General features: G+C 36.4%; 40 protein-coding genes and 1 tRNA gene (1 of these 41 running past the window's edge). 16 read left to right on the top strand and 25 right to left on the bottom strand.

Going from position 1 to position 57671, the window contains the following annotated elements; genetic code table 11:
- Both KEM10_RS00205 and KEM10_RS00200 read left to right on the top strand, forming a co-directional pair.
- Positions 1–525, top strand: partial view of a thymidylate synthase gene (locus tag KEM10_RS00205; protein WP_212211966.1) — the 3' portion only. It extends 270 nt beyond the left edge of the window; 525 of the gene's 795 nt are visible here — the last part of the coding sequence; its start codon lies off the left edge, out of view; it ends in the stop codon at positions 523–525.
- Positions 522–1031 (top strand): dihydrofolate reductase, encoded by a 510-nt coding sequence (locus tag KEM10_RS00200; RefSeq protein WP_212211964.1) that lies wholly within the window; start codon positions 522–524, stop codon positions 1029–1031. Before KEM10_RS00205 ends, KEM10_RS00200 begins: the two co-directional genes overlap by 4 nt.
- Before the next feature lie 418 nt (positions 1032–1449).
- Here the strand turns inward: KEM10_RS00200 and KEM10_RS00195 are convergent, their stop codons facing one another.
- The 9 genes from KEM10_RS00195 to KEM10_RS00155 all read right to left on the bottom strand — a co-directional run bounded on the left by KEM10_RS00195 (position 1450) and on the right by KEM10_RS00155 (position 10686).
- Complete coding sequence (locus tag KEM10_RS00195; RefSeq protein ID WP_212211961.1) at positions 1450–2484, bottom strand: glycosyltransferase family protein; 1035 nt, start codon at positions 2482–2484, stop codon at positions 1450–1452.
- A gap of 25 nt (positions 2485–2509) precedes the next feature.
- On the bottom strand, positions 2510–3379 hold the full coding sequence (locus KEM10_RS00190) for a UDP-2,3-diacylglucosamine diphosphatase (protein WP_212211958.1): 870 nt from the start codon (positions 3377–3379) through the stop codon (positions 2510–2512).
- Between the two features lie 176 nt (positions 3380–3555).
- Entirely contained in the window at positions 3556–4227 is a 672-nt protein-coding gene (locus KEM10_RS00185) for a hypothetical protein (protein ID WP_212211956.1), read from the bottom strand.
- Between the two features lie 335 nt (positions 4228–4562).
- Positions 4563–5906, bottom strand: a complete 1344-nt coding sequence (locus KEM10_RS00180; RefSeq protein ID WP_212211953.1) for a DUF58 domain-containing protein — start codon at positions 5904–5906, stop codon at positions 4563–4565.
- A gap of 11 nt (positions 5907–5917) precedes the next feature.
- A complete protein-coding gene (locus KEM10_RS00175; protein WP_212211949.1) occupies positions 5918–6901 on the bottom strand; it encodes an AAA family ATPase in 984 nt (327 codons plus the stop codon).
- An 11-nt stretch (positions 6902–6912) separates the two neighbouring features.
- The gene (locus KEM10_RS00170; RefSeq protein ID WP_212211946.1) at positions 6913–8112 is read right to left on the bottom strand and encodes a DUF4350 domain-containing protein; all 1200 of its coding nucleotides are present in this window, start codon (positions 8110–8112) and stop codon (positions 6913–6915) included.
- A gap of 4 nt (positions 8113–8116) precedes the next feature.
- Positions 8117–8872, bottom strand: coding sequence for a hypothetical protein (locus KEM10_RS00165; RefSeq protein ID WP_212211943.1), 756 nt, complete (start codon positions 8870–8872; stop codon positions 8117–8119).
- Complete coding sequence (locus KEM10_RS00160) at positions 8835–9713, bottom strand: hypothetical protein (RefSeq protein WP_212211938.1); 879 nt, start codon at positions 9711–9713, stop codon at positions 8835–8837. Before KEM10_RS00160 ends, KEM10_RS00165 begins: the two co-directional genes overlap by 38 nt.
- Positions 9706–10686 (bottom strand): stage II sporulation protein M, encoded by a 981-nt coding sequence (locus tag KEM10_RS00155; RefSeq protein ID WP_212211936.1) that lies wholly within the window; start codon positions 10684–10686, stop codon positions 9706–9708. Before KEM10_RS00155 ends, KEM10_RS00160 begins: the two co-directional genes overlap by 8 nt.
- A gap of 105 nt (positions 10687–10791) precedes the next feature.
- Between KEM10_RS00155 and KEM10_RS00150 the strand changes: the two genes are divergently transcribed.
- Complete coding sequence (locus KEM10_RS00150) at positions 10792–11514, top strand: RDD family protein (RefSeq protein ID WP_212211933.1); 723 nt, start codon at positions 10792–10794, stop codon at positions 11512–11514.
- A gap of 46 nt (positions 11515–11560) precedes the next feature.
- On the opposite strand, the gene KEM10_RS00145 is transcribed toward KEM10_RS00150, so the two are convergent.
- The 10 genes from KEM10_RS00145 to priA all read right to left on the bottom strand — a co-directional run bounded on the left by KEM10_RS00145 (position 11561) and on the right by priA (position 27032).
- Positions 11561–12265 carry a zinc metallopeptidase gene (locus KEM10_RS00145; RefSeq protein ID WP_212211930.1) on the bottom strand — a complete coding sequence of 235 codons (705 nt, stop codon included), beginning with the start codon at positions 12263–12265 and terminating at the stop codon, positions 11561–11563.
- Between the two features lie 53 nt (positions 12266–12318).
- On the bottom strand, positions 12319–16104 hold the full coding sequence (locus KEM10_RS00140) for a sensor histidine kinase (protein WP_212211927.1): 3786 nt from the start codon (positions 16102–16104) through the stop codon (positions 12319–12321).
- A 90-nt stretch (positions 16105–16194) separates the two neighbouring features.
- A complete protein-coding gene (locus KEM10_RS00135; protein WP_212211924.1) occupies positions 16195–17700 on the bottom strand; it encodes an MBOAT family O-acyltransferase in 1506 nt (501 codons plus the stop codon).
- Complete coding sequence (locus tag KEM10_RS00130) at positions 17688–19115, bottom strand: SGNH/GDSL hydrolase family protein (protein ID WP_212211921.1); 1428 nt, start codon at positions 19113–19115, stop codon at positions 17688–17690. Before KEM10_RS00130 ends, KEM10_RS00135 begins: the two co-directional genes overlap by 13 nt.
- Before the next feature lie 93 nt (positions 19116–19208).
- Positions 19209–20762 carry a lytic transglycosylase domain-containing protein gene (locus KEM10_RS00125; protein ID WP_212211918.1) on the bottom strand — a complete coding sequence of 518 codons (1554 nt, stop codon included), beginning with the start codon at positions 20760–20762 and terminating at the stop codon, positions 19209–19211.
- Positions 20763–20768: 6 nt separating this feature from the next.
- Positions 20769–21425: a DUF5683 domain-containing protein gene (locus KEM10_RS00120; RefSeq protein ID WP_212211915.1), complete on the bottom strand. Its 657-nt coding sequence runs from the start codon at positions 21423–21425 to the stop codon at positions 20769–20771.
- A 30-nt stretch (positions 21426–21455) separates the two neighbouring features.
- On the bottom strand, positions 21456–22331 hold the full coding sequence (locus KEM10_RS00115) for a ParB/RepB/Spo0J family partition protein (protein WP_212211912.1): 876 nt from the start codon (positions 22329–22331) through the stop codon (positions 21456–21458).
- A gap of 32 nt (positions 22332–22363) precedes the next feature.
- A complete protein-coding gene (locus tag KEM10_RS00110) occupies positions 22364–23143 on the bottom strand; it encodes a ParA family protein (RefSeq protein WP_212211909.1) in 780 nt (259 codons plus the stop codon).
- A gap of 137 nt (positions 23144–23280) precedes the next feature.
- On the bottom strand, positions 23281–24282 hold the full coding sequence (locus KEM10_RS00105) for a bifunctional heptose 7-phosphate kinase/heptose 1-phosphate adenyltransferase (RefSeq protein WP_212211906.1): 1002 nt from the start codon (positions 24280–24282) through the stop codon (positions 23281–23283).
- 278 nt (positions 24283–24560) lie between these two features.
- Positions 24561–27032 carry a replication restart helicase PriA gene (priA, locus tag KEM10_RS00100; protein ID WP_212211903.1) on the bottom strand — a complete coding sequence of 824 codons (2472 nt, stop codon included), beginning with the start codon at positions 27030–27032 and terminating at the stop codon, positions 24561–24563.
- Positions 27033–27146: 114 nt separating this feature from the next.
- Here priA and KEM10_RS00095 point away from each other — a divergent pair, with 114 nt between their 5' ends.
- Complete coding sequence (locus KEM10_RS00095; RefSeq protein WP_212211900.1) at positions 27147–28439, top strand: LVIVD repeat-containing protein; 1293 nt, start codon at positions 27147–27149, stop codon at positions 28437–28439.
- Between the two features lie 73 nt (positions 28440–28512).
- On the opposite strand, the gene KEM10_RS00090 is transcribed toward KEM10_RS00095, so the two are convergent.
- Complete coding sequence (locus KEM10_RS00090; RefSeq protein WP_212211897.1) at positions 28513–29364, bottom strand: TraB/GumN family protein; 852 nt, start codon at positions 29362–29364, stop codon at positions 28513–28515.
- 41 nt (positions 29365–29405) lie between these two features.
- Here KEM10_RS00090 and KEM10_RS00085 point away from each other — a divergent pair, with 41 nt between their 5' ends.
- A complete protein-coding gene (locus tag KEM10_RS00085) occupies positions 29406–30230 on the top strand; it encodes an MBL fold metallo-hydrolase (protein WP_212211894.1) in 825 nt (274 codons plus the stop codon).
- A 155-nt stretch (positions 30231–30385) separates the two neighbouring features.
- Entirely contained in the window at positions 30386–32194 is a 1809-nt protein-coding gene (locus KEM10_RS00080; RefSeq protein ID WP_212211891.1) for a sensor histidine kinase, read from the top strand.
- Positions 32195–32248: 54 nt separating this feature from the next.
- On the opposite strand, the gene KEM10_RS00075 is transcribed toward KEM10_RS00080, so the two are convergent.
- Both KEM10_RS00075 and recQ read right to left on the bottom strand, forming a co-directional pair.
- Positions 32249–35728, bottom strand: a complete 3480-nt coding sequence (locus tag KEM10_RS00075) for a hypothetical protein (RefSeq protein WP_212211888.1) — start codon at positions 35726–35728, stop codon at positions 32249–32251.
- Positions 35729–35979: 251 nt separating this feature from the next.
- Complete coding sequence (gene recQ, locus KEM10_RS00070) at positions 35980–38157, bottom strand: DNA helicase RecQ (RefSeq protein WP_212211886.1); 2178 nt, start codon at positions 38155–38157, stop codon at positions 35980–35982.
- Positions 38158–38617: 460 nt separating this feature from the next.
- Between recQ and tatC the strand changes: the two genes are divergently transcribed.
- The 9 genes from tatC (at position 38618) to KEM10_RS00025 (ending at position 50487) form a co-directional block, all read left to right on the top strand.
- Positions 38618–39436 carry a twin-arginine translocase subunit TatC gene (gene tatC, locus KEM10_RS00065; RefSeq protein ID WP_212211883.1) on the top strand — a complete coding sequence of 273 codons (819 nt, stop codon included), beginning with the start codon at positions 38618–38620 and terminating at the stop codon, positions 39434–39436.
- A 6-nt stretch (positions 39437–39442) separates the two neighbouring features.
- A complete protein-coding gene (gene lptB / locus KEM10_RS00060) occupies positions 39443–40195 on the top strand; it encodes an LPS export ABC transporter ATP-binding protein (RefSeq protein WP_212211880.1) in 753 nt (250 codons plus the stop codon).
- A gap of 67 nt (positions 40196–40262) precedes the next feature.
- Positions 40263–40344 (top strand) — tRNA-Leu (locus KEM10_RS00055).
- Between the two features lie 145 nt (positions 40345–40489).
- Complete coding sequence (gene tig, locus KEM10_RS00050) at positions 40490–41848, top strand: trigger factor (RefSeq protein WP_212211879.1); 1359 nt, start codon at positions 40490–40492, stop codon at positions 41846–41848.
- Positions 41849–41914: 66 nt separating this feature from the next.
- Positions 41915–42592, top strand: coding sequence for an ATP-dependent Clp endopeptidase proteolytic subunit ClpP (clpP, locus tag KEM10_RS00045; RefSeq protein WP_212211877.1), 678 nt, complete (start codon positions 41915–41917; stop codon positions 42590–42592).
- A 74-nt stretch (positions 42593–42666) separates the two neighbouring features.
- Positions 42667–43881, top strand: coding sequence for an ATP-dependent Clp protease ATP-binding subunit ClpX (clpX, locus tag KEM10_RS00040; protein ID WP_212211875.1), 1215 nt, complete (start codon positions 42667–42669; stop codon positions 43879–43881).
- Between the two features lie 138 nt (positions 43882–44019).
- Positions 44020–47046: an eIF2A-related protein gene (locus KEM10_RS00035; RefSeq protein WP_317196600.1), complete on the top strand. Its 3027-nt coding sequence runs from the start codon at positions 44020–44022 to the stop codon at positions 47044–47046.
- 267 nt (positions 47047–47313) lie between these two features.
- Positions 47314–49551 (top strand): sodium-translocating pyrophosphatase, encoded by a 2238-nt coding sequence (locus KEM10_RS00030; RefSeq protein WP_244825437.1) that lies wholly within the window; start codon positions 47314–47316, stop codon positions 49549–49551.
- A gap of 258 nt (positions 49552–49809) precedes the next feature.
- Positions 49810–50487, top strand: a complete 678-nt coding sequence (locus KEM10_RS00025; RefSeq protein ID WP_212211873.1) for a Crp/Fnr family transcriptional regulator — start codon at positions 49810–49812, stop codon at positions 50485–50487.
- Positions 50488–50676: 189 nt separating this feature from the next.
- Here the strand turns inward: KEM10_RS00025 and KEM10_RS00020 are convergent, their stop codons facing one another.
- A complete protein-coding gene (locus KEM10_RS00020; protein ID WP_212211871.1) occupies positions 50677–51360 on the bottom strand; it encodes a hypothetical protein in 684 nt (227 codons plus the stop codon).
- 556 nt (positions 51361–51916) lie between these two features.
- Positions 51917–53566 carry a glucose-6-phosphate isomerase gene (pgi, locus tag KEM10_RS00015; protein ID WP_212211868.1) on the bottom strand — a complete coding sequence of 550 codons (1650 nt, stop codon included), beginning with the start codon at positions 53564–53566 and terminating at the stop codon, positions 51917–51919.
- 456 nt (positions 53567–54022) lie between these two features.
- Here pgi and KEM10_RS00010 point away from each other — a divergent pair, with 456 nt between their 5' ends.
- The gene (locus KEM10_RS00010; RefSeq protein ID WP_212211865.1) at positions 54023–55465 is read left to right on the top strand and encodes a leucine-rich repeat domain-containing protein; all 1443 of its coding nucleotides are present in this window, start codon (positions 54023–54025) and stop codon (positions 55463–55465) included.
- A gap of 991 nt (positions 55466–56456) precedes the next feature.
- Here the strand turns inward: KEM10_RS00010 and KEM10_RS00005 are convergent.
- A complete protein-coding gene (locus KEM10_RS00005; RefSeq protein WP_212211862.1) occupies positions 56457–57110 on the bottom strand; it encodes a hypothetical protein in 654 nt (217 codons plus the stop codon).
- Positions 57111–57671 lie beyond the last annotated feature (561 nt).

Genomic DNA, 57671 nt, shown 5'->3' with positions numbered 1-57671 from the left:
GGACCCATTTATGGTTATCAATGGAGGTCGTGGCCCGATTACAAGGGTGGTAATATTGACCAGATAAAAGAAGTAATTGAGAGTATTAAAAATAATCCGAATTCACGCCGACATATTGTAAGTGCCTGGAACGTGGGTGCCATTGATGATATGCAACTTCCACCTTGTCACATCTTGTTCCAGTTTTATGTGGCTGATGGAAAGTTAAGCTGTCAGCTTTATCAACGTAGCGCTGATATCTTTTTAGGAGTGCCGTTTAACATTGCATCCTATGCGATATTAACCATGATGGTGGCTCAGGTTTGTGGATTAAAACCGGGAACATTTGTACACACATTGGGTGATGCACATATTTATCTGAATCATATTGAACAGGTGAAATTGCAATTAACAAGAGAACCGAAATCACTTCCTCAGATGATTATTAATCCCGATCGTAAAAACATTGATGAATTTATTTTCGAGGATTTTAAATTAGAAAACTACGAATCTCACCCACATATTAAAGGAGCCATTTCAGTATGATTTTAGCAATGATTGTTGCCGTTGATGAACAGAACGGTATTGGGAAAGACGGTGATCAACTAGCTTATATCTCTTCAGATCTAAAAAGATTTAAAGAGTTAACAACAGGTCACACCATTTTAATGGGTAGAAAAACCTTTGAAGCACTCCCAAAAGGTGCGTTGCCTAAGCGTAGAAACATCGTTATTACACATCAGAAAGACTACAAGGCACCTGGAGCAGAAGTGGTAAAATCGATAGGTGAGGCAATAGCCATTTGTAGTGATGACCAGAAGGTGTTTGTAATTGGTGGGGGTGAAGTTTACAAAGCATTTCTGCCAGAAGCCGATGAACTTTACATCACTCAAATTCATCATACCTTTGATAATGTTGATGTGTTCTTTCCTGAATATAAAGGCTTAGGATGGAAAGAAACTCATAGAGAAGATAATTTACATGATGAGAAATCCGGCTTTACTTTTTCATATGTGAATCTAAAAAGTGCAGGTCGATTCGATTGCGTGTAATTAGACTTATAGATTAGTAGATCATTAGACCATCAGACTAATTTTCAATCCTTAAAATCAAACTATTGATTCAGATTTTAAACAGATGTAATTGATTAATGAATAACATTAATTGCGGATATCGTACTATTTATTGTGGAGCAGGTATGAATAATTGATCAAACAGTAAAACTTATTGTGGAACTGTTAATATTAATTGTTGATGTAATCAAATCTATTGTATGATCAACAAAATTAACTTTTAAATATTATTATAACTATTCGTCTACTATCATTAACTGCGACATAAACAGAATCAATTGTAGGACACACAACATTAATTGATAAGATGACTTATTAGAATTCTATACTTTAAGTACCTATAATTCAACAGAGGTGCCCACACACATTAAACTCCAATCTGAGATAAGCATACAGATTAAATTTTAAACTGACTACTAATCGCCATTTCTGGCATAGGTTCGTATTGTGTTGTAAATCGAGCCATTAAATCATCAATTACTCCAGGCAAATTATTTGGATAATGAACAGAAACGGCATTCTCAAAAAACACCCATTCGTTTATTCCTTCAATTCCAGATTCAAAATCAGTCAATGTTTTAATTCCCATGCTACCCAAAAAGGCAGAATTACATTGTTGCTCATACTGACCTTTCATAGGAATAACACAAAGCTTTTTTCCCATATATAACGCTTCAGCAGGTGTTTCAAATCCGGCATTGCATAATATTCCGGTACATGTTAAAAAACTCTCTGTAAATTTGGCTTTGTTTACAGGTTGAATCGTAATGTTTCCAATTTCTTTTGGTTGTGTATTATGCTTCGAAAATACATGCCATTTTATATAGGGTACTTTTGATAACACAGCAATAATTTTTTCATCAGAATAGGAAGGTAAGTACACAGTATAATGACCAAGGTTCTTTTTAACTGCAATTCTAATATCACTCCTTATAACCGGAGTTGAAATGTTATCAGCTATACTATTAAAATGAAATCCATAATTAAAATTTGCCGGTGCATAATACTTAAGAATGTTCTTACCTATATTATCTTTTTCAATAGGTTTGGGGGCATCAGCATGAAGAACCGCACTTTGGTGGCTTAAACCAATACATCTTTTACCTCTTAGTTTACAAGCCCATGCCGATACAGGTTCAAAATCATTTATAACCAGGTTATACCGGTGTATGGGTACTGAAAATACTTCTTTCAAGAAAGTGAAAAGACGGGTTTTCTTTATCGATTCTCTTAAATCGACACCTCCATTTTTTCCAAAAATAAAACCCATACCATGATATCTGTATTTTACAGGCCATGGCAATTCAATGTCGGTTTGTGTACCACTAACCAGTATATCAACTTCACCATATTTTTTTAACTCAGGAATAACTTCATAGGCGCGAGCCATGTGACCATTTCCTGTTCCTTGTATTGCGTATAATATTTTCATTGTGATGTCGGGGTTTGATGATTAATCAACTACTTAAAACATCGTTAAGCATTGCTCTAAATAACACCTTCTCATTAGGTATCAGAATATCATCTGATGAAAGATAATTGGATGAACTTTTTATGGATACTTGCTGCTTAAAGTGTACCAAATGCCAATCGCCATTATAAAACTCAAGCGCTGTATTGTTTTCAACCCAGTCTCCACTATTAAGATATACTACTGATCCTTCATCATTGGTAATCACCTTTTTTTCTGGCCAGTGAATATGACCGCAGATGACATAATCGTATTGTTTAGTTATAGCTAACTCTGCTACCGTTAATTCGAAACGACTGGTTATTTGATTCTTCTTCTTTCCCTTGATTGCTTTCTTAACATCACGCGAAAGAGAGATACGACGTTTACCAAAAACAGAAAGTAATCCATTAACCATTTTATTGGTGATAGTTAGAAAACCATAGGCCTTGGCTCCCAGCTTTGCCAACCATTTTGAATGATGCATTACTACATCAAACACATCACCATGAAAGATCCATGATTTGGTGCCGTTTAATTCCAAAACCAATTTGTTGGCTATTCTAAAATTTCCGACTGACATGCCTACAAAGCGGCGAAGATATTCATCGTGATTTCCAGCCAGATATACAATCTCACTACCATTTTCCATCATCTTTATAAGTTGACGAATTACTTTAGTGTGTGTTTTTGGGAAATAATTAGTTGTAAATTGCCAAACGTCAATGATATCACCATTTAAAACGATGGTTTTTGGATTGACCGTTTTTAAGTAGCTTACTAATTCCTTTGCTTTGGCACCATAGGTTCCCAGGTGCGTATCTGAAATTACTAAAGCTTCAATTTCCTTTTTTACAATTGTGTTCTCTTTACTCATCTAGTCAAATAATAATACATTACAAGTATAGACGAGAAATGGAAAGTAAATATTAAGGACGTGCTAAGTAATTTATAATTAGTGAGGAAGGTTAAGAAAAAGTTAACCCAATATCCGCTGAACAATTATATTTCAACGACATATTGGGTTTAAAAATTGATATATTTACAGCTTGGTTATATAGCCATTGGTTCTATGTAAGAATTTCTACCGTATAGAGTGCTTTGCCAGTAGTTGTACAAATCCATTCTTGAATCGCGTGCATTACCTTCAGTTTGCACCAAACGACTTCTTCGTGCCAATACAACCGAACTAATATCTGAATTAGTTCCATTGCATATCATATAATCAACATTTAAGTTACTAACCTGCTTAAGTGCCATTGGTTTACGGCGACAGTGTACTATTAAACCAATTTTCATGTTATCAACCAATGTTGTTATTTCCATAAGTTGTTCCATGTCTCCAGCATCGTTTACATCACACGAAACTAATACATGAGAATAAAGTCTGTAATTAGCCGCTTTTTGTTTAAACTCTTCCCAGTCTTCAAGAGTTTGTGGTTTTTTAATAATACTACTGCTTACTCCATGGTAAGTACATAAACGTTGCAATCGAAGATCATCAATGTTGTTGCTTACAATTAATAAGTCCTTTTCGAAAGGAATGACAGAAGCTAATACAGTTTCAAGCGCAAACTCACGGGTGCGCTTAAAGCTTATTGTTTCATAACCCGTTAAATAAAAACTCTCAGGAGTTACTAACGATTTCGTCATTAATGATATTAACCCACAATCGAAAACATCGTCTAACTCTATTTTTTCTGGAAAATTGGATAAGGTCATCATGCAACAACACTTTAAACGGTTAATACTTTTTCAATACAAAACTAAATTAACGGGATTTCAAATAAATTAATTTCAGTTTAGGCTATTGTTAATCTTTCATTACTTAGACAATCGTTAGCTGCTTATCACGTATTCAAGAAACGGAATATTTTTGTAAAAAAGTTAAAATTCACCTTTTTTAAGTCCTCAAAAGGGGTACCACAGTCAATAAAACTTGATTTTTCATCAAATCACACAGATAACAAGGGGTAAAAACGGATAGATTTGCCGAATCAATTCAGAAAAAATTAAAGAAAAGGGGGTAATCTACCAGAATTGTAATAATGGTGTAATTTCTAAATCAACCCACGAGCCTTAAGCTCAAGATACTTATTAATCGTTTCAATGGTAAGCTTTCCAGGCTCTGTTAATATAGTATGAACTCCATGCCTCTCTAATTCAGACACAATGAGCTTTTTATCGTAAGCAAATTTTTCTGCAATAGTTTTGATGTATATACCTTCCATATCAGTTGCCTTATTTTCAGTCAACTTTCTTAACTCGGTATTTTCGAAAAATATCACCATAACCAAATGTTCCTTCGCCAATTTCTGAAGCATTGGTATTTGACGTTTAGCCGAGCTTAAGCTTTCAAAATTGGTATATATAATCAATAAGCTTCTATGGTGAATTTGCCGCTTTATAGTTGTATATAACGCTCTTATATTTTGCTCCTGAAAACCCGTTTTTTGATTATACAGAGCTTCCATAATAACCTGCATTTGCTTACCACTTCGCTGTGGTGAAACGATGGTGCGAATCTCATTATTAAAAGTTATCAAACCAGCCTTATCCTCCTTAAGCATAGCAATCTTTGACATTACTAAAGAAGTGTTTATCGCATAATCAAGCAATGTCATACCTTCAAACGGCATTTTCATCGAGCGCCCTAAATCAATTATAGAAAGTACTTGTTGTGATTTTTCTTCCCGATACTGATTAACCATCAGGTGATTTCGCCGGGCTGTAGCTTTCCAGTTGATAGTTCTGATATCATCCCCTTTGATGTAATCCCTTATCTGATCAAATTCCATTTGATGGCCAAGTTTGCGAACTTTCTTTATCCCAAACTCGGTTAAGCGATTAGAGATAGCCATCATTTCAAACTGTTTCATTTCTTTGAATGAGGGATAAACCTTAGCCATTTGGTTATCTGCTTTACTCCACCTTCTGACAAGCATTCTAAGGGGCGACTGTACTAATATATTTAAGGTTCCAAAAAGATATTCTCCTCTTTCTGTAGGGCGAAGATCATAATTAATAGTCTCTGACTGGCCAGATTTTAAATTAAGGTTAAGCTGAAAATTCCGTTCCTGAAACTGAACCGGAATTTCATCAATTACTTTTAAATACGTTGGAAAACGATAATTACTTCTAAAAAATAATTGAACGGTATTGAGATCGCCATTCGAAAATTTTTCATCAATTATCCGATCTGCCTCAATGGCATCTTGTTGAACGTAAAAAAGTAGAATAAGATCCAGTAAAATAACTGCACCTAATAATCCAAGACCGATGGTTCCGAGTATATAAAACAGGCTGGCAAATTGCCCAAGAGCAATAGTTAAAATAATTGCTGCCAGACAATAATAAAAAAGCCCGGAAAAGAATATACGACCTCTGATTTTGAGTTTAGCCATTAACTACTTAATTAACGTGGGACCTCTACTGTATCAATAATTTGTTGAATTATTAATTCAGGTTTAATCCCCTCCATTTCTTTTTCCGGGGTAAGTATTACTCGATGGCACAATACTGGTATCAAAACCATCTTAATATCATCAGGAGTCACAAAATCACGACCTTCAAGAGCGGCAAAGGCTTTTGAAGCATTTAAGATAGCCAATGATGCCCGTGGACTTCCCCCTAAATAGAATGAGTTACTATTTCGGGTTTTATCAACTATTTGAGCGATGTATCGAAGTAAATCATCCTCCACAACAACTTTAGCTGCCATCTGCTGGTATTGAATTAATTCGTCTTTACTTATCACAGCAGTAATCAACTCAAGAGGGTCTTTATTTTCGCGTTGCTGGGCATTGCTTAGTATATTTACTTCCTGATCGAGAGTAGGATAATCAATTTGAATTTTAAACAAAAAACGGTCAAGCTGAGCTTCTGGTAAACGATACGTTCCCTCATGCTCCACCGGATTTTGAGTAGCAAACACCAGAAATGGACTTTCCATTTCACGTGTTACTCCATCAATAGTTACTTGCCTCTCTTCCATTACTTCAAAAAGAGCTGATTGTGTTTTAGCCGGTGCACGGTTTATCTCATCTATCAAAACAAGGTTAGAGAAAACCGGTCCTTTATTAAATTCAAATTTTGAATTACCTGCATTAAACACCATTGTGCCCAACACATCCGTTGGCATTAAATCCGGTGTAAACTGAATTCGTGAAAAGTCAGCAGCCACTGATTTTGAGATTAATTTTGCCATCATGGTTTTGGCAATCCCAGGCACACCCTCAATTAGCACATGACCATTAGCAATAACGGCTGTTAATAACAGATCCAGAACCTTTTCTTGCCCTACAATTACTTTGTTTATTTCGTTTCGGATACGATATGCCGCATGATTCAGCTGATCAAGCGGTAATCTGTTTTCAAATGGAGTGTTTTCTTCAATCATATCGTTATTTTTTATTGGCAATTTTCATAAAAGTATTCAATCTTGCGATTAAACTGTTCCAGATCAGCTTCCGACAGCTTTTTTATCTTTCTTAAGCTCTCGCCCATCTCAAATAATTGGCGAATACTTCGAATTGGAATTTGTGACTTCTCAGCCAACTGCGTATACATTTCATCGGTAAGAGGTGATGTACGGACATAATACTTAGATCGCACAAACTCTTTGAAATAAGTAAATTTCTTGGTAGCTATATCTAAATGATTTTTCTTACTAAAGTATAAGCGCCCAATGGTTTCTACAAAATTAACTGTGCTATTATCCAGCGGTTTAACAATAGGTATCATTCGTTGTCGACGAGCTGATTCGAATATCAAAAACAGTATGGCACCTATCAGCATCAGGTAGTAAGCCAAACGTAGCGGTGGATTCTCAAAAATATAACTTAACGGTGTTTTCTGACGATGCATTCCAACTTTGTAATGTTCATCCCATATTGTTTTTGCTCTTGGCAGGTAGGATAAACATTTAAAAGCATAGTCTGCATTGTCGTTATCAAGCAGGCTGTAATTGGTAAATGCAATCGGATTTAAATGCAAATAAAGCCAACCACTACCTTTTTTAACCCTAATGAAGTTTGTTTTTCCTTTACTATTTATACCCAAAACAGACGTATGCAAAGTATCATATGACGTAAAGAAATTATTGTTTATTCCCTTAGAATACCCATAACCAAATGCCGATTTAAGTTGGCGATTTGCCAGGTTTAAGCTGGTTGAATCTTTGCTTCCGAACGGTAATTGTTGTATCTGACTTAACTCTATCTTTATATTTAAGGAGTCTAAAAAACCTTCATCGTACTTCTCAGCTGCAATAAATACATTATTCCCTTTAAGCAACAAATCATCTATTGTCTCTGAATCATTGTTCTCAAATAAAATTTGGTTGTTAATTAAAATAAAGTTTTCTCCTTCCGGAAGCTCATCACCTACAAAAAAAGATAAATCACTATGAGAGGTACTAATTGAATTGTCTCCCATTAACACAGGTAATAATTCAAACAATATTTTATTCCCAAATGGTTTAGAATCTTTCTTAGAATAGCTTAAACGCCAATCAATTGGTTTAGGAGCATAAGTAATAACAAAAGCCAAAATGAGAATCAAAGAAGGAATCCCAAAGAGTAATATATTATTTGACTTTTGCTTATTCATGTAATTAATTTTTAACCGCTGCTATTGATTGTTTCAATTCTGAAAACTGTAATCTGACTTTTTCAAAATATTCTTTTTCAGGTGTGAATTTTCCATACCATATGTATTCATATTGCCTAATTGCTTTTAAGAACTCAGCTTTTAGTTTTTCATCCTTTAACTCATAGTAATACTCTCTATCTGTTTTCCATATACTCCATTTAATCAGTTGATTCCGGTTTAGTTGACGTAAAGTCATTAAAAACAGTGTTCTTGTCGCCTCTCTATATGCCTGCCCTTCAATAAAGCCTTTAAGTAATTTATCAAGATTCTCATTTTCTAAGTCTCCACTACCTGTACTAAAGTTAAGCTCTGTAACTTTTGTGGAACGTGAAAAAACAAATAATCCTTTAATAGGGATCCCAAAAAGTCGAATGATGATGGCCAGCAAAGCAAATACAGCCAACACAATTAATATCCAGCCAGTCCAGGATGCTCCATTACCACTAAAAAGTAATGATGCTAACCACTTTAAAAACTTATCAAGTAAACTTTCAGTTTGCTTTACTTCATTATAATCATACTCCGGAAGTTGCTTGTAATAGGCAATGGTATCTGCCGAAGCATGCCGATAGTCAACAAAGCTATTATCCCAGGCTTCAATTGAATCTGTTGAGACATTAACTTCCGTCTCGGCTTTTATCTGAAAACCGATTAAAAGAAATGCTAAAACCAGTATATGTTTAAAAAGAATCTTCAACAGGTCGATCTTCAATTTCATTAATGCGATCTAAAATAGAACTGGCCTTACTCTTGTTGGAATTTAAGCTATAGTATTGCGCTCCCAGCATGATATACATGATTACATATAACCAGGCACTTCCTAAGGTTGATATGATTGAGAAAATGGTTAATATCCCAAAATTCATATCAAACTCTCCTACACTGGCAGCTGTATAACCTTGTATTCCACCATAAATGCTCATTGGAATACTAAATACCAAAGACATAATCCCAATTATTATATAGGTAATTAATATCAGAGCAAAGGTAATCCACCAATTATCTCTAATAAACTCAAAGCATCGACTCCACGATTTCGAAAAGCCTGTTTTTTCAGCAATTAAAACTAGTGTTACAAATGCTAAAGGAACAGATAGATATATTCCGGGAATAATGAAAAATAAAAAGGCAAAAAAGATAACTATAAAAATCACCAGATTATATCCAAGAATCTTTAAAAAGTCTTTCGCAAATGCATTTGCTACATCGGCTCTTGTAAAATTACCTTTCCCTTTGATGTTATAAAGGTTTACGTATTCAAAAGTAATTCCCATAACCATTATATTACCAACAATTGAAAGTACTATTAAAAGAAGTAAGTAGGTTAAATTGGGTGCTTCCACTGCAGGCGATCGGCTAACAATTCCTTGTATATAGGTTCCCCAAATATCCGAAGTATAGAAAACACTTATTATTGCTACCCCAAGCAGCGGTATAAAAGTATATATAGCTATTGTGCTGAAAAGCTCTTTAAACTCTTGTTTTATAAAACTAAAAGTAACATTTATAATATCACTGAAGTCACGCTTCTGATTAAAATCAACGTCCGTATTAATCATTCTTTGCTATTTGTTGAATATATCGTTTGTATACTGTTACAGGATAAAGAAAAAAGTACCAAACAATAAAGGTTAATGAAAGGGCAATTATTGAAATATTAACCCATGTTTCCATACTATTATAAAATCGGGTTACGAAACCTTCTAAAAAGCCTGCTATTATAAAAACCGGAACTAGTCCAATCATTATTTTTATGCTTTTTTTAACTCCATAAACAAAAGAGTCTTTGCGAGGATAAGTGCCTGGAAATAGCAGGTACTTACCCATTATAATACCTGCTCCACCTGCTAACACAATAGCTGATAACTCTAAAGTACCATGTATCATAATAGCAAATGTAGATACTCCTAATAGGTTTTTATGATAGAAGAAAGCCTGAAATGCACCTACCATTATTCCGTTTCTGAATATCTGAAAGATAGTTCCTAATGGTGTAAGCAAACCCATGATGTACACATAAAAGGATACAAAAACATTATTGAAGGTAATTCCCAAAAACATGGGCATTTCTTCCATTGTTGAATAAACTGCCATTGGATCTCCCTTTTCGATGTTATCCAATGTCATATTCACATATTGATCACCTGCAATAACTCTTAAAAAATCATCATCAACATAAGCAGATACGGCTCCAAGAGCCCAGGCAGCCATAAATATCAGCAAGGATAATAGAAAATACGGACGTGCAGAATTAAGAATAAGCGGAAGTTCAACAGCTATAAACTTTGGTATTCTGCTACCTTTTTCTCTTTTATTCCTGTAAATTTCCTGATGCGTTTTTTGCGAAAGGCTATTGAGATAACTTAGTGTACGGGTTTTAGGATAATAAGTACGCGCAAACGCTAAATCATCTGTTAATTGAATAAACTGATCAGCTAGCTCGTCAGGAGTCATCACAGAAGCATTTTGCAACTGAGATTCAAATCTCTCCCATCTTTTTTTATTACGGTTGATAAATGTTATCTCTTTCATAGGGTCTGGCTATGAGTAGTACGAATAAACTTAAAATTTCACACATAAAAAATTTATTTTGCTACTTTTATACACTTAATACATCATTCAATTTCCTAAACCTCGATGGAACATTTACAAATTTCAACTACTCAAAATGTTGATATAGATTTTCAATTGGCTAGTGTTGGAGATCGCCTGTTAGGACATCTAATTGATGGCTTTATTAAAATCAGTTATGGTGTGATTCTGGGAATCATTATTTTTAATATAATTGAGGTCCCCAACTGGTGGTTTAGCTTACTTGGATTACCAATAGTATTTTATAATCTTCTTTGTGATTTGTTTTTAAATGGACAAACCTTTGGAAAGATGATTATGAAAATGAGAGTTGTAAAATTGGATGGCGGTGAACTTAACTTTGGAGCTTGTTTTATTCGTTGGATTTTTAGGATTGTAGATTTCCATTTAACCTATGGGCTAGGAGCGCTATTAACCGTCATAATTAATGGAAAAGGGAAGCGTATTGGTGATCTGGCAGCTGGCACAGCCGTATTAAAGATTGATGCCAAAGGTGATTTAAACGATACAGCATACGTTGAAGTTGAAGAAGGATATTCTCCTAAATATCCCGAAGTCATAAAGCTTCATGAAAAAGATATGCAAACCGTTAAAGAAGTATTGAATTTAGCTAATAAAGACAATTCATACAATAGCATAGGAGCCCCTCACCCCTTGGCATTAAAAACAAAAGAGGTGGTATTAAAGAAAATGAACATAGAAAGTAAACAGCCGGCAATTGAATTTTTAAATACTATTCTAAAAGACTATAACTATTACAACCAATAAAAAAGGGTAGCTCAAAGCCACCCTTTAATACCTATCTTGTTTTTTATTAATCTCTGTTTCCTAAAAATATCATTACATAATAAAGTAATGTTGCTAAAGCAGATAAGGCAGCCACTACATAAGTGTAAGCAGCCCATTTTAAGGCATCTTTAGCTTTTCCATATGTATCGTGCGATGTTATACCTGCCGTTTTTAACCAAACTAAAGCTCTGCGACTGGCATCTATTTCTACCGGTAAAGTAACAAATGCAGCCAGTGTAAATATTCCATAACAGGCAATAATAATCTGTAATGCTAAATCAAAGCTTAATAGTCCGGGTAACGCAAACGCTCCGAAAAACATAGCTATAAATATAATATTCAACAATTTAGCACTTACATTTTGCAAAGGAACCAAAGCAGAACGAAACTCAAGTAAGCTATAGCTATTAGCATGCTGAATGGCGTGACCTGTTTCGTGGGCTGCCACAGCTGCAGCAGCAACACTTCGACCATGGTAAACATCCGGACTTAAATTAATAGTTCTGTCGGTTGGGTTATAATGATCACTTAACGAACCCTGAACAGCATTAATCTGAATATTCATCAGACCATTATCTCTTAACATCTTTTGGGCTACTTCAGCACCTGTCATACCATAGTTAATAGGTACTTTAGAGTAAGCTTTAAATTTGCTTTTCAATTTAGAGCTAACAATCCAACTTACAATTAAGAAAAAAAGAAATATAAATAATAATGGACTTGCGTACATAGCTGTAAAATTTAATTGTTTGCTATTTGTGATAACAAATAGTTTGCCAATTTTTATTTTGGCAGACGCACATAAAAGGTTGTTCCAATACCTAAATGACTATTGCAGCTAATCTCTCCACCCAGTCCATCAATGTATCTTTTTACAATGTATAGGCCAAGTCCGGATGAAACTTCATTATTGGCAGTTTGATTACTAAGCTTATTAAATTTGGTAAATAATCGCTTTTGATCTTCTTCTGACATGCCCGGACCTTCATCACGCACACCAATGGTTACCCGCTCATCATCTTCGTAGCAATTGATAGTAATATTTGTCTCTGGTTCAGAGAATTTTATTGCATTAGAAAGTAGATTGGAGAGTATTTTTTCCAGTAAGGTATAATCCGATTCAACAACCGTATCGCTTAAATCCCAAACCACCTCTATCTTTTTATTCTGCAGATATTCTTCATATTGCCCGGCTACTTCCCTGAGTAATGAAGATAACGGTACTTTGCTTTTATGAATTCGGAATTCATCTTGCTCCAGACGTTTAATCTCACTGACTTGATTGAGCATATCTTTTATCTGCCAAAGGGATTCTAAGATCTTAACCAAGGCATTATTCATTTCTTCAATTCCCACTTCTTTTTCGCCTTGCAATGCATTGGCGATGGAAAGAGAGGAAGTAATAGGCCTTTCTAATTCAGTAGTAAACAACCTTATTAGGTGATTATTTTCGGCATATAAGCGATCCAAATCATCGCGTTGTTTTTGCATTTGCTCTTTTTGACTGATGGCTGTTTGATTAGCCACCTCCAGATCTTTCTGCTGAGATTTTAATTGTTGAAACGTACTTGCATTTTCAAGAGCAATACTGGTGTAGATCCCAATATTACGCATAAAATTAAGATGATAGCTGGAGTACGCATTAACCTCAGCACTTTGCACAGTAATAACCCCGAATGGGGCTTCATTAACTTTAATAGGAATATATATGATTGATTTACTGTTAATGTCACCCGGCACAGGCCTTATCTCATTCACGTAATTCTTATATTCATTATCGAAATCATGAATGTATATTTCCTTGTCATTGAGCAAGCAATGAATTGAAAGCCTTTCTGTATCATCAAGCGAGAATGTTAAAAATGGAGTTTGCTCACCCTGAAGAATAATATGTTGAAAATCCAGAGAATTGGTTTCCTGATTATAAAGGCCGAAACCAAACAGATACGTATCCATAATCTCACTGGTTGCTTTATATAGAAGCTCAAAAATTCGTGAAATTGACAAGTTGGCAGTGAGCGTTTTTCCTATTTCTGTCAATTTTTCCAAGTCGTTAAACGACGAAGAGATCGATTGTGCCTGACGGGTTATTTGTTCTTTTTGCTTCTCAAGTTCCGTATTTTTAGATTCAATTTGTGCCTTTTGTTTAGTAATTTCCTTTGTTTTAGCTACCACGAGTGTTTCCATCTCAAAGCGGAGCTTTTTAATATTTTTATTCCACAAAAAGATAACGACTAAAAGAATCGTAATAATAAAGGCCGCTATTACAAGCTTAAATCCAAGCGTTTGATACCATGCCGGGTGTATACTAAAGTTATAAATTGCCCCTTCTTCATTCCATACTCCATTATTATTAGCTGCCGTAACTCTAAAGGTATAATCTCCCGGTGGTAACGATGGGTAAGCCACTTCATTATTTTTACCCATTATCCATTCACTTTCTATTGGTTCAAGCCTCCACCTGTATTGTATCTTTTCAGGAATGGTGTAGCACAACGCATCAAAGGTAAACGATATATTATTCTGCTCTTTAGGCAAGGTTAATTGGTTAGGTATTCCAAACCAAGGAACCAAGGAATCGTATCTGCTTGCATATTCTTCACTGTCCCAAGCTGGTTTTTTGTATGATAATTCAATGTCTCTGATATAAACCGGCGGAGGTAAATAATTAATTTTTCTCTCACTAGGATTATATCGCATAACACCTTTTACTGTACCAAACCATAAATTTCCATTTCTATCTTTGAAGTTGGCTCCACTATTATTTTCTATTCCAACAAAACCATCATGACGGTCGAAATATTCTATTCCTTTTACTTCTCCGGTATTGCTAATTACAATCTTATCAACTCCATTTTGAGCTCCTGCCCATATATTTCCTTTTTCATCTGAAATAATTGAGTAAATATTATCTGATGAGATTCCGTTAGAAGTATCAAAAGTAGTCCAGTTGTTATTGTTATAAATAATAAGGCCCTTTGTATAGCTTGCAAACCAAATATGACCAGCTCTATCCTCAGCTGCCTGCAAAATATAGGATGAGGATAACGCTTTTTGTTGGCTGAAATTTGTTAGTTTACCCTTTTCATACAAAGTAATTCCCCTAGTGGAAGAAATCCAAAGTCGATCCTTACTATCAAGAAATAAATCGGTGATATTATTATCAAGCAATTTAGAATTGTACGAATTGAAGAACTCTGCCTTTCCGTTCACACTTTTAATCAATCCAAAGCCTATAGTGGCAAAGAAGGTTGTGTCTTTTAGTTGAGTAATTCCTTTGATAGGAATCTTACTCCTCCAACCATATTGGGTATTTAACGAACTGGCATTTGTACCATTAAATTCAAATAGCCCATTGCGCGTGCAAAGCAAAATATTACCGTCTGGTAATTCTTTGAAATCACTGATGCCCCCAAAATCACCAATCGACCTCTCTGGATATTGTTTTAGAGTTCCATTCTTAAGGGTTGTAAAGCCACCATCTCCATCAGCAAAATAATATTTACCTCTTGAATCCTGAAAGATCGCTCTGGTCATATCATCAGTGAGTCCATTGGTTTGATTGAGCGAAGTAAAAAGATCACCACTGTATCGTACCAGTCCACCACCAATAGTTCCCATCCAAATATTACCTTCAGCATCCTCATGAATCCTATATACCATTTCAATCGGTAATCCATTGCTTTTATCAAATAAGCGCCATCCTTTTTTGCCATAGTTTAAGACTCCACCATTCTCAATTAAAAACCAAAGTGAACCACTACGATCTTCAAACCCATTAAAGATGGTTTTACCTTTCACTTTCTCCGGAACGGTAATTGTTTTTACTTTACCTCCGGGAGTATGAGCAACCAGCTGACTATTACCTTCCCGATAGAATAATAAACACCACATTTTATTACTTCTATCAACAAACAATGGATATTTAATGGCGCTATCATCAATTCCCATTTCTGAGGTTTCAACCACCTCAAGGGTTTGCCCATCAAATCGGTATAAATCATGAATGGTGGATATCAACAACTTATCCTCACGATCGGCTACAATCCTGAGAATAGTATTATCATCACCCAATTGATTATTGAACTTTTCAGAATAGTTTATTAAACTATCATTTTCAATTTTAAATAAAGTTTGTGCACCTGTATTATTTCGTGTCAGACACCAGAGGTTGTTTTCTCCAATTTCACAAAACGCAAGCTGATCGGCAAATATGGCTGAATCTGACTGAAGAACATTCGTGAATCCATTGCCATCAAACTTTTGGAGCCCTTTAGGGGTACCAATCCACAGGTTATAGTTTTCATCGTGATGGAGCCCGAGAATGATATTATCCATCAATCCATCTTTCCGTGTAAAAACCTCAAAACTCATCCCATTGAACCGACACAAGCCGCCTCCGTTAGTTCCAACCCATAGATATCCAAATTGATCTTCTGTCAGACCGTAGATTTCGGACTGGGGAAGACCTTCTTCAAGGGAGTATTGTTTAAAATGATAGTGTTGTCCACTAACAAATTGTAAGCTCAACCATATCGTTACAATGGTTGATAGCATGTATTTTCTCATGGGTTGATAATTACACGATAAATATAACCTTTTCGCTAAACCTTAACAAGCCTCAATACATATGAAAAAATGCATTTCACAAATATTTAATTAAAAGCGGAAGTAGATAAATGGTAAAACATCAGATTGATGCATTTGAATGATAATAAATACCATTGATGCGGCCACAATTATTTTTACAATTAGCGGTAACTTAATGAATACTAACTTAAATCGATGATGCCAACGTGCTGGAATAAAATGAAGAATGAAACCCAGTAAAATCAGGATAAACAAATAAGTCTGTGAGAAAACAACATCTGAAAAACTATTGGGAGAAAAAGCCCTGAATAATCGACTAATTAATATTTCAGCATTTTCCAATGAGTCTACCCTAAAGACAATCCAAGTAAGAACAACAAAATGAAAAGTTATAAACCATCCTGCAAATAGACGTACTTTATTTCTACTTGCTTTCCAAACACTCAATACTACCCGATTGATAACTAAAGCCATTCCATGTAAAGCTCCCCATACAACAAACTTCAAAGCAGCTCCATGCCATAATCCTCCAAGCAGCATGGTTATCATCAGGTTAAAACCTGTTCGTAAAGCATTTCCTTTATTTCCACCCAAAGGGATATATAAATAATCGCGAAGCCACGATGAAAGACTAATATGCCATCGTCTCCAAAAATCACGAATAGAAACAGCCTGATATGGATGATTAAAATTAACAGGTAGACGGAAACCAAGTAAAAGAGCTACTCCTAACGCAATATCTGTATAGCCCGAAAAATCACAATAAATTTGAAGTGCATATCCATAAACCGCTAATAAAACTTCAAATCCTGAATAAGAAATAGGATGTTGAAAAACACGATCTACAAAATTTACAGAGATATAGTCGGAGATGACCATCTTCTTAAACAATCCACCTAAAATTAAAAGAAAAGCCCACCACATCCATTTCTCAGACAAAACAAAACGCCTATATATTTGAGGAATAAAAGATCGGGCACGCACGATAGGCCCAGCAATTAACTGGGGGAAAAACGAAACATAAAAACCAAAATCAATAATGTTAGTTACCGGCTTAAGTTCCCGCCTGTAAACATCAATGGTATAACTAATTGTTTGAAAAGTAAAAAATGAGATACCTACTGGTAAAGTAATTGAATTGATATCAAATTGAGTTCCGCTAACCTGATTAATCCATTGGGCAAGATAATCAACCACATCAATTGGTTTGTGACTTATGGCAGATATTACATCTGCTATAAAATACGTATATTTAAAATAAGCAAGAACTGAAAGATTGACTAGTAAACTAATCATTACCAATAGCTTCCTTACCATTTTCTTGTGAAACTTCCCTAATAAGAGACCAATAAAGTAATCAACAATGGTTGATAAAATCAATAAGGAAAAGAAGTATCCCCCGGTTTTAAAATAAAAATATAAGCTGGCAACAAATAAAAATCCACTCCGTAATATCCTGTTTTTACAAACAAGCATATTCACCAATAATACAATAGCAAAAAACGCCCAGAATCCTGTTTGGGTAAACAGAAATAAATCAGACTGACTTTCTAACCATTGTATTAGTTTTTCCATAATTGTAAACTATCAAGTGGCACAAAGGTACTATCATTCATCTGGTACAGATCATCAAAATGCTTCCATAAAGCTGTTACTAAATATTCAGCGGCTTTTTCACCGCCTTTTCGTGAGAAATGTACATAGTCAGTTAATGCTAAAGGTGGTTCTTCTTCAGTCCATTTTACAATTGATCCGGCCCCTCCCATGGCTTCATACAAATCAAAATATGCAAAGTCGTATTGAAGAGCTAACTCTTTTTGAGTATTTCGCAAATCAACCAGATGCTTGTACGATTCTGTCTGTCCATCGATACTTTTTGCCGCATCAGCAACACCAACAAATAAAACAGGTACATCAGGCAGATACTCGGTAAGAAGGTCGAATTGTTTAGCCAATATTTTCCTGTAAAAACCATAGTTGGAGGTTTCCGTTGGGATAATGTTAGTACCATATTGGAGTATAATCATTCCAATATTAAGCTGTTCACCCATTGCTTTAAATAAATCGGCATTTGTTCTATGCAATAAAGGTGAACTTTGGCCACGCAAGGCAATATTATCTACTGCTACTCCTGAGATACTATCCAGAGCCACTCCTAAAACAGCTACTTCTTTATTACTTTTAATTTGAAATAATATAGACGGTGAAACCTGCGAAAACAACCAGTTAATCTCCGTTAGATTGGATGATAATGGCAAGGTGTCGTTGATTACTTCGGTATTTTTAATTGATCCTTTAATAATAACAGAATCACTATGTGGAGCTAGAAATAGCTTTATTCTTTGATAATTTTTTGCATGAGGCTCTGCCCAGGGTGATTTTGATATTTTAAATTCCCCAACAAGCGCAGTATCTATTAAAGCATATTGACCAAGTAAACCGTAGGTATTCCTACTCTTATCTCGGTTTCTATCATAAATTGATTCTAATTGCCAGTTATCGTTATTGTCGAGCCACACCGACGGATTCATCCTTTGAGGATCAAGAATACAATTTAAACCAGGGCCACTACCTCCAAATCTCTCCTGAAACCTTTCTCTTAAATGCTCTGTAATCCTATCTCCTTCAATTTGAGAATCACCAAAATGGAGAATTCTCACAACCTCCTTATGTTTATGCGCATTACTAAGTTTGTCATGAAACAATTTAAGCTGTGACAGAAACTTTGAGGGACAACTAAGAAAATTGGCCACTATTACAGTATCTTCCTTAACGGGAGCTACAACTAATGTATCTTCCGGCTCTATTAATAAGCTGTCCTGTTTAAGCAATGAAATAATTTCGAAGCTATCCTGCTGATTAGTGATTAAATCGGGGTTAGAGAAATTTAGTGATTGTGGTAGGAATTTTAGAGGTATAAAATATAGCATAGCATACGCCAGACCTATAATGATCAGATAAATAAATAGTATGCGAAGAGCTTGTCTCATTGCTATTTTACTTACCAAAATAAAAAGAAAATTTCTCCACTAAAAGAAATAGGGAGAAATTATGATGAAGTAATAAGTTTCTGTAAACTAAAACTATGCTTTTGGCTTTATTTTTAATTTTTGTCCCGGTGATATTTTGGCACCATTACTAAGGTTATTCAACCTCATAATGTCGGTATTAGAAACACCACTGTATTTTTTAGCTATACTCCATAAATTATCGCCAGAGCGAACAGTATAATAGATGTATTCACCATCTTCAATAACTGGCTTAGGTTTACTTTTTACAGAAGTGCTAGCTGTTGCTGTACGCCCATTTAATCGTTGCTTTTCAGCATAGGACATGCTATTTATACTTTTATAATATTCAACCTTATTTTTAGGCACATAGATAGCCAGTTTTTGTCCTACCTTAATAAGATTACGTCGTATATTGTTCCAGTAGCGCAAATCGGATGTTCTAACATCGTACCAATCAGCAATCAGTCCAACAGCATCTCCTGATTTAACCGTATACCAAACCGTTTCTTTTCCTTTTGGTACAGATGGTGTGTATTTTGTGTATTCAGGATTGGATACTAATTGACCTCCCGGAAAATAGTTATTTCGATTATGCGCGTAAATGGTGTCTTCATAAGCAGCAAACTCTGACGATAAATTTAAAGATAACCTTAATGGGTAAGGCTCTTTATTTGCAGGTACAACGTCTCGTCTGTACTGAGGATTTAAATCTCGTAAATAGTCTAACTTAACATTCAGCATTTCTGCCACTTGTTTCAGATGAAGAGGCTGATTTACCATAATCGTATCCGATACAATAGGCAAATTATTGGCTGATGCATAAAGATTATGCTCTTTAGCATAGGTAAAAGTGTATGTAGCCGCAATAAACGCTGGAACATACCCTCTTGTTTCGCGAGGCAGATGATAGTATATCTTCCAAAAATCCCGATGTCCACCCGAACGGCGTATTGCCTTATTAACATTACCTGGTCCACAGTTATAAGCAGCTATTACCAAAAACCAATCTTTATAGATATCATATAAATCCTGCAAAAAATCAGCAGCAGCCACTGATGACCTATATGGATCACGTCTCTCGTCTACATATGAATTGATATTCAATCCATATTGTTTTCCTGTGTAATACATAAATTGCCACAGACCTGATGCACCGGCTCTGGAGTATGCTCTGGGATTTAAAGCAGACTCTATAATTGGTAAATATTTTAGTTCCAAAGGCATCTGACGGGCATCCAATACTTCTTCAAACATTGGGAAGTAATACTGAGATAGCCCCAGCATACTTTGTACCTGTTCACGACGCTTTAAGGTATACAACTCTATATACGCCTTAACCTTTGAATTAAATGTGTAATTAATTGGAGAACTAATCTCTGATAATCGCTTTATATAAACAGAGTCAGGCAATGAAAGCTTTGCTATACTATCATTTTCAGGTATACTATCTAAAACCAGATTGGTAGCAGATTTACTAACATACCATTGATTTACCAGACTATCTAAGCATTGCTCAAGATACTCAGGAGCAGGGTCCGGAAGAGTATCAATAACTGTAGTTTGCCCTTTCCCACTTAACCCTATCATCACTATTGAAAGCGATACTAATCCTTTCTTTAACCACATATGATATCAAAACTTAAAATTCAACTGAATTCCCACTCCTCCATAATCACCTCGCGATGATTCCATGATTGTGGGATTAACTCGCATACTTAAATCATCACTAATACTAAAATTGTAAAAATGAGCATCAACTGCAGCATCTACAATTTGAATAATGTACACCCCTACCATAATAAAGTAGCTGAGGTCGCGATATCGTTTATAATACTGTTTTTTTCTTTCCAGAGCATCTTCAAACCAAGATTCATAGGTACCTCCCACAACGTCTGCTTCGGTCAATCCGGGAGGTATAAACTCGAGATAACTCTTATTACCCGGGTCTTGGATAATAAAATCGCGATAGGCTGATCTATATTTTTTATAATACTTTGAGTTGAAATGAATGGCATATCCGGTAGCGCCAATTCCTCCATACAGAATAGGGAGTTTCCAGTACTTTTTATTGTAGATCTGCCCCATACCCGGTAAAATAGCGGCATAAAATGACGCTTTATGGGGCGAATGAGGTTTTTTCTCTTTAACAAACTCAACCTGTGTACCTTCTATAAAAGCCGTATCCTTATTTAATACTAATGTATCTGATTGAGCCCATGAAGTGATGCAAGTGCCAAGCAGAAATACGAGGCTAATCAGCCATTTGCGATGTGATAATGCTAAGGTCAATGTTATTAATTTTTGGTAAAGCTATAATTACTACTTGGCTTTATCCAATATACCAATGATTTTTTCCAATTCATCATCAGACGTAAAAGGAATTACAATCTTTCCTTTTCCATTTTCTGTGCGGGTGAATTGTATATTGGTTTGAAAGAATGTTGAAAGCTGCGACTTCAACTCCTTGTACTCTTCAGGATCTTCAGTTTTTGCCTTTTTTTCTTTCTTCTCTTTTTTGCCAGAGTTAAGATCTCTCACCAACTCTTCAACTTTACGAACTGACAAATCATTTTTAACTGTCTCTTCGTAAATTTGTAACTGAGCATTCGGATCCTCGACACTAATTATAGCACGGGCATGCCCCATTCCTATTTCTTTTGCAACAAGGCCTAACTGAACTTCTGCTGGTAATTTTAACAAACGAAGGTAATTAGTAATGGTAGAACGCTTCTTTCCTACACGCTCCGACATACTTTCCTGCGTTAGCTTACATTCTTCAATCAATCGTTGATAACTAATAGCAACCTCTATCGGATCCAGATCCTCACGTTGAATATTTTCAACCAAGGCCATTTCCAACATCGTATCATCATCAGCAGTTCTGACATATGCAGGAACTTTCTCCAATCCGGCTAATTTAGAAGCCCTGAAACGACGTTCACCAGCAATTAACTGATAACGATCTTTTCCAATCTTACGCAGTGTTAACGGCTGAACAATACCAATCTCTTTGATTGACTTGGATAACTCTTGCAAGCGCTCATCATCAAATTTAGTTCGTGGTTGCCATGGGTTGGCTTCAATTTTTGAAATTTCAATTTCATTAATAGAGGAGGCTGGTTTACTTTGCGTCACCTCATCAGCATTGTCAATCAATGCTCCCAATCCACGTCCTAAAGCACTCTTTTTTGCCATCTTAAATTACCGATTGATTAATTGTTATATTCTTATTTCTTTATTGCCAGGTTGTTTTTCTTAAGCAATTCTTTTGCCAAATTTAAATAATTAACTGCACCTTTAGAAGTGGCATCGTACATCACAACGGCCTTACCATAACTTGGTGCCTCACTTAATTTAATATTACGCGATACCAACGTTTCAAAAACCATATCCTGGAAGTGTCTTTGAACTTCTTCCACAACCTGATTTGAAAGGTTTAATCGTGAATCGTACATGGTAAGCAAGAAACCTTCTATTTCCAATTCAGGATTCAGTCGGCTTTGAATAATTTTAATGGTATTTAATAATTTACCCAATCCTTCCAATGCAAAGTATTCACATTGTACAGGAATTATTACCGAGTCAGCAGCTGTAAGTGCATTAACTGTAATTAATCCCAATGAAGGAGAACAGTCAATTAATATAAAGTCATATTGATCGCGCAATTGTTCAAGCACACCACTTAATACTCTTTCGCGATTTGGAAGATTCAGCATTTCAATTTCTGCCCCAACCAAATCAATGTGCGAAGGCATTACGGCCAAATGATCAATCTCGGTTTGTAAAATTGCTTTTGTTGGGTCAATACCGTCAACAATACATTCGTATATGCTGTCATCAATCTCTTTTAAATCAAATCCTAATCCTGATGTAGCATTGGCCTGGGGATCGGCATCAATAATCAGCACCTTATATTCCAGTACAGCCAAACTGGCCGCCAGGTTAATAGCAGTGGTTGTTTTTCCAACTCCTCCTTTTTGGTTTGCCAAAGCAATTATCTTACCCATATTATTTGGTGTTTTTATTTGATGAAGTTAAGGCTTACAAAATGGAAATTTTTTTCCGAAAGCCAAAGTTAATCTTTTCTTAAACATTTAGGCAGACTACGTATATTTTTCGCATTAAGTTACGAACAAAATAAGGTCTATTGTTTTGCCAACTTCATCAGACATTCCTCCATAAGTTCTTGCTTATCAATAGGCACCACGCCTGAATGTTCACAAACAAGCCCCCCGGCCATATTGGCTATAGCTGCCACGTACTCTGATTGCAAACCCGATGCAAGACATAAGGCACTCACACTTATAACGGTATCACCGGCTCCGGAAACATCAGCTATATTTCTTATTTCAGCCGGAATAAAATGATATGATTGTTTATCAATGATCATTACTCCCCTTCGGGCCATAGTAACCATCAAATTATTAAACTGCTGCTGTTTTAAAAAATCTTTACCCGCAGCCAGCATCTCCGATTGATTATCGGGATTAAGTTCCAATTTACATCCTTCTAAAAATTCCTTTAAGTTAGGTTTGAAAAATGTAACCTCCCGATAATCCATAAAATTTCGTTTTTTAGGATCTACCAGAGTTGGAATACCTTTCTCGTTGGCCAATTGAATGGTATAACTGATTGATGAAGGAGTTAAGGTTCCCTTATCGTAATCTTCAAAAATAATGGCATCTATCCGATAGCTTTCTAACAAACTTGCGATGTGATCTTGCAGCTTCTGTTCTAATTCTTCAGACAGAGGTTTATCCTCTTCTTCATCAACCCGCAGCAAATGTTGATTCTGACTAATAATTCGGGTTTTAACTGTTGTTTGCCTCTTACTTGAACTGATAATGCCATCCGCAGGAAGCTTTCTCTTTTTCAGTAATTGATGAAAAATACCACCCGCATCGTCTTTACCTACTACCGAACAAAGAATTGGAGTAGCTCCTAACGACTGAATATTAAGAGCGACATTGGCAGCACCTCCTAAACGATCTTCTCTATCAGATGTTGAGATGATAGGTACCGGAGCCTCTGGTGATATACGTGAAACATTTCCCCACAGGTATGAATCAATCATTACATCCCCAATTACCAAAATGTTCATATTATCAAAACCATCAAAAACTTGTGAAAACTCCTTCCTAGTCATGCCAAAAAATTTTGGTAAATATATAAAAAACAAATGTGGCCACTGACAGAATATTAAAAGTGTTACGCTCTTATTTTGGTTGTATATAATGTGTAAACTCCGTTTGTCTTGAAAAGCATTCTGTTTTAGTATTTTCTAAAGTTTAATAGCAAATATTAAGATTTATCCTTCGTTTTTGGCACAGCACTTGCAATATACCTATCAGATTTTTTTTCATAGATTTGGGTTAGGTTAATAATGAAAAGGATGATAGCAACGGTTATCATCCTTTTTTATTTTTATGCCGGATCAACATCTATCTGAAAAGTAACATATCGATAAGCCTGCTGGGATTGGAGCGAGAAGATAACCTCTTGAATTAATTGCTTTACCTTTACTGGCGATGCTTTTTTCTCAACTTTTATCAGCACTTTTTTTATAAACTGATTTTGAATACGGTTGATGACAGGTGCTTGTGGCCCTAATACACGATTCCCCAATACGGTGGTTAATTGTTTTGCAATAAAATAGGCAGCCTGATTGGTAATCTGTTGGTCCTTGTGCTTTATTGTAATGTATATCAATCTGTGAAAGGGAGGATACTTGAAAGCACGACGCTCTTCAATTTGACCTTGGTAATGGTTGGCAAAATTATGATTGATAACATCCATAATAACAGGGTGCTGCGGATTAGAAGTTTGCAATATCACTAATCCACGCTTGTGTTTACGACCAGCACGACCACTTACCTGCGTCATTAGCTGAAAACTTCTTTCAAAAGCTCTGAAGTCAGGATAATTAAGCATATTATCAGCATTAAGAATTCCCACCACACGCACATTTTCAAAATCAAGTCCCTTTGAAATCATTTGTGTTCCAATCAAAATCTGCACTTTTCCTTCTTCAAATTTGCTAATTATTTTGTCGTAAGCGGATTTGCTTCGGGTAGTATCCAAATCCATCCGGGCTACTTTGTAATCAGGATACAAAATGGACATTTCTTCCTGAATTTTCTCCGTTCCAAAACCACGCGTTTCAATAGCAGGGCTATGGCATGCGGGACAAACATCGGGTAACTTCTCGGTGTGATTACAATAGTGACAAACCAGCTGATTAAAGTGCTTATGGTAAGTCATACTTACGTCGCAATTAACACACTTTGCAACCCAGGCACACTGACCACATTCTATAAAAGGGCTAAATCCTCTTCGGTTTTGAAATAAAATTACCTGTTCACCATTAGCAAGAGCTTCATCCATATGCTGTAAAAGCACAGGTGAAAAATGCGAATTCATCTTTTTCTTTCGTCGAGCTTCGCGCGTATCAACCGCAATAATCTCCGGCATCTGAATCCCCTCAAAACGTTGAGTTAATTCTATCAGAGCATATTTGCCTTGTTGGGCATTAAAATAGGACTCGATGGAAGGGGTAGCCGTTCCCAAAAGAGTTTTGGCTCCAAAAATATTTGCCAATACAATGGCCGCATCTCGCGCATGATAACGTGGAGCCGGATCGAACTGTTTATAAGTATTTTCATGTTCTTCATCCACAACTATCAATCCCAGATTCTGAAAAGGTAAAAAGATGGAAGAACGAACACCTAAAATTACCTTATAGGTTTTTTGTTCCAGAAGATTATTCCACACCTCCACCCGTTCAGCATCTGCAAATTTACTATGGTATATGCCCAGCAAATTGCCAAAGTGTTTTTTTAACCTGGTTGTAATTTGTGTAGTAAGTGCAATCTCAGGAAGTAGATATAATACCTGCTTACCTTTTTTCAATTGCTCTTCAATTAAATGAATATATATTTCGGTTTTACCACCTGAAGTAACTCCATGCAACAGACAAACATCTTTTGTAGCAAATGCATTTTGAATTTGCTGATGAGCATCTTGTTGTGCTTCATTTAAAGGATGAGCCTCATGCTTTTCCTTCTCGGTTAAATCTAGGCGATCAATATTTCGCTCCGATTCACATACTATATTCTTAGTAATCAGCTCCTTTAAAGTTGATGATGAAGCATTGTTCTTTTTCAGCAGATCTTGCCTGGATACAAAAACACCTTCATTGGCTTTATTCACCCCACCACACATGCTTAGAAAAGCCATTAATAATTCAAGCTGTTTTGGAGCACGCGACAAATTATCGAATGCGGCATGCATGCTTTCATCATTCTTGTATTCATCACACAATGAAAGTACTTTTTCTGTTTTGGCCTTAAATCCCTCTTTTAATTTTTCGTTGACGAATAAAGCGTTGTATTCCAATAGACGCTTTAAAACAGGCAAGCAATTTTTTAAACCACTCAACTGATTCAATTCGTTAATGGTACATACTTTTTTCGCTGATACAATATCCAGAATCTTATCTTCATTGGGCGATAAAGGATGGTCAGCAACAAACTCAGCATTGTAAATAACATTGGTTTCGCTTTCCATTTTTAACCCTGAAGGAAGTGCTGCTTTATAAACTTCACCCAATGTACATTGATAATAGTCGGCCAGCCATTGCCAAAACCGAAGTTGCTCATTATTTACAATGGGAGCCGAATCCAAAACACTTAGTATGGGTTTGGTTTCGTACTCTTTGGGCTTATTATTATGCAGTTTAAATACAATTCCGGAGTATGATTTCTTTTTTCCAAACGATACAACTACACGCTTTCCCACTTCCACCATAGATACCATATCTTCTGGTATACTATAAGTAAACAACCGGGGAAGCGGAACGGGCAATATTATATCTACAAATTGGTTTTGTGAACTCATTTTTCTATTGCATTTGAAGTGGTAAAGATAAACAGAGTAGACGGATTTTGATTAGAAAAGCAACCTTTGAGTTAAAATCCCATCTAAATAGTTGACTGAAATAAAAACCTAGCTATGAAAAAGAATAATTTCTACCTAAACATCATTCTTCTCGTGCTGCTAATAAGTGGCTGTCAGGATAAAACATACGAAGAATACTGGGTGAATGAACCGGTTTACCTATCATATGATGATCTCAGATCAAGCATACAAGAAACAGATGAACAACCTCTGGTGCTACCTGGTAAGATTTATTTTAAAGACAATTACCTTTTCATAAATGAGTTAATGAAAGGTGTACATGTGTATGACAACACTAATCCCGAAACCCCGGCATACAAAACTTTTATAAAAATACCCGGAAATGTAGATATTGCGATAAAGGGAGACCTCTTATATGCAGATAGTTATATTGACTTAGTGGCCATTAATATAAGCTCTATCGATCAGCCCAAAGAGAAACATCGGATAAAGAATGTATTTAACTATACGGTGCCGGAAACTCAAAATAATTATCGCATAGGAAATATAGATTACTCCAAAGGGGTGGTATTGGATTGGAATGTAAAAGAGGTGAAAGAAGAAGTTGTAGAGGATGATTACCCAATTTATTACGATGTGGTTTATTCGGCAGATTATGCTCTTATAAACTCAGCAAGTAGAGGAGTAACAGCACAAAGCACTAATACAGCGGGAATAGCCGGTTCTACGGCCAGATTTATGTTATACAATAATTTTTTATATACAATTAACCAAGGTTGGTACATTGCTATTTATGATATAACTACGCCCGAATTACCATTGGCTCAAAATGGATTTTACCCAAATAATACAGCTGAAACACTGTTCATAAAAGATGATCTTCTGTTTATTGGCGGGCAAAGTGGCATGCAAATCTTTAGCCTGAACAATCCGGCTGAGCCCCAATACATTTCGGGTTACAGCCATATTACAGCCTGCGATCCGGTTGTGGTAAATGACGACTACGCCTTTGTAACTCTTCGCTCAAACAATTTTTGTGGAGGAAATACCAACCAGTTAGATGTAATTAATATTCAAAATATTGAATCACCCCAACTAAGAAACTCACTGGCATTAACTAATCCACATGGATTGGGTGTGGATAGAGACTTCTTATTTATTTGCGATGGAGATGAAGGGCTTCGGGTTTTTGATGCTACAGAACCTGAACAGATGGGTCTATCTAATCAACTGAAGCAATTTAATGATATACATGCGGTTGATGTAATACCATTGGGTGACGTTCTTCTAACGATAGGTAACGATGGATTTTATCAATACGATTATACTAATATAAATGACATGAAGCTGTTGAGCCATATTGAGGTAACAGCTTCGGAAGATTAACAACACTATGTTGAGCCTTAACATAGCTCTGTAATTACTTAAGAAAAGAGGGAGGTAAATACACCTCTCTCTTTTATTTTACAGGCTCAACTGTATATCCTTCTGCTTTCAACAGCTCTATTACTCCCTTATCACCAGCCAAATGACCAGCTCCGAAGGCAATAAAACTTGGTTTTTCTGCCATGGCCTCATTAAGAATAGGAATCCATTTTACATTCCTGTTGTCGAGCAAAAACTCACTAAACTCCTTCATTTCTTCTTCCTGCAAAATGAAATTATATAACGCATTAATATCCTGATTTTTATAAGTATCTACCATTTTCATTAATAGCTTCTTATCCTCTTCCTGATTCTTAATGCCATCTATCAATAATTGCAATTGCTTTTCGTAAGGAATGTTTTCAAAAATTGCAATCTGCTCTGTAGCTGTCTCCAAACTTGAAATTTGCATATCTGCCTCTTTGGCCAATTTTATAAATTCCGTCTCATATTGCGATGGCTGATCACAATCTAATCCAAGTTTGACACTTAACATAGTAGACAGCGCCCAGGGTTTCATAATCCCCAACTGATCGATACCAACACCCAAAGTTTGGGTTAACACATCATTTAATAATTTTTGATCTTCTGCTGTAAGATCGCTTTTAATGTTTTTCATTTGAGGATTTACCATTCCCTTCTGCACGGTTTGCAACACAGCAGGATCAGATATATCCATCTCCAACACTAACTGATCACATTCTTCAAATATCGACTGCGTTTGTTTAGGTAAAAAGAAATCATCAGGACAAATAACATGGATTGTTCCATACAAATAAGAAGCATGTTCAAGGTTACTTCCGGTAACTTTCCATAGCAATGAGTTTTGGGCATTAGAAAAGCTAATAAAACACAGTAAAATAGCAGATACAATAATTTTCTTCATAAATTAGGTCTTAGAATTCATTAAAAAGTCAACGCAAGAAAGTGAAAATAATAAATATCATAGAAAATAATAGCATTAATAATCAAATTAAATGCGAACATGGTTTGTCTACCTATATTGAAATGGGCAACCAAAAAGTATTGTTTGATGTAGGCCAGTCAGATAAGTTCATCAACAATGCCAAAACTCTAAAAATTGACTTAAATGAGATTGATTTTGTAATTCTTAGTCATGGTCATTACGATCATACCGGAGGAATACCTGCGTTTATAGATATAAACAAGAAAGCCAAGATTATTTTACACCCCAATGGCTTAAGAGAACGCTTTTCGCGATCATCTAAAATGATAAAATCAAATGGTATTCCGTGGAGAGAAGAATGGAAGAAATTTGAAGATAGAATTCTTTTTATTGAAAGGTCAACCGAGTTATTTCCAGGCTTTTGGATTATTACAGATTTAAATGGTCAAGGTAGTAATCAGGTATTAAATGATCGCTTGGTATACAAAAAAGAAGATGAATATATTCCAGACCCTTTCGAAGATGAGGTGGTAATTGTAATGCAAGAAAATAACAAAACAGCACTTTTAAGTGGTTGCGCTCATAATGGAATAGTTCCCATTTTAAAAAAGACAAATCTGCTACTAGGCATTAAACGTTACAACTTTATAGGTGGTGGATTACATCTAAATGGTAAATCAAACAACCAGGTTTTAAATGTTATAGAAGAGCTTAATGACTTTAATATTGACACTTGGGGCTTAAACCATTGCACTGGTCAAAATGCCATTGAACTATTTGAACAATACCTCCCAGGTAAGGTTAAAAAGTTTAACGGGGGTGATAAAATACTTTTTAACAATTGAATTAGAAATAGTTATTAAATGCCTTTATTAAAAATTTAAGTTACCTTTGCATCCATATTTGGAAGAGTACTTAATTGTAAGGGGAAAAAGTATTTTAAGTTAATTCATCCTAATAGGACAACATTACTTTTTGTTACTAATTGGATTTATGCCATATGGGGGAGCGTGTATCAAATAGGGGAATTGATTCACTGAAGGATCGGATAGTCAACATATCTTTAGAAGTAGGCACAATTATGTATGCTATTGCTTTTGCTATTAGCTTTAGCAATGTGCCTAATTATTTTAACCAGCTAAATTATATTGCCAACTCAATTGTTTTAGCAATTGTTTTTAGTGTTGCTATTTTTCGCAAGAGAATAAATCTAAAGATAAAATCCTCTATTTTAATCTTTGCATTAATTGCAGCTGTTAGCCTTCACGTGGCTTGGTTAGGCATCTATTCCGAATATATGCCTTTAATCATAATGGTCCCCTTCTTTTCAATTCTTGCTTTTAACATTAGAAAGACAATAATTGTATTTGCAAGTACCATTTTAATTATTGTTATATTGGGTACTTTACACATTGGAGGTTATCTCAAACTAGAAGAACATGATTTAAATAGGTATAAGCATATTCAAACATGGCTAATGGCCCTTATCATTTTAGCCTTTGTTTCGGTGTCAATACTAATTATTTTAAGTCAATTCAATAAAGCTTTCACATTTTTAGTGGGTGATTTGGAGCAAAAAAATAAAGAATTGGCTTTTAGCGAACAGAGTTATCGGGAAATTTTTAATTCATCGAGTGATGCTATTTTTAAACTTGACCATAATGGCCAAATTGAAGATGTTAACGATGCAATGTTATCCATGTATGGATATACGAAAGATGAAATAAAAGATATAACATGGGAAAAGCTCAGTGGCACAGATGACGAAAACTTTTTTAAAGAAGCCAGCAAAGCATTTCAACAATCAAAGAAATATGAAAGTGTTGTATTTGAATGTTTGGCAAGGAAAAAGAATGGTGATATTTTCTGGATAGAAGTATCAATGAAAACAGCTGTTATTCTAGGTGAAGAAAAAATACTATCTATCGTTCGGAACATAGATGAGAAGAAAAAAACACAGCTTCAACTAGACGAGTACAGAAATAGACTGGAAGATTTAGTGCAAGACAGAACTGCTGCATTATATAGGGCCAATGATGAACTTACTAGGATAAACGGTAATTTGCATTATCAGAAAGAAGAATTAAAGATAGCTTTGAACGAATTGAACGAAGCCCATGACAAATTGCTAAAATCAGAGAAAATGGCAACCTTAGGTGTTCTTGCTGCTGGCATTGCACACGAGGTAAATAGCCCACTACAATATATACAGGGAGGAGCTTTAGGCATAGAAGCCTATTTCGAAAAACATTACAACACCATTCCTGAGGATGTGAAATCCTTATTAGATTCCATTAATGAAGGAGTAAACAGATCAGCTGATATCGTAGCCAGTTTAAACCAATTCAGCAGACAAAAGCAAGAAAAAACTGATGCTGTAAACATCCACCAAATAATTGATAATTGTCTAACCATTCTGGGTAATAAAATTAAATACAAAGTTGATATTGAAAAACATTTTCAACGTGATGATATAATCGTTTCGGGAAATGAAGGCCAGTTACATCAGGTAATTATAAATATACTTACCAATGCCATTCAGGCTATGCATAATGAAGGTAAAATCAATATACAAACAAAACTAAAGGATAACAAAGCTGAGTTAATCTTTACAGATAATGGGGAGGGAATAAAACCTGAGGACCTGAGCAAACTAACAGAACCATTTTTCACCACCAAACCTTCTGGTGAAGGAACAGGACTTGGATTATCTATTTCACAGAAAATTATTGAAGAGCATAAAGGTCAGATATTATTTGATTCGACTCTTGGCAAAGGAACTACTGTTACCATAATTCTACCTTTATAAAAAAACAAAGGCCACTCAAAAAAGAGTAGCCTCTGCATTATTCAACAGTGTATTTTATTTCGTGTACAAAATATCAGCTCCAATGGTTCCTTCCAATTCAGCAAGGTAAGCATCTGACGAAGCGTGAGCTAGTAACTGATTAGCTCTTTTAATACGCCCTTCGATATCCATTTCAGCAATTATTTCAGCATTGTCTTCATTGGCTTTGAAAGATTCCAAATAATCAATCTGATCTTTGTGGAATTTCACATCTTTCTCTTGCTTATGTTTTAAGCGAGCTTTGTACCAATCGCTGTTAACAACGTAATCACGCTCAAAGTACTTTCTTAATTCAGGATCACTGATATCTTTTCCTTCATATTGACCATAAGCCATAATGTGAAGAAGAATTTTCAATGGAGGAACTGCTCCGTCTACACTACCATCCTCAAAGTAAGCCAATGCCACTTTCTGTTGCGCCTCAACAATATTGTTAATACCGTCAACAAAATCTTCCATACCTTGTAATTCAGGCTTAAGCATTTTTTCATTAAAGACAGCTAAAGGCTCATCAAACAAACGGTTCATGCATCGGAAAGCAAAGTTTTTAGTGATACGGTATCCCAAACGGCTTGCCAATACTTTTTGACCTTCATATTCAAAGTCTTCAAGCTTCTCTAAACAGTCGTTTTCAATCAGCGTTTTAGGATCTCTGTCCTCAGGCACTAAGCGAGCCCATATTTCAGGAACCAAAATACTAATATCATGATCGAATCTGTTTTCACCACCTACATAACCGGCAGCAGAACTGAATCCCTGATATTCGGTAAGAATGTATGATAACAATGCATTATTAAGGTCTGATGTTGGAACCAACATATTAAAAGGACCTTTTGTTAATGCCCCTTCAGTACCTGCACCTGTGGTTGATGGCGATTTACCTGTTAAGCTACAGATAAAATCCATAAACAACTCAGGAAGTTCTTGGTAATGAATTGGATTATAAACAGCCAACGGACGAATTCCAGCTTTGTGATCTGCCGGATTGTTTCTTCTACCCGGAAGAACAGCATTTACAGGATTAATAACAGGATCTTCGCTTTTAATCTTACGATGCATACGAATACCTATTTCAGCCATATAGCTATCCATCGTTTCGTTGGTATAAATATTACGCTGCAAGTAACGTGGATTCTTTGTAGGTTCACCTTCAACCAAACGTGGATGTGATGGAACCACGAAATAACCATCTTTATTGGCTTCAACAATTCCTTTGATCAATTCTTTTACCGGCTCGGTATACTGCTCAAAGCTAATTGCATCATCAATTAAATCTTTGGCATCCTGAAGCGTTAAAGGCTCATAATTTGTAAGGAATGTATTCTTCTGAACAATGTCAGCCTCAGCTTCAACATCGTAACCTCTGATGATAGCCTCATCCGGACGCTGGAATAAGTGCGCCTCACAGTTGGCTACCATTTTCAAACTCTTGTTTGTGTACTCAACGTTAAGATCTTTTAATTTATTTGATGGCAAAGTAATAGATGCTGAAATATCATCCTCCATCTGTATTTTATGACTTGGAATAAAGTCAGATCTTAGTTTATGCAATAACCAGTGTCCTTCCTGATCGAAACCAATACGTACATAGCTCGCTAATACATTATTATGTTTGTACAATAAGGTAGTTCCTTTACGGCCGTTGATAAATTCAACCGACATGTAATCTTTCCAATTACCTTTCTCCTTATCATTACGATATAGTCTTTTAATATAAAGAACTAATGAACGAATATGATCCGGAATATTATTCAACCATAAATTATACTCATCGTTATATTGATCTGATGGAGTTAATAATTTAACGGCAGATCCCAATGTTCTCTGAGGACTTAAGAATGGACGTGAATCATCTGCATCAGGACGAATATTCTTCCAACGGGTTGAATAGTCGCGATCGATAATCATATCGGCCAATTTAAAGTCTTCCTCTAAATCAACAATATTGAAAGTACCATATTTAATGGCATTCTGCATCGACTTAGAAATCTCTGACTTACCACCACCAGAAACCGTACAAGGCTTATGACAGAACATTCCTTCAGGAGCTGTATTAACAATTCTCCATAATGGTTGAGCAGGGTGCTTAGCCAATTGGAATTTATTTCCTGATGGATGAATATAGTGCTTCTCAGGAGACAGTTTCAAAAATTGCTCTTTACCTTTATATTCCCAGCTTACCTTATTGGTGTTAATGTCAATATTTGCATTCTCTGGAATATAAATGATATCAGCGTACTTTTTATCAACCGCATAATTCATTTCGGTGTTTACCTCAATGCGATCTCCTAATAATGTTTTTGTATCTTCAAAAGTATATGGCTTATCTAGTTTTGATGAAAACACTTCACCAAAAACATTTTCCCCCATAATTCCACGAGGGAAAGCTATTGCACCACCAGCATGCTCTTCTTCAACCAAACCATAAATATTAGCTGAATAACTAATTTGTGTTTTGATTTCTTTTTTAGAGTATCCGTAATAGTTATCAGCAATAAGAGTTACAACAACGCCTCTCTCATCGCGACAAGTTATTTTAAAAGCTCCTCCTTCGTTATATAATTCATCTGCATCCTTCCAACACATACCATCTTTACGCTGTCTTTCGGTAGCGTCGTCGTAATGTGGAAGACCAACATCTTTTTTCTTCAGCTTTGTTAATTGAGGCGCAAGAATAATACAACCTGTTGTACCAGTCCAATGCTCCACATCTAATGCTGAGTCGTTCTCTGCCAGATTGTGATCACCTGCATTGCCAAAAATATTTTCAACAAAATCAAGATTACTCACCAAACTACCTGGAGCAAAGAAACGCACTTCCATGCTTTTTTCGCTGATTACTCCTTTTACTTCAGGACATACAACCGGACGCATTAATAACGAAACCATTATTTTGGCCTTATCTTCCTGTGCAGCTGTAAAAGGCAAAACATTATACTCATCTGAAGGATTCATAGCTGAATGCAGCAAGTGAGCAAATGTAATTTTTGGTACTTCTTTCTTATCCAAAGGTACAGGTAATGATCCTCCAACTATATGGAACGTTCCTTTGGTGGTACGTTTGTCGTGAAGTGGGTTATTAAGAATACCTTGCTTAACGCGGTATGATTTCACCAATTCACTTTCAAACTTGTCTTTATTAGGTGGCAAACTAACTTCACGAGCCAACCCTTTTTGATTTAAGACAAATGTTTTATTTGGCAGTTTGAATGATTTATCAAACTCCACATCTTCCAAATAAGAGTCAAGAAAATTCTGAATGCGTGTATCAACAGGGGAAAGGTGATCTGATAATAAACGTGATTTTTCTCTAAAACTGTTGATAAGCCCCTCGGTAAGGGATAGAAACTTTGCATTGGAGAATTTTGTTTTCGCATCCGATTCGTCGTAAAACAAAGGTTGCCCCAATGACGCCAACTGAAGGTTGATGTATTGAATCATGTCCTTCCTATCCTTCTTGCTGGGTGTTTGCTTGATAAGCATATCGTCTTTCATAATTGGTACACGATTTAAGTTATGAATGAATTGCAAATTTAAATAAATATTGCCTTTTTTAATAACAATTTGTTAGAAACAGAGTGTTAATGTTTCTAAATTATTGCTTAAGTTCATAGGAGATTTACATAATCATACATGCAAATCGGGTCAGAAGACAATCACAGTAAGCGATTGCGATTGATTTCAAATTGTCAGCATAATTGAAAGTAAATTCAATCACACTGACAAGATTATTTTTTTCAAATATATTAATTTCCTACTTCAGAAATAAATTTAATTCTCACCAGGCGAATGTCTTCTTCTGAATAAGAATCTTCACCTAATTCATCTAATGCTGCACCAATTTCGTCAGTTTCAGCCTCTTCTTTAAAATAATAAAATATGTCATCTCGTATATCTTCATCCATCACCTGATCAATATAGTAATCGATGTTAACACGAGTCCCGGAGTATACAATTGATTCTAACTCTTTCACCAAATCATCCATCTCCATACCTTTCGATGAAGCAATTTCATCAAGAGGCATTTGTCGATCGATACTTTGAATGATACTAATCTTCATCTTGGATTTATTGGCCACCGATTTAACAACCATATCCATTGGTCGGTCAATCTCATTCTCCTCAACATGAGAAGCAATCAATTTCACAAAATCTTTACCAAAGCGATTAGCTTTACCTGTTCCAACACCCGGAATATTTTGCAATTCTTCAATGGTAATTGGATAATAGGTTGACATGGCTTCCAACGAAGGATCTTGGAAAATAACAAAAGGAGGAAGGTTAAGCTTCTTTGATAAATTCTTCCTTAAATCCTTCAACATAGAGAACAAATTATTATCCACAGCGGCAGTTCCTCCTGTATGAGTATCTTCCTCTATGGTGTCAAAATCATGATCTTTAGTCATCATGATAGACTCTGGCTTCTTCAGAAATTCATGTCCTTTTTTGCTTATATGCAAAAGTCCGTATGTTTCAATATCTTTTATAATAAAACCCCGCACAAGCGACTGACGAATAACTGCGTTCCAGTGCTTATCATCAAACTCATCACCCGATCCAAACAAAGGATGTTCGTTATGTTTGTATGATTTAATGGCAGTGTTATTATTACCAATCAGTATATTAATAATATGGTCTGATTTGAATCTTTCTTTGAATTCGATAATTGTTTTAAGCACCTTTACTACACTATCCTTGGCTTCAAATTCCTCCTTCGGATTCACACAATTATCACAGGTTTCACAATTCTCTTCAGTGTATTTTTCTCCAAAATAATGAAGCAGTGTTTTACGACGGCAAATTGAAGATTCGGCATACGAAACTGTCTCAAGCAATAATTGTTTACCTATTTCTTGCTCAGCAAGTGGCTTACCCTGCATGAATTTCTCGAGCTTCTGAATATCTTTGTAACTGTAAAAAGCTATACATCTTCCTTCACCTCCATCTCGACCTGCACGCCCTGTCTCCTGATAATATCCTTCCAGACTTTTAGGTATATCATAGTGCATTACAATTCGCACATCCGGTTTATCAATACCCATACCAAACGCTATGGTAGCAACAATAACGTCTGTTTCTTCCATCAGAAAGGCATCCTGATTTTTTGCCCTGGTAGAAGCATCCATGCCGGCATGATAAGGCAATGCCTTTATACCATTAACAACTAATGTTTCGGCTAACTCTTCTACTTTTTTACGACTCAAACAGTAGATGATACCAGACTTACCAACATTGTTCTTTAGGATTTTAATAATCTCTTTTGAAGGATGAACCTTGGGGCGAACCTCATAAAACAAATTAGGCCTATTAAACGACGATTTAAAAACCATCGCATCTAGCATACCCAGATTTTTCTGAATATCGTGTTGCACCTTAGGGGTGGCTGTTGCCGTCAAAGCCATAAGAGGAGATTCTCCTATTTCGCTAATGATGGGTCGAATGCGCCTGTATTCAGGACGAAAATCGTGCCCCCATTCCGATATACAATGCGCTTCATCAACTGCATAAAACGAAATATCAACCTGCTTAAGAAACTCAATATTCTCTTCTTTGGTTAAAGATTCCGGAGCAACATATAGCAACTTGGTTTTACCATCGAGAATATCTTCCTTAACCTGATTTATTGCGGTTTTTGTAAGTGAAGAATTCAAAAAGTGAGCGATGCCATTGTCTTCGCTAAAGTTTCTCATTGCATCAACCTGGTTTTTCATCAACGCTATCAATGGTGATATGATGATTGCTGTACCGGGCAAAATGAGCGCCGGTAGTTGGTAGCACAATGACTTACCTCCTCCGGTTGGCATCAAAACAAATGTATCATTTCCCTTTAATACATTGTTAATGACGTCCTCCTGATTACCTTTAAAGGTATCAAACCCAAAATGCCTTTTTAAATGAGCACCTAGATCAACCTGCTTTGCCATAACAATTTTAAATTTCTTTCCGGTGGTTGTAATATGCCAGCCGAAATGTTTTCCTCAATTCAAGACTATAACAAAAATAACTTTTAATGATGTAAAAACCGTATTTTTTCCTCGGCTCAAATCTTAATCTATCTTAAAATATTTTTTAAATTTTATCAAGAGTCATAAAATCAATTGCCGCCATCTACATTTAAAAACACATTTTGTCAAAGTCTTTTAAAATAGTATTGGTTCTTTTGAGCAATTTTAAACTGCTAATTCTGAACCAAATAAAATTCTTTTAGATTGAAGTTATGCATAATCTTTCTCAATAACAAGAAGTTTGCAAAACAGAAAGGGTGTATTATCTTCGCAAAGCGCATAATAATAGTAAACTTGACTATATTGTTTAAATATTTTTAACAATTCAATTACGTAGTTTTGTCAGCATTTGATCATTTAATTAGATTGTAAATTAACCATGGCTAATAATTCATCCGGCGAAATGACATTTCTCGATCACTTGGAAGTGCTTCGATGGCATCTGGTAAGAGCTTTTGCTGGTATATTCGTTTTTGCAGTTCTTGCTTTTGTTTTTAAAAACTTCGTTTTTGACACTGTAATATTAGCACCTTCCGATCCGGATTTTCTCACCAACAAGCTATTGTGCAAACTCGCAGGAGTACTGGACATGCCCTTGCTTTGCATTAATCAGGATCCTTTAAGTTTTCAGAATATTAAAATGTCAGGGCAGTTTACCACCCACATATGGGTCTCTTTTGTGGCGGGTATTGTAGTGGCATTTCCATATGTCTTCTGGGAATTTTGGAGATTTATAAAGCCTGCACTTTATACCAAAGAAGTTAAACACTCGCGGGGAGCTATCTTTTTTGCATCTACTCTGTTTTCGGTGGGTATTTTGTTTGCCTACTATATTATATGTCCTCTTTCTGTTCATTTTCTCGGAACATACCAGGTTAGTGATAAAGTAGAAAACATAGTAAATTTGGGATCTTACATAGGAACTATCACTTCAATTGTTTTGGCTGGAGGAGTCATATTTGAACTACCTATTTTTATATATTTTCTTGCAAAAGTAGGATTGGTAAGTTCTGATTTTTTAAGAAAGTACAGAAAGCATTCAATTGTTTTAGCGCTTATGCTGGCCGCCATAATTACACCACCTGATGTAATTAGCCAATTGCTCGTTTGTATTCCTTTAATTATATTATATGAATCTGGAATAGTAATTGCTAAACGAATAGAGGCTAAAAGGGAAAAGCAATTAGCAAAAATTTAACGCAACATGGAAGAGAAATTAAGACTACATACAGACACTCTAATTAAAAAATATAAAAGCCGAACCGTTGTAAAAGGTGTTTCGGTTGGCGTAGAACAAGGTGAAATTGTTGGTTTATTGGGGCCCAATGGAGCTGGAAAAACAACTACGTTTTACATGACGGTGGGCTTGATAACACCCAATAGCGGTAAAATATTTTTAAATGACGAAGAAATCACAGAAGATCCGGTATATCGTCGTGCCCAAAAAGGTATTGGCTATTTAGCTCAGGAAGCCAGTGTTTTTCGTCAACTTAGTGTTGAGGACAACATCAAGTCTGTTTTGGAGATGACTAAATTCAGCAAGGAATACCAAAAGCAAAGAGTTGAAGAATTGCTGGAAGAGTTTAGTCTTACACATATCAGAAAGAGTTTAGGTATTCAATTATCCGGAGGCGAACGACGAAGAACAGAGATCGCCCGCGCCTTAGCTATTAATCCTAAATTTATTTTGCTGGATGAACCTTTTGCGGGAGTAGATCCTATTGCTGTGCGAGATATTCAGGAAATTGTGGCCAAACTGAAGTATAAAAACATCGGTATTTTAATAACCGACCACAACGTACACGAAACCCTAGCCATCTGTGACAGAGCCTATTTATTATTTGAAGGAAAGATATTAAAGGCAGGTACCGCTGAAGAGTTGGCTTTGGATGAAGATGTGAAGCGTTTATACCTGGGAGATGACTTCGAATTAAAGCGCCGGGATTTCGCCCAGTAATTTTTTTCAAAAAAATATTTTGCGGTAAAAAAAAAGCTATTATCTTTGCACCGCGAAACACGGAAATGCGGATGTGGCGTAATTGGTAGCCGCGCTAGACTTAGGATCTAGTGCCGAGAGGCGTGGGGGTTCGAGTCCCTTCATCCGCACAGAAAACCGCCTCATAAATCGAGTAACATCGATAGTGAGGCGGTCTTTTTTTTTATTAGTACAAATTGTAATTATAAATATTTCTTTCCCTCGGATACAAATTCGCTTTTATAGAAGAGGTGAGTTCACTTTAAATCAAAGCAGATGAACATTTCAAAGGAAAACATTGATGCATTAAACGCAGTTATTAAACTAACTGTTGAGAAGGATGACTATGCAAAAAAGGTGGACGATGTCTTGAAAGATTATCGTAAGCGCGTAAATATGCCTGGTTTCCGTCCGGGTAAAGTACCTGCCGGAGTGGTTAAAAAAATGTATGGTAAAGCAGTGTTAGCTGATGAAGTTAATAAGTTAGTTTCAGAAAGCATTCACGGATACATTGTTGAAAACAAGTTAGATTTGTTAGGCGAGCCCCTTCCTTCTGAATCACAAGAAGTAATTGACTTTGATACTGCAGAAAGCTTTGAATTTGCTTTCGATGTTGCTTTGGCACCAGAGGTAGAAGTGAAGTTAACTAAGCGTGAAAAATTACCTTTATATAAGATTGAAATCACCGACGAGATGCTTGCCACTCAGGTAGACTCAATCACTGGTCGTTTCGGAACCACTGAAAAGGTTGATGAAGTGACTGAAAAATCAATGGTAAAAGGAAATTTTGCCGAATTAAATGACAAAGGTGAGGTAGTAGAAGAAGGTATTACTAAAGAAGATGCTGTTATCTCATTGAATGTTATTAAAGATGATGCTGAAAAAGCAAAATTGTTAGGTGCTAAAGCAGGTGATGTTATCACTTTCAATCCTACAAAAGCTTTCCCTAACGAATCAGAAATCACTTACATGTTAGGTGTTGAAAAAGAAGTTGCTGCAGATTTAAAGAGCGATTTCCAATTCACTATTACTGAAGTTACAGAATTCAAGCAACCTGAAATGAACCAGGATTTGTTTGACAAAGCTTTTGGTGAGGGTGAAGTAAAGACAGAAGAAGAATTCAAGGAAAGAGTAAAAAGCGACTTTGCCAATATGTTAGCCATGGAAACTGAGTACCGTTTCACAGTAGATGCTAAAGACAAATTGATGGGTAAAGTAGATGTTGATTTCCCTGAGGCATTCTTAAAAAGATGGTTACTTGCTACCAACCGTGAGAATGAGCAAATGAACGAGGAGACTTTGGAAAATGAAATGCCACGTTTCCTTGAAGATTTGAAATGGCAGTTGATTCGTAACTCATTAATTAAAGCCAGCGACCTTAAAGTGGAAGAAGCTGACGTTGTTGAATACGCTAAAAAATCGGCTCGCATCCAATTTATGCAGTACGGTTTGAACAATGTTCCTGATGAGCATCTTGAGAACTACGCTAAAGAGATGATTCAGAAGGAAGACCAACGTCGTCAGATGGCTGAAGGTGCCATCAATGATAAGGTAATGGACTTGATTAAAGAGTCGGTGAAGGTGGAAGAAAAAGAAATCTCAAGAGACGATTTCAATAAATTATTCGAAAAATAATTCGAACCATCGATACATTCAGGCTGTTTAATTACTAATTTAGCATTAGAATAAAAATTTTTGAAGATGATTGATCCAAAAGATTTTAGAAAATACGCTACTAAGCACTTAGGTATTAACAGCCTGGCTTTAGACAAATATACTTCAATTTCAAATAGTTATATTTCACCAACTATTATTGAAGAACGTCAATTAAATGTGGCCAGCATGGACGTTTTCTCGCGTTTGATGATGGACCGCATTATTTTTCTGGGCCTACCTATCGACGATTACGTAGCCAATGTTATTCAGGCACAGTTATTATATTTAGAGTCAGCAGATACTTCAAAGGATATCTCTATCTATTTTAATTCGCCGGGAGGTTCGGTATATGCAGGCTTGGGTATTTATGATACCATGCAATATATTTCGTCTGATGTAGCAACCATTTGTACTGGTATGGCAGCTTCTATGGGAGCTGTACTTTTAACAGCAGGAACAAAAGGTAAGCGTTCAGCATTAAGACATTCACGTGTAATGATTCACCAACCAATGGGTGGTGCACAAGGACAAGCTTCAGATATTGAAATTACTGCAAAGGAAATCATGAAACTGAAGAAAGAATTGTATACCATTATTGCCGAACATTCTGGCAATACCTATAAAAAGGTTGAAAAAGATTCTGATCGTGATTATTGGATGACAGCTGAGGAAGCGAAAGAATACGGAATGATAGATGAAGTATTAGTTCGAAATCCTAAGTAAATATTGACTTAAAATATAGCGATGCAGAATCAGCCTTTATTGGTTGACTCTGCATTCGTGTATAAAATAACTGTATGGATAAGTGTTCGTTTTGTGGTAGAGAGAGAAAAGATACAAACCTTCTGATTGCAGGGGTTTCGGGTCATATTTGTGACAATTGTATCGAACAGGCGCATTCAATTCTGGATGAAGAATTCAAGAAGAAGAATTCGTTTAATGTTGACGAAATTACTCTTCTGAAACCACTTGAAATCAAAAAATTTCTTGATCAATATGTCATTGGTCAGGATGAGGCCAAGAAATACCTGTCTGTTGCTGTATATAATCACTATAAGCGTTTGATGCAGAAAAATTCCAACGACGAGGTGGAGATTGAAAAATCAAACATCATTTTAGTTGGTGAAACAGGAACCGGAAAAACACTTTTGGCACGTACTATTGCCCGTATGTTGCATGTTCCGTTTACCATCGTTGATGCTACCGTTTTAACTGAAGCAGGTTATGTAGGGGAGGATATTGAAAGTATTTTAACACGATTACTACAAGCTGCCGATTACAATGTTGAAGCAGCAGAGAAAGGAATCGTATTTATCGACGAGATTGATAAGATTGCTCGTAAAAGCGATAATCCTTCTATTACTCGTGATGTTTCAGGAGAAGGTGTTCAGCAAGGCTTATTAAAGCTATTGGAAGGTTCAGTTGTGAATGTTCCGCCACAAGGAGGTCGTAAGCATCCTGAGCAGAAAATGATTCCGGTAAACACTAAAAACATATTATTTGTTTGTGGTGGTGCATTTGACGGTATCACTCGTAAAATTGGTCAGCGACTAAACACCAAAGTAGTAGGTTATGCAGCCAGCAAAGCAAGTGAGAAGTTTGATAAGGATAACTTATTGCAATACATCGCTCCGCAGGATCTAAAATCGTTTGGTTTAATACCTGAGATTATTGGTCGTCTGCCTGTATTAACTTATTTGCAGCCACTAAATCGCGAAATTTTACGACGTATTCTTACTGAGCCGAAAAATTCAATCATCAAGCAATACGAAAAATTGTTCGATATTGATAAAATCAAACTTGTTTTCTCTGATGAAGTTTTAGATTACATTGTTGATAAAGCAGTTGAATATAAATTAGGAGCTCGTGGATTGCGTTCGATTTGTGAGACGATTATGATTGATTCGATGTTTAATGCCCCATCTGGTAAAGACAAAGAATTAGTGATTGATCTTGATTACGCCAAAAACAAAATTGAACAAGCCAATATTGCTCGTTTAAAAGCAAGTTGATAGTTCATTTAAAATATAAAGAGCGGCTATAAGCCGCTTTTTTTGTGTCTTTTTTCTGATAAAAATCATAAAATACTGTATCATTCATTCTAAATAGTCGTATATTATTACTTCGTGTCATCGACTAAATCCTGCTGAGTGAAACGACTGCTTACCATATTATCAATGCTTTTTGTGTTTTTGATATATGGCTATGCACAATATTTTGGTCAGAATAAACCGACTTATAAAGAGTTAGATTACCAACTTTATAAAACACCTCATTTCGAGCTATACCACTATTTTAAAAGCCCCGAACTGGTGCAAAGCCTTGGTCAACTAGCCGAAAAATGGTACTACTATCATCAACAGGTATTGATTGATACATTTTCTACCCGTAATCCATTAATAATTTATTCCAATCATGCCGATTTTCAACAAACCACAGCCATAAGCAGCAGAATAGATGTTGGTGTGGGCGGTGTTACCGAAGGCATGAAACGCAGAGTTGTATTACCGGTTACTTATAGTCACCAACAAACAGACCATGTACTCGGACATGAGTTAGTGCATGCCTTTCAGTATCATATTCTCGAAACCGATCCCCAGATAAGTCTAATGGCCATTGGTAATATTCCATTATGGATGGTGGAAGGTATGGCTGAATATTTATCAATTGGAAGTATCAACAGCCAAACCAACCTTTGGATGCGGGATGCTTTGATTCAGGATCAATTTCCCACACTGAAAGAGATGACCTATGATTACAGGTATTCACCTTATCGCTTTGGACATTCGTTTTGGGCATTTATCGCCTATAAATATGGTGAGCAATATGTACCTCGTTTATTTAAAGCAACAGCTCGCGATGGGTACGAAAAAGCTATTGGAGATATATTCATGCTTTCTACCGATTCGCTATCTGTCCTGTGGGAGCAAACCTTACGTAATCATTTACTAAATGCATCCATTGATTCAACCTTTAATATAGTTGGCAACAGAATATTATCGAAAAAAAACAGCGGAAGGTATAACCTAAACCCAGCTGTCAGTCCCGATGGAAAGCACCTGGTATTCTTATCAGAACGAGATATGTACGCCATTGACCTTTTTATGGCCGATGCGCACACAGGAGAAATAGAATCACGATTATATACAGCCACCAGTCATGATGAGATTGATGCCTTAAATTATCTCGAGACATCAGGAACCTGGTCGCCCGACAGCCGGTATTTTGCTTTTATTGCCTTTATGAAAGGACAATCAACCTGTTTGATATTTGACACTAAGAAGAAGCAGATCGTGAACGAAATCAAATTGGAAGAGGTTGATGATATCAATTGGCCGGCCTGGTCACCCAAAGGCAATTTAATTGCTTTTAGTGGATTAAAAGAAGGTAGGTCTGATATCTACACCTATAATATTAAGCGGAAAGAACTCCTGAATATTACTAATAACCCCTACGCCAGCATGCAGCCATCCTGGTCGGACGATGGGCAATCTATTTTCTATACCACTGATCAGCCTTCTAAACAGCATCTTCCTTCATCAAGAGGATTTTTTAATATTGCACAGACCGATTTAAAAGGCAACCAAAAGGTTTTCTCCACTTTTGAGGGAGCACGTAATCTGAATCCAATTGGTTTTGGTGATAATAATGAAGTATTATTTCTATCGGATTATGATGGAAGACGAAATCTGTACCTCTTTAACACATCATCAGAACAAATATATCGAATAACCAATTACCCAACCGGAGTTATTGGCATGACCGAATATTCTCCTGCCCTCACTATGTGCGGAAATACGTTGTATTATACGATGCTTTGGAAGGGCGAATTTTCGATTTTTAAGACGGATGTCTCATACATGAATCACAACAAGACTGAAGTTACTGACAGACAAATGAATTTGGCAGCTTCACGATTAGTCCCTTTCTCGCCCATTCCTTCGCAGATTGAGACTAACCTATATTTTAATCGTCAGCCACAAGCCGTGTCTGTTGATAGTTTTTTTAATGATCGTATAAAAAGAAAATTCAAGCTCGATTATCTGGGTAATGTGCAGGGTGGAGTAATGGCTGGACGATTTGGTGCAGGTATGGCTGGAAGTATTGAGGCTATGTTTAGCGATATACTCGGGCAGAATATGATGTATACAGCCTTAAGTATAAACGGAGAGGTATATGATTTTGGAGGTCAGGTAGCATATATCAATCAGCAAAAAAGAGTAAAGGTAGGATTGAGCCTGTCACACATTCCTTACCGATACGGAACCTATAGTTATGATTATATCGAGAATGAAGATGGTACAACCGACAGAAGTCTGAATTATATTTTTCGACGGACTTTTGAAGATAAGGCATCTGTATTCACCTTTATACCTGTCAACAAAACAAAACGTTTTGAATTAGGTGCGTCTTATGCTATATATAACTACCGCATAGAAAAATACAAAGACCTGAGTTCATTCAGTCAATATTATGCTTCCGACAAAGAAAAGCTTCCTGCGCCGGCAGGATTTGGTACCGCAATATTAGATGCTGCTTATGTGATTGATAATGCTAAAATGGGTTTGGCATCACCTGTTGAAGGGAAACGTTTACGAATTCAGGGTGAATATTACTTGCATCACATGAAGATGCAAACCTTATTAATTGATTATCGAAAATACTTCTTTATTAAACCATATAGTTTAGCCTTTAGAATTTATCACTACGGAAGATATGGTATTGATTCGGACAGTGATCGAATGACTGAACTATTTCTGGGTTCGCCCTGGTATGTGCGTGGCTACGACACGGGTGGATTTTATGGTACAAATACCGATGACGGCAATGCTCTTAGTTTAAATCAACTAATTGGCACCAGGCTTTTAGTATCTAACATTGAGTGGCGTATCCCATTTACCGGCCCCAGAGAAATTGCTATGATATCATCCGGTTTTTTGTTTAGCGAGTTGGCACTTTTTATAGATGGTGGCGTAAGTTGGAATAAACACAGTCAACCGGTTTTAAGTCTCACCACTAATTCAGATAATGAAAGAATACCTATTTTTAGTGGTGGTCTGGCATATCGCATCAACCTTTTTGGTGCTATGGTTATTGAGCCATATTATTCTTTTCCTTTTCATCAGGCCCATTTTAAATCAGGCCAGTTTGGTATGAATATACTTGCCGGATGGTAATTTATACAGGCAATAAATAAAGCTTTGTCATTCGGTTTTCTCATCAAAATTATTATCTTGGTAGTGTGGGACAGATGATTAGGAGATAGGAGATGTTAAGTACTAAGCGATCCTTATGAAACATCAACACTGTTCAGTTTTTTTATTAGATATACTTGTTTTCATCAGTTCGAAAATCCCTTTTAAACTGGTGATCGCAATAGTTACTTGTCGTTTAGTACCCCTTTTTAGCGTCAAATCAATTACTAACTAAATACCAATTTTATTATGAATTCAATTTTTTGGTTAATCCCAATCTCTTCGCTGATAGCTTTGAGTTTTGCCTGGATATTTTTCAAATCAATGATGAAAGAATCTGAGGGTACTGATAAAATGAAAGAGATTGCGCAACATGTGAGAGAAGGTGCAATGGCTTATCTGTCCAGTCAATATAAAGTTGTGGGCAAAGTATTCCTTGTTTTAGTAGTCCTTTTAGGAGTATTGGCATATATGGGTGTACAAAATCCTTTTGTTCCCATAGCCTTCTTAACAGGAGGTTTCTTCTCAGGCCTTTGTGGATACCTGGGTATGAAGACTGCCACCTATGCCTCGGCACGTGCTGCTAACGGGGCTTCCAACTCATTAAACAGAGGATTAAAAGTAGCATTCCGAAGTGGCGCCGTAATGGGAATGGTGGTTGTAGGATTTGGCTTATTAGATATTGCTTTATGGTTTTATTTTCTGAATGAAGTGGTTTTTACACCTGATCATCTGGTCAACGGATTTAGTTTTCTTGGCCTTGACTTTGTTCATGCTGGTACAACCGAACATCATAAAATGGTTGAAATTACAGCTACCATGCTAACATTCGGTATGGGAGCATCTACGCAAGCTTTATTTGCACGTGTTGGAGGAGGAATTTACACCAAAGCGGCAGATGTAGGAGCTGATTTAGTAGGTAAGGTGGAAGCCGGAATTCCGGAAGATGACCCACGCAACCCGGCTACTATTGCGGATAATGTAGGTGATAATGTAGGAGACGTTGCGGGTATGGGAGCCGACCTTTATGAATCCTATTGTGGTTCGATACTCGCAACCGCAGCACTGGGGGCAGCTCTTCCTGGTCTGACAGGTGATATACAGATGAAGGCTGTAATGGCTCCAATGATAGTGGCAGCCATTGGAATCTTACTTTCTGTAGTGGGTGTTTTCATGGTTAGAACCAAGGAGTCAGCTACTCAAAAGAACTTATTAAATGCCCTATTAATTGGTACCGGCGGAAGTTCTGTACTAATATTAATCGCATTGGCAGTATTGGCCTATTTTGATTGGATCACATGGGGTATTTTTGGCTCAGTAATCGCAGGATTGGCTGCAGGTGTAATTATTGGTCAGGGTACAGAATACTACACATCCGATGAATACAAACCCACTCAAGGAATTGCCGGACAAGCAGTACAAGGACATGCCACTACCATTATTGACGGTATAGCTGTGGGTATGTTCAGTACCTGGATACCTGTTGTAACCATTGTTGCAGGTATTATTGCTGCATTTGGTTTTGCAGGAGGATTTACCAGTTTCTCGCAAGGTGTCTACGGTATAGGATTTGCTGCCGTTGGAATGTTGTCGACGCTGGGTATTACCTTAGCAACTGATGCCTTTGGTCCTATTGCTGATAATGCAGGTGGTAATGCCGAGATGGCACACTTACCAAAAGAAGTACGCGAACGTACCGACGCTCTGGATATGTTAGGTAATACTACCGCTGCAACAGGTAAAGGTTTTGCCATTGGTTCGGCTGCTTTAACAGCCATGGCTCTATTGGCTGCTTACATGGAAGAAATAAGGCTATGGCTGGGCAAGGTACCCGAAAAAGGACAAGCCTTTTTGGAAGCTACAGGATTAACCTCTTTTGCTGATGCAAATATCAAGGACTTTGTCTCGTATTACGACTTGTCATTATTTAACCCTATGCTACTGGGTGGTTTATTTATAGGTGCAATGATGGCTTTTGTTTTCTGTGCAATGACCATGAAGGCTGTTGGACGTGCGGCAGGAGCTATGGTGGAAGAAGTTCGTCGTCAGTTTAGAGAAATTGCAGGAATAATGGAAGGAACTGCTACTCCTGAATATGCCAAATGTGTGGCTATTTCAACCAAAGGTGCGCAAAGAGAAATGATTGTTCCTTCGCTACTGGCTATAATAGTTCCAATCTTAATTGGCTTGATCTTAGGAGTTGCCGGTGTAGTTGGTTTATTGGCTGGCGGATTAACAGCAGGTTTTACTTTGGCTGTAATGCTAAATAATGCAGGTGGTGCCTGGGACAATGCTAAAAAATACATTGAAAAAGGACATCATGGTGGTAAGGGCAGTGAGGCTCATAAAGCCGGTGTTACAGGTGATACTGTAGGTGATCCGTTTAAAGATACATCGGGTCCTTCGTTGAATATCCTGATTAAATTAATGACAATGGTATCGGTTGTAATGGCTGGTTTAACAGTTGCCTATTCGATTTTTGGATAAATAATTCTACCATATAAAGTAAGAATCCCGTTGGCTTTCAACGGGATTCTTTTTACCTGATTGTTGATACAGGTGTGTTAAACGGTTTAAATTAATAAATAGGACATCTTCTTCTTTCTATTCTGTAAAACACATAATCTATCCCATTGTTTCAATCAAACTGTATTTTCGACTATCAATATTAAAAAGTCATTTATATTTAACCTTTCTCAAAAAGTATTTTCTCTTAATTTTGACCTTCATTAGATTATTTAATACATGGAGCAAGAGAAGAGTCTTCAGGAAACATCAGAATGTTTTAAATTTCTTTCTGATGAAGAACTTAAAATTTTAAAAGATAAAAAAGCTCGTATCATATACCTGAAAGGAGAAAATGTGATGAAACAGGGTGCTTTTGCTACCCATGTTTTATTCGTGGTGGATGGTCTGGTACGTGTATATCTGCAAACAGCGGGCACCAAACAAATTAATCTTCAGTTGAAGACTCAGGGTGATTTTTTGGCTTTCTCATCTGTTTTTGGCGAAGAGGTGTACCCCTACTCTGCAGTAGCCATGAAAGATTCAATTATATGTATGGTGGATAAAGATGCCCTGAAAGATCTTTTAGTCTCCAATCCTGAGTTCGGATTAAAAATCACATCGCGTAATTATCAGATTGAAAATCGTTATCTCGAAATCATCAGTAATATCTCATATAAACAGATGCGTGGAAAACTGGCATCCACACTTATTTACCTTTCTACTTTTGAAGCGGAAGGAGTTCCTGTATTTGAGCATATGTCGAGGCAGGATATAGCCGATTTTGCGTCAATCACCAGTGAGAGTACCATTAAGTTTTTAAAGGAATTTGAAAAAGATCAAATCATTAAGTTAGATGGGCGTCAGATCAATATTATTAATATGGATTCGTTAAAGATGATCAGTAAGAATTCGTAAAATTTAAACCGGAGATAAAGAGCGATAATGTTCAACCACCTTTCGGGAGTATATCTGTGTATTTGTTCCCTATGCTTCGCATAGGGCTATTATTGTTAATGTCCTTCAGATATTTAAAACTCCAATGGGGTTCAATGTCACACAAAAGCTGATAAATAATGGTTCTTGCTAATCAGTAAGAATTCGTAATCAATACCGATCGTAGGGATTACGTGTTCTGGGAGTCATCATAAAAGGATTCATAGGTGATCCCCAAGTGTTGAAATTTCCATTTGTATTTCGTCCTACGCCAAATTCAGCTTCCACCTTAAAGCTATCTGAAAACTTATACCCTACAAAAGCGGAAGTACCTATACTATTTAAATTAGGTACAGGCATACTGATATTATCGTTTTCAAACATGGTTGAATTAGCCATAACGGAGCCTCCCACATATAACTTCTCATTTACATTATACGAACCTTGCGCATACAATCCAACATGCGTTGCTGTTCCATCAAAAGTGGAAACATAACCGGGTGCAATCCAGATAGGCATATCATGATAGGTACTTCGGCTGATAACAGGCGTAACATTAAATTGCCATTTCTCATTTGGCACATACCATAATTGCGGTGCAACATACAAGTTGGTGCCAAAACCTCCATCGAAATTAACAGCTACACTGGTTCCTACTTCTGTAGTTAACGAAAATCTATTTAATTTATCTTCTAAAATTGGTTTCCCTAACAAAAAGCGTTTATCGGACAAAGAATCTGCGTAAGAAATATGGGTAGAATCCTTATGACCAATGATACCAATCATGGATTCATTCTGAGCTTTAGCAATAAAACTAATACAAAACACAAGCAGTAAAAATTGAATTCTCACCATATCTCATCATATTAAGTCAGACCAAATATATAACAATAATCGGACCGATTTTCAAGATAATAGTCCGTAGTCCTATATTGTGTTATAGGGAAGAGGGTATCCAAAAAATAATTCCGCAAATACGCAATCTTTCAATTTGTAACTTAACTTTCATTTACCCCACCAAACCTCCCCTAAAAGGGAGGCTTAAGTCCCCTTCAGTGGATGTAGGGGTGACATAAAGTGATATTTATTACAAATTGAAACTAACGTTGTTGTGATGTTTAGTTTTTGGATCCCCTCTTCGATAATGCTATAATCAGCTTTGGACTTCAAGCTCCGGACTTAGAACTAAAAGAAAAGGCCATCCGCAGTGGACAGCCTTTCTATTAAATATTCTGAATTAATTAATTAGTACTTGTAAGAAAACTGAGTCTTTGATTAGAAAGCTTCATTTTTAAGCCTGCCTGTCGGCAGACAGGGCTTGCGCAGATGATAAATTAGGAGTTTACTTTCGTAAATGACCAATTTTGAAACAAGCGTAACGTAAAAAATGGAGTTTTCTTACTAAGTCTAATTATTTCATTGCTTTGTATGCATTTACTAAACCATTAGTCGATCCATCATGCGAAGTTACTTTCTCATCGTTTACCAACTCAGGTAAGATAGCATTGGCTAATTGTTTACCTAGCTCAACACCCCATTGGTCGAAGCTATAGATATTCCAGATTACACCTTGTACAAAAATCTTGTGCTCATACATGGCAATCAAAGCACCCAAAGTGCGAGGATCCAACTGCTTCATCAAAATAGAGTTGGTAGGAATATTACCTAAGAATACTTTAAATGGTAATAAGGCTGCGATTTCAGCATCTGATTTACCTGCCGCTTTCAACTCAGCTGTTACCTGCTCCTCAGTTTTACCCACCATCATGGCTTCGGTCTGTGCAAAGAAGTTAGCCAACAATTTAGGATGGTGATCGCTTAATGGATTGTGTGTTTTGGCAGTTGCCATAAAATCACAAGGAATCAATTTCGTTCCCTGGTGTATCAACTGATAAAATGCATGCTGACCATTGGTTCCCGGCTCACCCCAAAGGATTGGACCTGTTTGATAAGTCACTTTTTCGCCGTTGCGGTCAACGTACTTACCGTTACTTTCCATGTTTCCTTGTTGGAAATAAGCTGAGAAACGGTGCATGTATTGATCGTATGGTAAGATTGCTTCTGTTTCAGCACCATAAAAGTTGTTGTACCAAACACCAATCATTGCCAAAATAACCGGAAGGTTCTTATCAAATGAAGCTGTGCTGAAATGTTGATCCATGGCATGAGCTCCTTCTAACAAGGCCTGGTAGTTTTCGAAACCGATACCACAAGCAATGCTTAAACCAATAGCCGACCACAATGAGTAACGACCACCTACCCAGTTCCAGAATTCGAACATATTGGCAGTGTCGATACCGAAAGCAGAAACAGCCTCAGCGTTGGTTGACAAAGCAACGAAGTGTTTAGCTACAGCAGCTTCGTCTTTAGCAGCTTCTAAGAACCACGACTTAGCCGAGTTGGCGTTGGTCATTGTTTCCTGTGTAGTAAATGTTTTAGAAGCAATGATGAAAAGAGTGGTTTCAGGATTTACATTTTTCAATGTCTCAGCAATATGAGTACCATCAACATTAGAAACAAAATGCAGGTTGATGTTTTCCTTTTTGTAGGGTTTTAAAGCCTCAGTAACCATCAACGGACCTAAGTCGGAACCACCAATACCAATGTTTACAATATCGGTAATAGCTTTACCGCTGTATCCTTTCCAATCGCCTGAGATAATCTTCTCAGAGAAGGCTTTCATCTGATCTAATACCGCATTCACTTTAGGCATTACATCTTCGCCATCCACCATAATAGGTGTGTTACTGCGATTACGCAAAGCCACGTGTAATACAGCACGATCTTCGGTTACATTGATTTTATCTCCACCAAACTCAGCTTCGATAGCGCTTTTTAAACCACACTCTTCAGCCAGCTGAAGCAACAGGCTCAATACCTTGTCGTCAACTCGGTTTTTCGAAAAGTCCAGTAGAATATCTTCAAAGATTAATGAGTATTTGTCGAAACGTTTTGCATCAGCAGCAAACAAGTCTTTCATCTGAGAATCTTTGAACTCAGCATAATACTCTTCAAGCGCTTTCCACGCTTTAGTTGTAGTTGGATTGATACTTGGTAACATGTTTATTATTTTAGTTCTTGGTATACGGAAATAAGTATTGGGTTGTGTTGACTTTATCTATTCAGTTATACTAAAAATGAATCTTCATTATTGCTTTCTTTAACCTGATTTCTTACCGCTCTAGCCGCGGAGGCCATACAAGCAAAACAACGACATTTCATCATTTAAAATGCAAATATAGAAATCACAAGCGAGAATGAGAATTCTAATGAGTATCAAATCGTTGAAATCAGGTATAAAATAATTACCGAAAGATGACTTTATGTTAGCATTAAAATGAAACAACTGCTTACACTTCATGGCTGGATTCGTTTCATATTTTAATTTTCAGATACATTACCTAAAAATATAAGTCCCATCCTTTTTCATAACATCCTGTTAATATACACCTTGTAACCTTTTATGTGAATACTAGTAAAAGCAGCCGTTAACCTTTTTAACTAAATCTGAAAACAAATGAAAAGAACTGCATTATTACTATTAGTAGGCTTTATTAGTTTTACTACTTTTTCGCAAAAAATTGAGGACATCACTGTTGAAACTTCATACCTCACCTACCCTCGTATTCCGGTTAAAGATATTAATTGGAGCGGCATTACAGCCGAAGTGGCTCACAATAGCATTAGCTTGGGCGACAAAAAAGTACTAAAAGGCACTAATCTTTGTAAAGCCAAAGGAGCAAGCATTAAAGATGCCAAAGCAATTGAAAACTTTTACTACAACATCAATTATAAAACACCGGCTGCCATATTACGGGTAAACGATGCATCGGGTAAGGTATTGTTTAGCAAATACACTTCCAATGGTGATGACTCGCAGGTATTATTCGGAAAAGATGAATGTTATTTTATCGAACAAATATTAGTTGATATCTGGAAAAAACAGGAAGAAGGCTTTACTCAGGATCTGGCGACAGATGAATACAAGGCTGTAACCACCGAAGCCCAGAATTTTATCGATCAGGCTGTAATGTTTCATTACGTTCCGGAGCAAGTAGAAGTATTCAGTCCTAAAACCAATAAAGATCATAACTACGATTCACTATTAGAGGTAGCCCAACAGGCTGCCAAAGGTTATGAGTTATTGAATAATGACTATGAAAATGCCGAAGGCAAAGCCCTTTTAGAAAAGTCGATTGCTGCATGGGAAAAGGAACTGGAAGAAACCAATCTGAACGATCGTAAATCGCGAATTAATAAAAAAGTAGCCGGTACCTTACGAGCTAATATGGCATTGGCGTATGCTTATCTTCAGAAATACGATGATGCTATTGTACAATCGCGGAAGGCATTAAATATTTATGCCGGTACAACCAACAACCGCACCATGAAGTGGGAGGCTCTGAATGATCGTTGTCGTGAGCAGAATACTTATTACCTGATGAACAAAGATGCTGAGGTTGACTTATCGGAACATAAGGTAGTGGTTGAAAATAAAGGTATGGATGCTTTTGATACTTTCAAGAGCGATTACAACACCTATGCCTCTAATCAGCAAGGTAACGAACTAATGGCTGCTAAAGAGGCACATGATAAAGCGGTTGATTCAGGGGAGTTGAATAAATATGAAGGAATGATTACTCAGTCGGCCACTCAAGGATATATGCTGATGTATATGTCGTTTCAGAAGCTGGGTGAGTTTCCGGTTGAAGTATGTGATTTAACTCAATTGAATTACATTTATTTTAAAGGACAGGATATTGAAACCATTCCTACCGAAATAAAGAAGCTGCAAAATCTTAAGAAACTCGATCTTTCTAAAAATAAGATTACTGCTATTCCTGATGAATTGGGAGAGCTAAAAGAATTGAAAAGCTTAATTCTTAAAGGAAATCCACTTCCTCAAAGCGAATTAGATAAAGTGGCTAAGCTTTTACCCGATTGTAAAGTGAAGTTTTAAGACAATACTTTAACCCGCAATATGCATTAGAAAATCTATTACACCTTGAAATTGCCTCAAAACAAGACGCTTCGCTGCTTCACTTCAACTTACCAGAACGATGCTATGCCTCGTCTCAGTAAAGCCTTGTTTTATGGCACTTTCAATGTTCATAACGATGTTCTAATACATAATCCGGGTTTTATGATAGATTAAACACAAAAGGCTATCTGATTAAGTTCGGATAGCCTTTTGCATTGCCTCAGGGTGTCCCAAAAGTAATTTTGCAAACACGGAATCTTTCAATTTTAACTTTACTTACATTTTACCCCACCAAACCTCCCCTAAAAGGGAGGCTTAAGTCCCCTTCAGGAATCGAAGATCGGCAAAGCCAATTAGGGGTAACGTAGAATAATATATTATTACCAATTGAAACAAACGTTGTTTTTGATGTTTAGGTTTTGGACATCCTCATATACCTCATCAAGGTTAAAAGATAAGCCTTAACAAATATTGTTATCTCGTCACTCCGACCTCAGCAACGCAGCTTGAGCGAGGAATACTATTATTCCTTTTATAGAAAAAGGAATCAAAAATCTTTCGGATTGAGGCGATTGCTACGCAACGTTGACGAACTTATGGCTTCAGGTACAACTTCTCGTTCCTCGAAGCCACCATTCCGCCATGTTCGCAACTATCACTGACAATCCGAAGTTCGAAACTTTGTTTCGATTAGGGTGATTCTGGTTCATAAAGTTATTCGAATATAGATAGAGTTTAACGTTAACGTTCAGATTCTCCACAACTTTTTAAAGTGATTCTGTTTTATGACAGTATTTCTGTGATAGATTAAACACAAAAGGATACGCCAAACAATAATGCCTTCTCAAAGCAAAATGAAAAACCTTAAAAGAAAAAGGCTTCGGAATATTGCTACTCCAAAGCCTTTAAACTAACCCCTAAAATAATACTGACGATTTATGCTACTTCGCTATTTTCATCTTCGGTTTGTTCAGCTATTGATTTCGACGAACCATAAATGACATAGTCGGTGTAATAGGCTTCGTTTTTTTTCTTGCCATATCAGTTTTCCAATGTCGCAGGCCTCACTAATGAGGCCGTATAGTTCATTTGCCAGCGTTTTACGTTCAAGCGATTTTTCGCTACGCAAGGACATAGCAATGCTTTGCTTATCAATAATATCATCTAATAACGTTCGGTTACCTAAAATTGAATCAAGCAAGCTTTGCGTAACCTGACGGCCCGACAGTTTGTCTAAACGAGGCTCTGCTGTTTTAACAACGTGCAAAGCGTGCTGTACCAACTCGTTATCGCTTAGTTGATGAATTCGACCAAACCGGAAAATATCATATTCTACCGATTTAGAACCGTAGGTTAGACGTACACGATTTCGCAAATCGTTTATATCATTCTCAAGTGCCAATCGTATTTCTGCTTTTTGATTGGTAAGTAGTTTTTGCTCTCCTTCGTAGTAATCATTAGATGGCATTTCTTTGAGGGAAGACCCCAAAGTGGCCATTTTTTCTGGTAATTCATTGCCCGAACCATAACCTTTAAATTGTTCTGCATCACGTTTTATTACTATTAGTAACTTATCGTTGCGTTGCAGCAGTTCGGCAATAGAGAATCCAAAGTTAATCTTCATAAAAGTAAGTTTTGAAAGAATTAGATCTTACATAGTTGCGTTAACGGTGAGGCGCGGAAAGAATTTCCGGGGATCAGGGGGCTAAAATGTTATTTGAATATAATAAATTAATATGTAGTAACAGAATACTAATAGTGAGCGTGAGTAACAGCATTTTGTTTGATTAAGAATAAATTTGATAGTGACTGAAATCTATCGTATTGCTTACTATTTAACAGATACAAAGGGATGCGATCAGATAAATATCAATAGTATCAATTACATAAATTAATACAATATCATATATAATTTATAATTATTCTTAATTATATAGACATTAACACCTTTGTACTAAGCAACCCTATCGTAATAATGTATGGTTATAGCCTTCTGAAAGAGAAAAACCACATAAGTTAATAATATTTTTTTGTTGATGAATGGTCTTAAGGTGTTTTTATCTACTCTTAAGAAATTATTGTATTATCTAAAGATATTATCACACTTACAAAAGGTGTTGACAAGCAGACTGGAGGTATTGTTAGACTATCTAAAGGTGTTAATAACCACTCTTAAGGTGTTGTT

The organism is Carboxylicivirga linearis (genome assembly GCF_018271995.1).
Taxonomy (GTDB): Bacteria; Bacteroidota; Bacteroidia; order Bacteroidales; family Marinilabiliaceae; genus Carboxylicivirga; species Carboxylicivirga linearis.
Note: the sequence above shows the minus strand (reverse complement) of the source record. Positions and strands in the feature narration are given on the sequence as shown.

What these genes read in the sequence shown, in the direction of transcription:
- KEM10_RS00200 (WP_212211964.1), top strand. Translation starts at nt 522, where the DNA reads ATGATTTTAGCAATGATTGTTGCCGTTGATGAACAGAACGGTATTGGG.
- KEM10_RS00195 (WP_212211961.1), bottom strand. Translation starts at nt 2,484, where the DNA reads ATGAAAATATTATACGCAATACAAGGAACAGGAAATGGTCACATGGCT.
- KEM10_RS00190 (WP_212211958.1), bottom strand. Translation starts at nt 3,379, where the DNA reads ATGAGTAAAGAGAACACAATTGTAAAAAAGGAAATTGAAGCTTTAGTA.
- KEM10_RS00185 (WP_212211956.1), bottom strand. Translation starts at nt 4,227, where the DNA reads ATGATGACCTTATCCAATTTTCCAGAAAAAATAGAGTTAGACGATGTT.
- KEM10_RS00180 (WP_212211953.1), bottom strand. Translation starts at nt 5,906, where the DNA reads ATGGCTAAACTCAAAATCAGAGGTCGTATATTCTTTTCCGGGCTTTTT.
- KEM10_RS00175 (WP_212211949.1), bottom strand. Translation starts at nt 6,901, where the DNA reads ATGATTGAAGAAAACACTCCATTTGAAAACAGATTACCGCTTGATCAG.
- KEM10_RS00170 (WP_212211946.1), bottom strand. Translation starts at nt 8,112, where the DNA reads ATGAATAAGCAAAAGTCAAATAATATATTACTCTTTGGGATTCCTTCT.
- KEM10_RS00165 (WP_212211943.1), bottom strand. Translation starts at nt 8,872, where the DNA reads ATGAAATTGAAGATCGACCTGTTGAAGATTCTTTTTAAACATATACTG.
- KEM10_RS00160 (WP_212211938.1), bottom strand. Translation starts at nt 9,713, where the DNA reads ATGATTAATACGGACGTTGATTTTAATCAGAAGCGTGACTTCAGTGAT.
- KEM10_RS00155 (WP_212211936.1), bottom strand. Translation starts at nt 10,686, where the DNA reads ATGAAAGAGATAACATTTATCAACCGTAATAAAAAAAGATGGGAGAGA.
- KEM10_RS00150 (WP_212211933.1), top strand. Translation starts at nt 10,792, where the DNA reads ATGGAACATTTACAAATTTCAACTACTCAAAATGTTGATATAGATTTT.
- KEM10_RS00145 (WP_212211930.1), bottom strand. Translation starts at nt 12,265, where the DNA reads ATGTACGCAAGTCCATTATTATTTATATTTCTTTTTTTCTTAATTGTA.
- KEM10_RS00140 (WP_212211927.1), bottom strand. Translation starts at nt 16,104, where the DNA reads ATGAGAAAATACATGCTATCAACCATTGTAACGATATGGTTGAGCTTA.
- KEM10_RS00135 (WP_212211924.1), bottom strand. Translation starts at nt 17,700, where the DNA reads ATGGAAAAACTAATACAATGGTTAGAAAGTCAGTCTGATTTATTTCTG.
- KEM10_RS00130 (WP_212211921.1), bottom strand. Translation starts at nt 19,115, where the DNA reads ATGAGACAAGCTCTTCGCATACTATTTATTTATCTGATCATTATAGGT.
- KEM10_RS00125 (WP_212211918.1), bottom strand. Translation starts at nt 20,762, where the DNA reads ATGTGGTTAAAGAAAGGATTAGTATCGCTTTCAATAGTGATGATAGGG.
- KEM10_RS00115 (WP_212211912.1), bottom strand. Translation starts at nt 22,331, where the DNA reads ATGGCAAAAAAGAGTGCTTTAGGACGTGGATTGGGAGCATTGATTGAC.
- KEM10_RS00110 (WP_212211909.1), bottom strand. Translation starts at nt 23,143, where the DNA reads ATGGGTAAGATAATTGCTTTGGCAAACCAAAAAGGAGGAGTTGGAAAA.
- KEM10_RS00105 (WP_212211906.1), bottom strand. Translation starts at nt 24,282, where the DNA reads ATGACTAGGAAGGAGTTTTCACAAGTTTTTGATGGTTTTGATAATATG.
- priA (WP_212211903.1), bottom strand. Translation starts at nt 27,032, where the DNA reads ATGAGTTCACAAAACCAATTTGTAGATATAATATTGCCCGTTCCGCTT.
- KEM10_RS00095 (WP_212211900.1), top strand. Translation starts at nt 27,147, where the DNA reads ATGAAAAAGAATAATTTCTACCTAAACATCATTCTTCTCGTGCTGCTA.
- KEM10_RS00090 (WP_212211897.1), bottom strand. Translation starts at nt 29,364, where the DNA reads ATGAAGAAAATTATTGTATCTGCTATTTTACTGTGTTTTATTAGCTTT.
- KEM10_RS00080 (WP_212211891.1), top strand. Translation starts at nt 30,386, where the DNA reads ATGGGGGAGCGTGTATCAAATAGGGGAATTGATTCACTGAAGGATCGG.
- KEM10_RS00075 (WP_212211888.1), bottom strand. Translation starts at nt 35,728, where the DNA reads ATGAAAGACGATATGCTTATCAAGCAAACACCCAGCAAGAAGGATAGG.
- recQ (WP_212211886.1), bottom strand. Translation starts at nt 38,157, where the DNA reads ATGGCAAAGCAGGTTGATCTAGGTGCTCATTTAAAAAGGCATTTTGGG.
- tatC (WP_212211883.1), top strand. Translation starts at nt 38,618, where the DNA reads ATGGCTAATAATTCATCCGGCGAAATGACATTTCTCGATCACTTGGAA.
- lptB (WP_212211880.1), top strand. Translation starts at nt 39,443, where the DNA reads ATGGAAGAGAAATTAAGACTACATACAGACACTCTAATTAAAAAATAT.
- tig (WP_212211879.1), top strand. Translation starts at nt 40,490, where the DNA reads ATGAACATTTCAAAGGAAAACATTGATGCATTAAACGCAGTTATTAAA.
- clpP (WP_212211877.1), top strand. Translation starts at nt 41,915, where the DNA reads ATGATTGATCCAAAAGATTTTAGAAAATACGCTACTAAGCACTTAGGT.
- clpX (WP_212211875.1), top strand. Translation starts at nt 42,667, where the DNA reads ATGGATAAGTGTTCGTTTTGTGGTAGAGAGAGAAAAGATACAAACCTT.
- KEM10_RS00030 (WP_244825437.1), top strand. Translation starts at nt 47,314, where the DNA reads ATGAATTCAATTTTTTGGTTAATCCCAATCTCTTCGCTGATAGCTTTG.
- KEM10_RS00025 (WP_212211873.1), top strand. Translation starts at nt 49,810, where the DNA reads ATGGAGCAAGAGAAGAGTCTTCAGGAAACATCAGAATGTTTTAAATTT.
- KEM10_RS00020 (WP_212211871.1), bottom strand. Translation starts at nt 51,360, where the DNA reads ATGGTGAGAATTCAATTTTTACTGCTTGTGTTTTGTATTAGTTTTATT.
- pgi (WP_212211868.1), bottom strand. Translation starts at nt 53,566, where the DNA reads ATGTTACCAAGTATCAATCCAACTACAACTAAAGCGTGGAAAGCGCTT.
- KEM10_RS00010 (WP_212211865.1), top strand. Translation starts at nt 54,023, where the DNA reads ATGAAAAGAACTGCATTATTACTATTAGTAGGCTTTATTAGTTTTACT.
- KEM10_RS00005 (WP_212211862.1), bottom strand. Translation starts at nt 57,110, where the DNA reads ATGAAGATTAACTTTGGATTCTCTATTGCCGAACTGCTGCAACGCAAC.